Origin of the sequence: Allomesorhizobium camelthorni (assembly GCF_011045125.1) — a bacterium.
Classification (GTDB): Bacteria; Pseudomonadota; Alphaproteobacteria; order Rhizobiales; family Rhizobiaceae; genus Allomesorhizobium; species Allomesorhizobium camelthorni.
Genome location: NZ_JAAKZF010000027.1, coordinates 1 through 56,925, shown reverse-complemented (window position 1 = coordinate 56,925; position 56,925 = coordinate 1). Strand labels below are relative to the sequence as shown.

Here is a 56,925-nt window from a genome sequence, read left to right as displayed (position 1 = left end):
CGACGCCTTCCTCCACCCATGCGTCCAATTCGGCCTTTGTGATGACCAGGGGACTGGGATCGAAGGGGCCAAGGATCTGGAAACGCGCGTGCGGGAACTCCCGCTTAAGGAGGCGAGCGGCGGCGGCGAATTCCGCAATACCCTTCTCCCGAAGCAGCCTTGCTACCAGGAGGAATACCGGCGGCCCCGGCCGCGGTTCGCTTGAGGCGAAGCGCTTGAGATCGACGCCGGAACCCGGGAGCATGATCAGCGGCGTTTGCGGGCTCACCATCGCATGGCGTCGGATCTCGGCGGCGTCCGCGTCGTTGTACGCGAATGCGGCCGCCGTCCCGACCAGAGATGCCCGATAGAGCTTGATGCTGAGCCGACGGATCACCGTCACACGAAAGCCTTGAAGACCTTCACCGAATAGGAAGCCGAAGCCGGTGAACAGGGCGAAACGCTGACGAATGCCCGCCAGGCGAGCCGCCAAGCCACCGTAGATGATTGGCTTCATGGTGTATGCGAGCACGATATCGGGAGCCAAACGCCGCATCCGTCTGTAGAGCGCTACAAAAGTCCGAAGATCGGCCAGCGGATTGGTTCCGGTGCGCGCCATCGGAATCTTCTCGAAGCGGACGCCAATGCGCTCGAGCGTTGCGATCGCACCCCGATCGTCGTCAGGTGCGAGCGCCGTCACCTCATGGCCAGCCAGTACCATTGCTTTCAATAGATCGAGGCGAAAGCATACGAGCGACCATGTCAGGCTGGCGACTATGACGATGCGCTTCTGTCCGGATGCCCGAGCTTCATGCGGCTGGCGTCGACATGCAGGACGTTCCATTGCAGCGATGGTCATGAAGCCATCCGGTTAGGCAAAGGCGAAGGGAGTTGGGCGAGGGCCCTCTCGTAGAGATCGAGGTGCCGCCGCACATATAGCGATAGCGAGAAATTCTCGATGATGCGCTGACGAGCTCGATCGCCCAGCGCACGGCGTTGGTCAGCGTCCATTTCGGCGAGTTTGACCAAGCCTGCGGCCAAAGCTTCGTGGTCGTTGGGTGGAGCGACCACGCCGGTCGAGCCGACCAGCCAAGGCGAATCCCCCACAGCAGTGACGACTGCGGGCACCCCGGCCGCCATTGCTTCTCCCACCGCAAGCGAAAAGGCCTCGCCCCAAGCCGAAGACAGAACGAATACATCAAGGCCTGGAAGGATTTCGGGGAGGTCGCTGCGCACGCCGAGCGTAGTAATTCGGGCATCGATGCCGAACTCGCGTGCGGCGGCCCGCACCGGACCGTCCACATGTCCCTCGCCAATGAACACGCCTTGGATGTCATGACCTTTCGCGATGGCGCGGCTGATGGCGCGAACCAAATTCACCTGGTCCTTCATGGGATGAAAACGCCCGACATGGCCGACAACCAGCCGCGCGGAGGGGAGCCCCAAGAGCTTGCGCAGCTTGACGCCCGCCTCGGCCGACGGCCGGTACTCGCTACAGTCCGTTCCGTTCGGAATGACCACGCGTCGTCCTGGATCAAATCCCAGCTTCTCGTGGTCGTCGGCCGCCACCTGCGAACAATAAGAAATGGCGCTGGTGCGGCTCGATAGCCGCGCCGACAAGTGGATCAGGCGCCTTGACAGGGGGTTTTCGTCCGTCAGCCTGGAGATCGTGTGATGGATGCTCCAAATTACCGGACGAAAACGCGCGCTCAATACGGAGCCGAGCATCGCCGCCACATTGCCGTGATACATCCATCCGTGCAGGAGATCCGGCGTGGCCCGACTAACGGAATGGACCAGCCGGATGAGGTCGAGCGGCTTGGGCCGGTTCGTCATCCCGATCGAGATCACTTTTGAGTTAGACCGCTCGATTCTCGCGCCCAGTGGACCGGGCGGGAGGAGCGAGAGCACTGTCGATGGAAACCTGTCACGGTCGACCTCGCCGATAAAGCGCGCCAGCATCACCTCGGCGCCACCGACATTGAGACCAGTGATCGTATGAAGAACGCTTGCAGGCATGGATGCACTTTCCGCTGCCCTGCGAGGCTCGCGCTGCGCGGGACCGAAGGCCGAATTCAATCAAAGCGGACCATAGGAGCGTTCCTGACCGATTAAACCTGTACGAACGGCGATTGGGCGGCGACGTCAGCCGTAGGCGCCTCGACCGAAAGTGTAACTCTTTCGCATTCGCGAGACGCTTTACCCTTTCCGGCGAGGTTCTCTTCGGCTGGATGTGATGACATTTGCGTGGCCCCTTTCAAGGATTGACATACGAGGCACGTTCGAACGGCGTTCTCGTTGTTTTGCAGTTGTAGCCGCTATTTTGCTTGGCATGGGAGCGCAGTACCCGGCCTGGTGCGCCGCGGCCGGCGATTACAGTCTCTCGATCGGCGACGTCGTATCCTTCGATTTTATCGACGACACGCTGCCGGCCGTGGAACTCGCAATCTCGAACGAGGGCGAACTCAGCGTGCCCTTGATCGGAGGGCTCAAGGTCGCCGGCCTGACGGTGCCGGAAGCACTCCAGGCCATGCGTGCGGAATTTATCGAGCGCAAGATTTTCATTGACCCGCAAGTCTCGCTTTCGGTGGTCAGCTTTCGCCCGATCTTTGTTCTGGGTGACGTGAAGGCGCCTGGATCATTTCCCTATCAGCCCCTTCTCACGGTTGAGCAGGCGGTGGCCCTTGCGGGCGGCCAATCGGCGGGAGGCGCTACCGGTGAGGACCGTGTCATAACTACCGCGCGGCTGCGCGGTAATCTCGACGAAATCGAAGTGGACATCGCAAGGGAAGCTGTCGGAGCGGCCCGCCTTGTGGCCCAGTTGGCAGGCCGCGCCGAGATTTCCCCTGGCGACATGCCTCCGAAAGCGCGCGACCTCACGAGCACACAGTTGATTGAAACCCTTCTGGTGAACGAGCGGCAGATACTCGGCGCGGAGCAGCGCTCCTTTGAAACACGGCGCGACCAACTCACTGACGCGGTTGCCGAGGTAAAGGGGGCGCTCGCCAACCTCGAGCAACTCGCCCAAAAACAAAAGCAGGTGATCGTTTCCGCCCACAGCGAGCGCGAGCGGGCGAAGGAGCTCAACAAGCGCGGCTTTAAGACACTCACCGATCTCTCGAACGTCGAGCGCGACGTCACTGCCCAGGAAGCGCAACTGCTAGGAATATACAACCAGATGTCCACAACCCGCCGCGAACTTGCGGATCTCCAGCGCCAACTGTTGGATCTGACCGACAACCGAACCCGCACGGCGCTTACAGCGCTTCAAGACCACACCGCTGAGATCGAAAGGCTTCTGGTCTCCCGGCGATCCACTGAAGAGCAGATACTGCTGCTCAGCAGCCTTGCCACCGAGGAAGCGCGTAAAACGAACACAGTCCAGTTTGCCTACCAGATCCGCCGGAAGATGGACGGCCGAGTTCAGACGCAATCCGCAACACTGGACGACGCCGTTCTGTCCGGTGACACTGTACTCGTCTATATCGACCAGCCGGGAACCGGCACGGGTGCGTCGCTCTCCAAAGCCGCGCTCCAGCAGGTGCCATAATGCTGCTCGCGAACGGCTCCGAGGCAATTGCTGAAGGTAAAGCGCGGCAGCCGACAGCCTCTGCCATGCTGCGCCGGCTGACTGCGGCGGCGGTTTTGGTGGCCATACTTCCGATCTTGGCGATCACGGCAGTCCTCGTCTGGGCCTGCCTGGGACGTCCTTTGATGTTCCGCCAGACACGCTGCGGACTCGATGCGAAGCCCTTCACGGTTTGCAAGTTCCGCACCATGCATGACAGGCGCGACGCCCAGAATGAATTACTTCCGGATGCAGATCGTCAGACGCCGGTAACGCGTGTCATACGACTCCTGCGTCTCGATGAACTGCCGCAGTTGCTTGCGGTTGCAAAGGGCGACATGGCTTTCGTGGGGCCTCGGCCGCTGCTTCCCGCAACGATCGCGGGGTTTGGCGAACTGGGTCGAATTCGGTGCACGGTTCTCCCAGGCCTGTCCGGATGGGCCCAAGTGAACGGCAATACCTGCCTCACCGACAAGGAGAAACTCGCACTCGACCTTTGGTATATCGGGAACCGCTCCTTTGCGCTGGACTGCCGCATCCTGGCCATGACTGTCCTTGTGATCCTCAAGGGCGAACACACGAACGATGGCAATCTCGCGCGGGCCCGGACCGCTATGCACCACTTCAAGGCGGGCGCTGCCGAGGAACGGCCATGACGACGGGCATGCTTGGCCGCTGGCTGGTGATCGCACCGCATCCCGACGACGAGGTGCTTGGCTGCGGCGGCACTATTGCCCGCGTCGCCGGCGAAGGCGGTGAGGTTCATGTGGCCGTCGTGACGCGCGGGCAACCGCCTGCCTTCGACGAAGAATTGATAGCCAGGGTGCGGAGCGAGGCAAGCGCCGCCCACCGCCATCTGGCGGTGCGGGAAAGTCACTGGCTCGACTTGCCGGCGGCGCAGTTGTTCGAGACGCCTCACTCGAAGCTGAACCACGCGCTCGGCAACCTGGTGCGCGAGCTCCGTCCCGACACTTTGCTCATTCCGTTCGTCGGCGACGTGCACATGGACCATCAACTGATCTTCATGTCCTCGCTGGTGGCCGCGCGTCCGCACCAGTCCACTTATCCTCGAAGAATTCTCGCCTACGAGACCGTTTCCGAGACGAACTGGAACGCTCCTCACGTGACCGCGAGCTTCGTGCCGAACGTTTTCATTGACATCGAGAAAACCCTTCAGCGCAAGCTTGAGGCCGCAGCCATGTTCGGGTCGCAGATGCGCTCGTTTCCCCACGAGCGCTCCCTGGAAACGCTGCGCGCCCTGGCGATCGTGAGAGGGACTGCCGTGCATCGCGCGGCCGCGGAAGCTTTTGTCCTCATTCGGGACGTGATGTGAATTCAACCAGGAGTGTTCTGCCATGAAGCGCTGGCCAATCTACGACGAGGAGCAGATCGACGAAGTAGTCGCAGTGCTACGGTCGAGCCGGGTGAATGCCTGGACAGGCGAACATGTTGGGCGGTTCGAGGAGGCGTACGCCAAATATCTCGGCAGGCGCCACGCGGTGGCGCTGGCTAACGGCACCGTCGCCTTGGACCTTGCCATGCGCGTACTGGGCATCGGCGCCGGCGACGAGGTAATCGTAACGCCCCGAAGCTTCGTCGCTTCGGCTGCCTGCGTGCCATTCGCGGGCGCCACACCTGTTTTCGCCGATGTCGACCCCATCTCCGGCAACCTGTCGGCCGAGACCATCGCGCCCAAGATCACATCGCGGACGAAGGCAGTCATCGTTGTGCATGTGGCAGGCTGGCCATGCGACATGGGGCCGATTATGGAACTCGCGCAGCGCACCGGCATCAAGGTTGTTGAAGACTGCGCGCAGGCCCATGGCGCCGAATATTACGGTCGTCCGGTCGGCTCCTTGGGGGACATCGCGGCGTTCTCATTCTGCCAGGACAAGATCATCACAACAGGCGGCGAGGGTGGCCTGGTCGCCATGGACGATGACGCGATGTGGGCGAAGGCCTGGAGCATAAAGGACCACGGCAAGTGCTATGACACAGTGAAGCGCCCCAACCCGGCGCCGGGTTTCCGCTGGGTGCACGAAAGCGTAGGCACCAACTGGCGGATGATGTCGATTCAGGCGGTGTTGGGCCTCCGACAATTGGAGCGGCTTCACGAGTGGCGCGCCCAGCGCACCCGCAACGCCGAAATCTGGAGGCGCACGCTGGTCGATATTCCCATGTTATTTACGCCCCAACTCGATCCGGCGCATACTCATGGCTGGTATAGGTTCTATACCTACATCCGTCCTGGAACGTTCCCGGTTGGCCTTGGCATGGCCCGCGACGCGCTCATAGCCAAGATCAGCAACGCAGGCGTCCCCTGCTTCTCAGGAAGTTGCTCCGAGATCTATTTGGAACGCGCCTTCACCGATGCCGGTTTCGCGCCGGCAGAGCGCCTGCCGACGGCGCGGCTCCTGGGCGAAACCAGTCTGGCGTTTCTCACTGATCCGTCGTGGAGCGAGGAGGAGACGGCGGACGCTGCGGCCGTAGCACGGGGCATAATTCTGGGTTCCGCGCGGGAGCTTCAAAGACGTCCGTCTTCGCGCGTGCGTATCCGGGCACGACAAATCGCGGGGCGGGAACCGAAGACAGATGCGGCAACGATTATCCTGAATGCAGGGAAGATCGGTCCGCAGCCGCAAGCACGTGGTGCCCCAGCCTCAACATTGGCGCAGGCGAACGGACACCACAGGGGATCGGGAGGGAGATTGTCGCGCGCGGAACCGGCAAAGTAATGCACGATCCGCATAAGCTCTCCATCGCAGGGCCAGGAGCCCGCCCAGGCTTGGTCCCATCGAGGCTGAATCAGGGGGCGGGCGACGGCAGGCGTCCGCCAGGAGAAGGAGGAGATGGACAGGGTAGGTGGCCCGGGCCGCGCTATCGACCATTGAGGTTTTCGCCGTCCAGGCGTGTCAGCGAGCTAAGTTTCGAGCGCTTCCTGCTCTATGCGGCTGTTTTCTTTTCTCCTTTTCTCGATCTGACGGCCGAAGCCGTTTTCTTCACCCTGAGCGATGCGCTTTTTTGCGCGGCCTTGGTCGTTCTGCTGCTGCGGCGACGCTTGCCTTCCGCACCGCTCGGCGTCTTGACGTGGCCTTGGATCGCATCATTCGTCTTGATAGTCGGAGGGCTTCACATAAGCAGCATGGTGGAAGGCGATATGTGGCGCGGCGTGATCCTGCTGTTGCAATATTCCTTCTGCTTCATCGCGCTTCCTTATCTCCTGCTGGGCAGGAAGGAAAAGGAAGCATACAGACTGCTGTTTGTGTTTCTCGCCGGCGTCATCGCACTGGATGTACACGGCATTCTCACCTTCTATCTCGTCGGATATACGCCCGACTCGCCTGTCGTATCGGGAAACGGACGCCTGGAAACGTTGAGCGGAAGCTCGAACGCTGCGGCATGCCTAAACGCCATGATGATCGTCGTCGTGCTTTGGCTGCGGCTGAGCGGTAAACTTTCGTTCAAAATGAGCGCCGTGCTCTTTTCCATTATGCTCACCACAATCGTGCTGACCAGTTCCAATGGCGGGATTATCGCGATGTCGGCCGGCATCCTGGCGTTTCTCGCATGCTCTCTCAGTCTCCGTCAGACGGTGAAGATCGTGCCGATCTTGGCCATTCCGGGCGTGTTTTTGATGGCCGGCGGCTCGGACTACCTTCCATCGGCGTTCCAGGAACGGGTGCTGAATGCCCTCGCGTCCGGCAATGTGTCCGAAGCGGGCACCTTCAAGTCGCGCAGCGCGTTGATGCAGGAAGCCTTGGAAGCGATTAATACCGACCAGATTTCCCTGATCGGTATCGGTGCGGATCAGTTTCGGCTCAGGAGCGTGCAAGAAACGCCCGTCCACAACTCGTTCCTTCTCCTCTGGGTGGAGGGCGGAATGGTGTCGCTGCTGGGTTGGCTGTTGTTTTGCTCTACGGGATTCATTTTGTGGTACGTCGCTCGAGCGCAAGGCGTTATGGTTTATGGCAGAGCGGCGGTCCTGGCCAGCTTCGTCGTGTTCATCGTCGTGGCGAATGTGAGTGCGCACATCTATGCGCGATACTGGTACACGGCGCTGCTGCTGATCATGCAGCCGACAGTGATCGGATTGTCACTGCATTTCCTGAAGAGTGAGCGGTTTGCGCAAAGCTTTCGCCGGCGCCATACGCGTTCGAGCCGGAGGCTGGTTTGGCATTGGTAAGTGCGGCCAACGAAGCAGCCGCATCAATCCTTGAGATGCATCTCCGCGTCCATCAGACGGGCGATATCTGGCACAAACAAAGCGCCCTCGTGGCGGAGGACGACCCCCGTATGCTGAAGGTGACTAAGTTCGCGCGAAACGGCTTCGCGCCGAGTGCCTATGCGGTTGGCCAACTCCTCATGGGTCGGCACGGGAAAGATAACCGCTGATCCGTCGGAATTCGTGCTGTCGCGGCAAAGGCGCGCCAGTTCGTTGTGAATGCGCGCCCTCACGTTGAGGGTCGTGAGTTCCTCGATGTGCTCGATCAAGATGTGCTGGCGTTCGATCATTGTCTTGAGAAGCGCCTGCACAACGTCGGGATCCCGCTGCATAAAATCCTGAAAGGTGCGGACGCCCATACAGGCGAGCGTCGACCGCTTGGTCGCATCGATCGAGTATGGGTGCGGCGTGTCCATCATGAGGGCCGTATAGCCGATTAACGCGCCAGGCAACGCGGCGGGAAGCGACAGGATCTTGCCGAACCGGGTGTACAAGGAATAGCGGAGTTCGCCGTGAAGGAGGAAATAGACCTTTTCAGGAAACTCACCGGCGTCGATCAGCACCGCACCATTTTCGAGATCCAGCCATCGACACCGGCGGTCCATCTCGGCAACCGTCGCGGCGCGTACGTTCCGAAAGAAACTCACATTGGCGAGCGTGCGATTTGCGAAAGATCTATCGGGAGCGGCGCTGATGAGACCTTCGTGTCGCTCCCCCCCACTTTCAATAGGTTCTGTTCTCACGGTTGAACCCCAACAAATCAACCTTTGCTAGCAAGGCAAAAGGAATGCGCCCCTTTTTCTCCTATAGGTTTATTCGACGTCACGTTTTCCCGCGTGTTAGTCGGAGGCGTTTTGCCTCTCCGGCGTCCATAGTAGCTTCATTGGCTCTTGTTGACTATAAGATCCTGCTGCATCTTATTGTTGAAAATAAACGCCAGCTCTGTCCGGTTTTTGGCCTTCAGCTTCTTCATGACGTTCCTTATGTGCACCTTAACCGTGCTCTCGCACATGTTGAGCTCGTACGCGATCATTTTGTTGGCCTTGCCTCGCCGTACTGCCTCGAGCACCGCCATCTGGCGTGAGGTGAAGGCGTCCTCGGCTTGCGGCTGCTGTTTCGGAGCCTGGGACATCTCCTTGATCAGGCGACCGGACCATACAAGAAGACTCGGAGGAATATAAACGCCGCCTGCGGCAACGAGTTGGATGGCCTTGACCGCCACGGCCAAGCGGTCGCTTGTCGGGATATAGCCGCGCATGCCATGCTCGATCGCCTTCAGAACATCATCCAAATCGTCGATGTCCGACACGACGATCACGTCGGCGGAGGGATCGGCAGATTTGAGGCGCGTTATTTGCGACAGCAGAACGTCGGCCCGCGACTTCGACCAAATCATGCACAGCAGAACGACGCGCACGTCCGATTTCTGTTCGGCAGGGGCCGCTTCAAAGGCTTCCACATCTACAAAGTACTTTAAGTTTAGCCTGGGCTCGACCGCGGCCAGGCTCCTGCCGAAGCAGTCACAAAGGAGCGGCCGGTCGTCGATGATTGCAACCTCCAGCGGCTGGTCGTTTGGGGACGGGGACGCCTGCCTGTCCAAAGAGATGCTGGTAGAGACGGGAATCGGCCCATCGGGCAACTCCGTAGCTTCGAGATTCGCAGCGGATACCAGTCGTGGCTGGGCAATTGTCGTCATTGGCGATGAATTCATCTGACACACTCCTTCGCAATCATCGGCGGCGGTGCTGGGGTGAATCCAGGCTAGCCGTAGATGCTCGTCTTCCCAATTTTAGAGCTGATACTTGGTCGGATGTTTGTGGCCTTACGGACGCACCCGTGGCCACCTTCATTCTCCCCCTAATTTGCAATTTTCGATCCCATTATTAGGACTAACTTTAGCTTAACAAGATAAGTTGGATGTGACAAAACGCACATAACATCGCAGATGCGCCTACAGGTGCTTGCGGATTCTTACTTTCAACCCAAAAGCATAAGTCGGAATCGTGCGAAAGTAGTATCCGTTGCGAGGCGATCTTAAACTTAGGAATGAGGTGGCGAGTGGTGGCGACGGGAAGGACGATGGGCGCTCGCCCGAGCAGGTCAAATTGTATGAGCGTCGGGCGACGTTATCATTAAGCGCCTCTGATGGCGTATAATAGCAATGGACCTCGCGAAGAAAGCCCTGGGGCGCATGCGGCCGTCGCCGGCCTGAATGATAGCCGCAATTTCCCGGCCGACGGCTCGATGGCATCAAGATGAGCAAGGTCTTCACTGTCTACTTCGTACAGTTCGCGAATAACCTGCCTTTGCAGCTCGAATTAACAGCCACACCGTTGCCCGGCGATGACCGTAGGATAGGGCACGTCCCACAGTATCGGCGGAACCCAGCCGCACAAGGTCCCGCTTCACGGACCAGAAATGCTTACTTCAGTGTTCCAGACACGAATACTTCTGCCAGGGGCGTGTAGCGCCCTGTGACGCTATCCGGTTCCGGGAGGTGGGTCAAAGTCGATAGCCTTCACCCCTGGGACCTGTCTGCTGGGATTTGGGCGGCGCGCAGCGCCAATGCACTCGGCTGTTGGGGAATGCGGCGCAACTGGACTTGCTGGACGACAGGAGAACAGTGTGAAGGAATACCCATCAATCAACGCGGTCTCAATCGTCATCGAGAACATCGTGAAAATGAGCGATCCAGAGTGGCGGGAGTACCATATGAAGATATTGTACGACGGAAAGCAGGCTCTTTTGGCTGTTTCAGTAAAAACAGGTCATGAGGCGATGGAGCCGGGAATTCCACTGTGCCGGGAGGAACTTGCCCAGGTGGCGCAAGCTCTTGCCACGGTCGCCGGGTCCAAAGCCGGAATACTATGGCAGCAATAGCTCAATACGGCGGGGGTGGCCAAACGCCGCCCAGAGAACAATCCGGGGAGACCATTTTATACCCCCTTTGTACCAGGAAAACAGCCGATCGGTGGATAACAATCGCACCGCTTCAGTGCTTTGATGCTTGGCGCTGTAAAATAGTTCCGAAGGGTTGTTTTCTTCGGAATAGGGCTGGAAATAATGCCGGTCATTCCGTTCAAGGCTTTGCTGTTTTTCGCCGGCGGCTGCACTGCCGCCGCGGCGACAGCCTATGTGTCAGACGTGCTTGGGCCCTATCTCGCGGGTCCTCCGGCGACATTGGCGTCATTGCCGGAGCCTTCTGCACCCAGCGCCGATACGAAGACCATCAGACTGCCGGGGCAGGAAGCCCCTCCCACGACGCACCCCGGAAGCGACCCGGCTGCGGTCCCGGAAATACCGTTGCCGTCGTTCGACCTGATCCGTGTCGAGGGCGACGGTTCGATCATAATCGCCGGCAGGGCCGCGCCGAATGCCAGGGTTGAGGTCGGCACCGGGGCGCACGTCATCGGCAGCACGGTTGCCGGACCCGAGGGAGATTTCGCCATCATTGTCGATCAACCGCTAAAGCCCGGCGGATATCAGCTCAAGCTTCGCTCGACCACGCCTGACAATGTGGTGGCCATCTCACTTGAAACCGCCGTCATTTCCATTCCGGAGAAGCCGGATGGGCAGGTGCTGGCGCTGGTCGAAAAACCGGGCGAGCCGAGCAAATTGATCACTGTACCGGCAGCATTGTCGAGCACGCCGGCGGTAGCGCCCGTCGGGCAGCTCAAAAACGCTGATGCGCCCGCCTCGTCGGAACCGGCGTCCACGGCACCGACCGGCGAACCCAAGGTCGCATTGGACGCGGTGGAGATTGAGGGGCGCAACATCTTTTTGGCAGGCACCGCCGATCCTGGCCGGAAAGTCCGAGCCTACGCCAACGATATCCTGCTCGGCGAAACCGAAGTTTTGCCAGGAGGAAGCTTCCTGATAGAGGCCGAGCGTGATTTGCCGGTGGGCGAATACATGATCCGGGTCGACCTCCTGAATGACCCGGACGGCGCCGAGGTGGTGGCTCGGGCAGTTGTTCCGTTCGCGCGCGAGCCGGGCGAGGCCATTGCTAGCGTTGTCCCGGCCGCCGCGTCCGAAACGCCCGGCGGGAAACTTCAGGATGCCGAGAGCGCCGTCATCATACGGCGTGGAGACACGCTGTGGCGGATTTCCCGCCGCGTTTATGGACATGGCGTGCGCTATTCGACCATCTATCTCGCCAACCAAACGCAGATCAGGGATCCTAACCGCATCTGGCCCGGACAGGTTTTTAGAGTTCCCCAAAGGACGCCTGAGGGCGAGTCTGCCAATATGGAGGCGGTAGCCAAACAGGGGACAGCCACATTGTCCGCGCAATGAGCCTAAATCGGGTCCGCTACCAGCGAGCGAAAGTGCTGGTGAAGTTTCTGATAACGCCAGCCGCCGGCGCACTGAGGAAAGCCACCTTACTTCAGGAAATTATCATCGGTCGGTGCACGCCGGCCACGCAACTGTGGAGCAGACCATGCCTGTCATTTGCTTCGAGAAGCCTGTCTCTATCTTTGTCGGGCTAGGCTTTCCGCGAGAGGTGGAAAGCATCTGGGATGCTTTCGTCGTCCTGAACGAATGGCCAACCCGAGGACCTGCACATGAAGCGGTGCTCAATGCCTGCCGCGCGGGAATGAACGGGAAATTCGACGTGGAAACGATTCGTGACGCTTTCGAGGCTTTCGCCCGAGAGGCAGGCATTCTGATGCCCGACGCCCTGGAGAGGAGTGCGCATATTTCGACCTCCTCGGTATCCAGAGGGCTCGCGGTAGGCCCGCAATGGCGTTGATGGCAGAGCGGAATCGGAAATGGCAATATGCCGGCAGTGCCACGGCGATCTCGGGTCGGCATCAAAGCCAGGCCAATTGTATTGTCTTATAGCCGGCCAGAAGGACGATCAGAATTCCGACGGCTCGGAGCAGAGCACGCTCGTCCAAGCGCTTCACCGTTAGTCCAGCGAGTGGAGCAGCCAGCAGGCCGCCAAATATCAAACCAAAAATCGAGGCCAGACTAGAGACCATGCCCCCGGCGATGTCCCATCGGCCGGTGAGCAAAGCTAGAAAGAAGCTTAGGGACACGGCGAGAGTGATCAGGAACTCGCTAGCATTTACCGTTCCGATCACGTAGCGCGGCGCTCCGCCTGCGCCGAGCAGGCCTGATGTCACAACTGGTCCCCAGCCGCCGCCGCCTGCAGCATCGAGGAAACCGCCGGCCGCGCCGAGAGGCGCAACAAATCGGGTGGGTACCGGTTTCGAAGGGATCCTCTTGAACGACCTGACCACCAGCCACGCGCCGACCAATCCAAGGTATCCGGTGACGAATGGCTTGATCAAATTGCCATCGAACGAAGTCAGCACGTAAGCGCCGAGGCAGCCGCCGACAATGCCACAGGGCGTCAGGCGCCAAAACAGCTTCCAGTCTATATTGCGATGATAGAGATGCGAGGAGCCGGAGGCGGCGGTGGTGAAAAGTTCGGCTGCATGAACTGTCGCTGAAGCATGTGCCGGCGAGACCCCGAAGGCCAGAAGAGTCGTCGTCGAAATCACACCGTAGGCCATGCCGAGTGCGCCGTCGACCACTTGTGCGAGAAAGCCGACGAAGACGAAAAGCAAAAAATCCATCATCAAAGGGTGATCCAGCGAGAACAAGGACCAGTGCAGTTCATCCGCCGGCACTTGGCCGAGCCCGTGGATGGGACACTATCGCAAGATTTTTATGCCGCCAGCTTGACCATCCGAGGTATGTGACCTTGCGGCGACGCGGTAGAGTCCGAGTCAGCCGTTTAGCTCTGCACCAGAAGGCCTTCGCCTCGGCCGGGTCGTTGTTGTGCGGATCAAACCCAGGCGTCGTGCGCCGCCTAATCGAGAATGACCGGCATGCGATTGCGGGACCTGGTTCACCGTCCAGGTCACAAACTAAAGAAGATTCCGGTTTAGTGAAATGGAGAGGCAAGCTCCTTGAGGAGGAGCTTGCCATGAGCCAACGTCGCTACGAGATCACGGATTTCGAGTGGTCGGTGATGGAGCCGCTTTGCCAACAAGCCGCGCGGGCTCGCAGCCGCAGGCGTCGCAGGTCGCTCAGAAGTCGTCGTTGACGATCTTTCCTTCGAACATCTCGCCGAAGCAGTCAGTCGGCCGCTTTGGGCGGAACATCTGTTCAAACGGATCGTAGGCGTCAACTGGCGGTTTGGCAGGCGGCTGCTCGTCGGTCCTGCGTTCGCGGTTGCGCTGCTTCATGGTGTCCTCCTCCCCGCTGTAGGAGGCATGAGCGGTGCGGCCCTGTCCAATCACCTTGGGTGGCTAACTAAAATTTTGCGTGTTGAAAAAGGCCGGCGTCCAAGTTTTGGGGACTCGCGCCGGCCGTATGAGGCGTATGGCAATGGTCAGACTGTACGGCGCCGAGTTGCTGGTTGCAGCTCGGCCAATTTGGTTAGAGCTATCGTCTCTTCGGCCTCCTGACCTCCCGCGCCAAAACGGCGCGATGCTGCTCAAGGAGACGCTTGGCCTTGTCCAGCGAGATGTTGAACTTCCTCGAGAACGCCAGAGCGTCCTCATCCGCGTATGGCGGCTCGTCGCCGCCCTGATTCATCCCCGTCTTTTTCATTTACCATTTTGCACCCTTCACAAAACATGGAAAGGCAAACCGCCAGTCTGCATTTTCGCCTATTTCTTCCCCATATCGGAAGATGTCCGGTGCACAACAACAAATCTAATAGATTTTATTGTAAAGCACAATATGCCGTACATCTTCGGCAGATATTAGCACGTTAACGTGCGTTGTTGTAGGAAATTGGAAATTACTGCTACCAAGTTAATCTTGGATTTTCGGGATGAAGTCCAGGCGATGGGAGCCTGCCTCGTGGCACGCGCCGGGCAGAAGGCAGTCTGAAAAATGGCCGACGCGCCACCTTCTTGGGGAGAGGGATGGTTCGCCGGCCTTGTCCATATGGGGATATGGCAGAGTTCATAGTATATGCGGTGAGAAGCTGACCGCAGCTTAGCCAAACGTATAAGCCTCGCCCTTTGGGTCACGGCGGCGTGATCGCATGATGACGTTCGTCGAGATAACGCTCAAGCCACGTATAGCCAGCATAGGTGCCCGATGGGACGATGTTGTTCCGATCAGCGGCATTGGTCGTGCTGAGACCGTTTGCCTGCTCGAAGCTGTTCGGCATGCCGTCGTTGTCGCTGTCGATCGGCGGTGACGCCCCGGTGATCGTGGGGAAAGAAGCCGATGTCGTATGTTTCGGGTTGGTGGCGGGGGCCGTCGACACGTTATTGACAAAGCCGATCCATTTCGCGTCCAGGCTGTCGCGAGGGAAGGCTCCAACTTGTTGGGTCAGGTGGCTCTTGAGCGTCGCAGTGCTGATTGTCGGAGCGCTCAACGCGCCGATAGGAGCGGCCATACTTGCCTCAGTGCATGGCGTCACCGGGCTTATCCTTGTGATCCTGCACAACGGGATGGCCGGCGAGCCCAAGAGCACGTTGTCGTTGCCGCTACCCGTCCCAACTGGCGCATACCACTTGTTCGTGGCTGCGGTGTCGTTACCCTGGTTGATGAGCGCTATCGGGCCTGTCGATTTCGGCCCGCGCTCCATGATGCTGGCCGCGACATTCACGCAGGTGCCGATATTGCTCGCGTCCGGATGATCGTCGGCGACCATGATGCCAAACTGACCCGGGTTCGAGATCAGGGTGTTGATGACGTCATGCACGCGTTCGTTCTGGGCGCCACATCCCACCGACTTCAAAGCCGGATTGCGCCATAGGTGCGAGCTGATGATGTTGCGCCAAAGAGTAGTCTTGCCGCAGTCTCCCTGGTGCTGATCTGAGCAGAAGATGGGGCCGTAATCGTGATTTGCCGGTGAAAGTGGGTAGGCGAACAGGCTGTATGCGATCGTGATGTTCTTACCGCTCTGAAACGAGTACATCGCCTGGTCGGATCCATATCCGACCGACATATGATCGAGGTAAATATTCTGTGGGTTGGCTGTGCTTGTCTTCTGTATGCCGATGCCGCTTCGACTGCCCCGTGTGCTCTCCCATGCAGCCTCATTGCCCGGGCGCACGCGCAGGTGCCTCAGAAACACGTTGTTGGCCTCGATGCGAATGGGCGTCTTGGCGGCAGTCGCCGCAATGCCAGGCTTCAGGCGGATCTGGATGCCGCCCGGGCTTGTCTGCCCTGCCACCGTCAAGTCACCATTGCTCACGACAATCGGAGTCGCAAGCTGGATTGTTCCGCTCGTCCTGAACACGCAGGTGCGAGCTCCAGTCGCCTGCATGCAGGCCCGGAGGCTGCCCGTGCCGGCGTTTGCGGTATTGGTAACAATGAATACGTCGCCCCCGCGCCCTCCGCTCGTAGCCCTACCGGCCCCCGAAGCGCCCGGAAACGTGTCGAGCGCTTGTGCGGATTGCGCAGTCGCGAAGACAAGCACTATCAACGACGCGCAACCAAATACCCAAATTCGAAAAAAATCTTTTCGCCAACTCATATTCGTGCCCTCACCGTGAGCCGATGATGCGACCGGACAGAAATCCAGGCAAGGCCGTCAGGCCTGAAATTTCGCCGGCATGACTTGGAAGGTTCTCCCTGAGAGTCCGTTGCTCCTCGCCAAACTGGAACCAAACCTTTGCGCGAAAGAGGGACAGACCGGAGCGCGGAAATGATACGTCGGCAGTGCTCTCTCAATGGGCAGTCGGGTCGTCGCGCCGTGTCAGGAAATCATTTGACGCTTGTGAAATCATCATGGAACCGGAGATCTCCGCATTCCATAGCTGGTACTCGGCAGCACGGAACATACCCTCGAACCCAAGCTCGTCCTCAAAAAAGACGCCACCCACACTGACACTGAGTATGCCCTTTGCCCCCGCTGGCGTGAAATAGTTGGCCGCAACGCCGGCTCGAATGCGCTCGCCAACTTCCCGCGCATTCTTCTCGGTCGCTCCGGGTAAGAAAATGCCAAATTCGCTCGCGCCGAGGCGGCCGACAACGTCTTCGGTTCGCACGGAGCTGCGGATGACAGATGCCACAAGCCGTAGCGCCTCTTCTCCCCATCTCAGGCCATAGCGCATGTTGATCGCTCTGAGGTTAGAGGCGTTGATGGCCAGGAACGCGCCCCGCCGTGGCCCTTCCGTTGATTCTGAAACAGCACGTCTGTCCACAACCGACGAAAACACCGTCCATTTGTAAAATGCCGTCGTCGTGTCGTAGGTCGCGGAGCGTGTGAGCTCGCAACGGATGCGCTTGATCTCTTGCTGCCTGAGGGCCAGCAGAAAGGAAAGGGGTGCGCCTATGACAACAGCAACTACGCTGGCGCTTATCACCATCTGGCCGAAGGGTATGAGCGTTTTATCGAAGAAAAGCAGATAGTTGAGGATGAGCGAGGCAATTACGCAGGCAACAGTTCCTAGAACCGTCACCCATGCGAGCTGTATCCGGGCAGGCGTCACGAGGCCAATCTCCTGTTGATCGGCCTTGGTCTAAAATCGCCAGCCTTTCGGTTCGCTTCTGGGAAAAGAAAGCATTTGAACCAATCGGCGATTCTGCAGGCGCAATGATTCTAAATTGGGCCAGGAACCGGTTTAGCGGCCTGCAATTTGAGATTGACGGGCGCGGGCTGCGCACGGCTCACACCCGAATAGAGCTTGTTGCTCTGACGCCGCTCGATGCCGGTGGCGATTGAACCTGATATCACGTCATGCGGGCTCTGCTGACCTACTCAGCCGCCCGTCATTGCCTAGTGGTTCCAAATGTCAGTGAACTGTTGGGTGTCTTTGTGACGGGTCAAATTTGTTCAGCGCCGCCATTATGAGCAAGGCCATCCGTCCGTGTATTTCGTCAAGATTGTCATCGTGGTCTTGGCCGGAGTCATTGTTCTCGCCAACGATTGGGAGAACGACAAATGTGTCGCATTCTGTGGCGACAAGAGGCTCAAAGGTGACCAGAAAGCGCTTGCCTGGAAGCGAAGCTTCAAGATGATGTTTCAGCCTGTTAAGCAGACAGGGATCTTCGTAAACGGGGTCCTTCGGCGTGACGACGAGAAATGCTTCGCTATTGTCCATCGACTAGGGCCCCCCAAGGTCATTGAGGCCGTTTGGTTTTGGAAGGCAACTGGTAATTTGGGTCACATCCCGAAGATCGATAGAAGTCCACAACTATTTTGTCCCCTCTGCACGGCATTTCGGCGGTAGCAGCCGGCTGTTCCATTGGCGCTCGCGCTCGCGGAGATCATTGGGACCGGCATTTCTTGTTCCTGAACAGCAAAATACGTGAGCAAGCTTGCTTCAGGCGGAGCACGCGACTCCTCGTGGGCAGCAGAAAGCGGGCCTGCTGTGCCTCGACGGATGGCCTTCGAGTCTGCCGCGCGGAAAACATCACGCTGGAGCATGCACCATTTTTCAAGCGGACTCATCGCTGCACCCTTCGTACTTGCCACTAAGCGTATCGGCGCTTTGCGACATAATGATGCTCTTATGGTCCTTCGGGCATAAGCTGGACACCGCCATCGACGAGACCGGCGTCGAGTGAGTGCAGCCGGGCTTGGTCGGACGGGTACGGTAAATGAGAGGCGAGGGGGTGCTTCGGCGCGCGACCCTGAAAGATGTAAGGGGGGAGGATTAACCGCCTTCACGAAGCCGGCGAGGGCTTTGGAGGGGGAGAGGCGCGCGCGCTCGCCGGCCAGTTCGGCCACATCGGTATGGCAGGATCAAACTATATGGCAGGGAGGCGCTGAAGGCAGCTTGGCCAATCAAATTAGGGCTAACGCTTCTTCGGCTTCTTGACCTCACGCGCCAGGACGGCGCGATGTAATTCTATCAGCTGCTTCGCCTTGTCGAGAGAGATGTTGAATTTCTCCGCGAAGGCCTGGGCTTCCTCGTCCACCAGCTTGTCGTCACGGTCTGTCCAGCCGTTTTCGTCTGCCATGTGAATTCCCCGCCAAATGTAGACAGGCACCTCCGATGAGTGCCTGTAGCCGCCTCCCAAAATAGAATTGATCGTGCCAACGAGACTTTCTGTGAATTCGTTCAAAACGGTAACATGAGCAATAACGGTGTTCAACCGAATGTCTCTCTCACGAATTTGTGATAGTGGTCGCAATTCTAGATTTGCTGGCGCCTGGCTAATCAATAGAACAGCGCCATTTTTGTTTTATTCCCGGATGCAGTTCTGCCCTTGGGTCTGCATTCTAAGGTGCTTTGTCGCCCGCGATCGAGGCGGAAGCGTGAGACCGGTTCCTCGGCTGCAGACTTTGCCTGGTTTCGCCGGTCACGTCCGGTCTATTCATCATCCAGTCTGGTCGCCTCATCCGCCTCGATAACGGACTCGTACCCGGCATTCCAATCGCTATAAGCGCTGGTTCCCTGCTGATAGGGATTGTCGTCCTTGCTCATGCCGGTTTCCGCCGCGACGACGCCTTGATCGAATGGTGACATGCCGTTCCTCGCATTCCTGCCTGGGATATAGGAATACCCGGCCCGAAAGGCGATACCTTCAGCGATTTCGCACTGCTTCAAACCGAGGCAACATCTCGCGTCAGAAAAGCGAGCCCTGTCCGCCGCTGACCTTCGGCTTATCCACCGGCTTCGGCCGTGGACGCGCGGCGGTATCGGTGCTGGTGGCGATGGCGTTGGTCTTGCCGTCGGCGAACTCGATGCCAAGTGCTGCGCCCGGCGCGATGTCGGCGGCGCGGCGCACTACGGCGCCTGAAACATCCGTCACCAGCGCGAAGCCGCGCGCAAGGATCGCCCTGTGTGACAGCGTCGACAGCAACCGGTCGGCCTGTGTGAGCCGGCCGCGCAGGCGGTCAAGACCGCGCAATGTAGCCTCTTGATGCCGGCGGGTGGTGAGGATCAGCCGGTCGCGCGCGGTTTTGCGGGCGCGCAAAAGCGGTTGGACGGAGATGCGCGGCTGCAGGGCCTGCAGCCGCTTCTTCTTGAGCGTGAGCGCCGCGTCCGCGCATCTCGGCAGTTGCGAAGCCGACCGCAGCAAGCGCGCGCGGCTTTCGCGTGCGATGCCGCGCAGCGCCGCCTGCGATCGCAGCAGGTCGCGGTCGGTCAGCCTGCGCCATTCCTCGATCCGCCGCGACAGGGTGGCGGACGACAGCCGGACGCCGCCAAGCCGCGCCCGTTTGCGCTCGGTGCTGACGATCAGCGCGCGAGAGAGCCGGGTCGTCGCCTCGTCGAAATGCCGCCGCGGCAGCGCCAAAAGCTGGTCGGGCGAGGGGAGCGCGCGCGCCGCCGATCTCATCGCCTGCCGCTTGCGGTCGAAATTGCGCGAGGCGCCGGCCTTCAGCCGGGCGGCGAGGCCTGCCAGATTGGCTTCGAGCTCGGCCTTAACCGGAACGGCGATTTCGGCCGCACCTGTCGGCGTCGGCGCGCGCATGTCGGCGACGAAATCGACCAGCGTCCAGTCGGTTTCGTGGCCGACCGCCGAGATCACCGGGATGCGGGAGGCCGCAACGGCGCGCGCCAGCGCCTCGTCGTTGAAGCCCCAGAGATCCTCTAGGCTGCCGCCGCCGCGCGCAACGATCAGGAGGTCGGGGCGGGGAACCGGCCCGCCGTCGGCCAGCGCGTTGAAGCCGTTGACGGCCGCCGCCACTTCCGCTCCGGAAGTCTCGCCCTGCACGCGCACCGGCCAGACCAGCACATGCAGCGGAAAGCGGTCCTTGATGCGGTGTATGATGTCGCGGATCACTGCCCCGGTCGGCGACGTCACCACGCCGATCACTTTCGGCATGAATGGCAGACGCCGCTTGCGCGACGCCTCGAACAGACCCTCTGCGGCGAGCCGGCGCTTGCGCTCTTCCAGAAGCGCCATAAGCGCGCCGGCGCCCGCAGGCTCCAGATTGTCGATGACGATCTGGTAGTTCGACTTGCCGGGATAGGTGGTCAGCCGGCCGGTGGCGATCACCTCCATGCCTTCCTCGGGGCGAAATTTGAGGCGGGCCATCGCCGTCTTCCACACGACGGCGTCGAGTCTGGCGCGGTCGTCCTTCAGGCAGAAATAGGCGTGTCCCGAGGAATGCGGCCCGCGATACCCGGAGATCTCGCCGCGCACCCGCACATTGCCGAACGCGTCTTCGACGGTGCGCTTCAGCGCGCCGGAGATCTCGCTCACCGTATATTCGGCGACGTTGGATTTCGATTCGGTGAAGAAATCGCTCATGCTTGGATTGGTGCTGCTCCGGCGCTCCGGGTCAAGGGCAATCGGCCCCAATCTATCGCTTGCCTCAATGGTTCGATCAGAAGAATTGGATGGACCGCGGGGCGAGCAGGGGCATAGGCAGGGCCATGACCGCACGAACCGACACCATCGACGCAGCCGCTGCTCGCCCTGCCGCGAGGCCCGCAAGCGCTGATCAGCCGTTCCAGCCGCTCGACTACGGCCTTTACGCGCTGACCGTGATCGCCTGGAGCGCGTCGTGGTTCGCCATCGAACTGCAAGTCGGCAGCGGCGTCTCCAACGAGGTCAATCTGGTCTGGCGCTTCGCCATCGCCACGATGCTGATGTTTGCCTGGGCGGGATTCTCCGGCCGCCGGCTGCGCTTCCCGATCTCGGACCATCTGCGCTTCGCCGCGCTCGGCGTGCTGATCTTCTCGTCCAATTTCCTGTTCTTCTATTACGGCGCCGGTTATCTGGTCAGCGGGCTTTTGTCGGTCGTGTTTTCGCTGGCCTCGGTCATCAACATGCTGCTTGGCGCGCTCGTCATGCGCGAGCGCCCGTCGCCGCGCATTCTCGCTGGCGGCCTGATCGGCTTTGCCGGCATCGCGCTGATGTTCTTTCCTGAGATCGCCGCGCACGGCCTGTCCGGCGGCACCATGACCGGGCTTTTGCTCTGCGTGTGCGGAACGCTGAGCTTCTGCGCCGGCAATCTCGTCTCGGCGTCCAACCAGCGGCGCGCCCTGCCGCTGGTCTCGACCAGCGCCTGGGGCATGCTCTACGGCACGCTTTGGTCGGGCTTTCTCGCCCTCCTGCTCGGCAAACCGTTCATCGTCGATCTGAGCGTGTCCTATCTCGGCTCGCTGATCTTCCTGGCCGTCATCTCGACGGTGATGGCCTTCGCCGCCTATCTCACCCTGCTCGGACGCATCGGCGCGGCGCGCGCCGGCTACGCCACGGTCATCTTCCCGGTCTTCGCGCTGCTCATCTCGACCGCGCTCGAAGGCTATGCCTGGACGGTCTACGCGATCATCGGTCTGGTCTTCGTCGCAGCCGGCAACGTGCTGGTCATCCGCGGCGGGCGGAAGTAGGCCCGACCACTACCACCCCGGCAATATGTGGCTCGGTTTCAGCCGCCGCCCGCGAAGCGCCGCCATGGCTGCGAAGTCGAACGTGCCGGTCTCTTCGGCGGCGGGCACCGAGATATTGTCGAGGCTTTCCGAAATGTGCCGCGCGATTGCTTCGACAATGTCGGCGCGCGCGGTGTGGCCGCGCATGATGCCGATCTTGCATTCGGGCAATGTGCCGAAGCCGTCGGCCTCTCCGAGCACCCGCATGCCCGGCCTAAGCGCGCATTCAGGCAGCACCGAGATCGCCAGCCCCGACAGCACGGCGGCGGTGATGACCGTCGCCGACCAGCTGGTGAACAGGATGCGGTATTCGCGGTTCATTTCGTCGAGCACGTCGCAGGCGGCGCGCCGCCAGATGCAGGTCGGGCGTCCGAACGCCAGCGGCAGGATCTCCTGCTCATGCGTTGCATGGTTGGCCGAACTCACCCAGAGCAGGGGCTCGCGGCGCACCACCTCCGACTGCCCCTTGGCGTCGTCATGGGTAACCAGCGCCAGGTCGAGATGGCCGCGCTTTATATGCTCGACCAGGTTGAAGGTCGGCTCGCAGATGACGGTCAGCTCGACGCGCGGGTTGGAGCGCGAGAACCGCGCCATGATCTCCGGCAGAAAGCGGTCGGCATAGTCGTCCGGCGTGCCGATGCGGATCGTGCCTTCGAGCCGGCGGTCGTCGAAGGCGGCCAGCGTCTCGCGGTTCAGATGGATCATGCGGCGCGCGTAGGAAAGCAGCCGCTCGCCTTCCTCGGTCAGCTTGTTGGTGCGGCCGTCCTTTTCGAACAGCGCGTTGCCGATGCGCTCTTCGAGGCGGCGCATCTGCATCGACACCGCCGACTGGGTGCGATGCACCTCCTCGGCGGCGCGGGTGAAGCTGCCGGTATCGGCGATCATGATGAATGTCTGCAACTGGTCGAGATCGAGCGGCGCTGCCATGGGAACCATCCATCATGCTTGTTGATGCTAAAGATTAAAAACATTCGTTGGATAAATCAATCTTCTGGTGAGATTATCGCAACGTCAACACGAGGCCTGTGATTTGCCCCCGGATCGCCGCGCTCGCGCGCTTCCGATGGCTTTCACGCGCCCGCATTTTGAATGAGGAGACCAGATATGACTGCGCTCGATCACGCGACCCAGACGATGCACGCCGCAACACGTCCGGCGGCAGTGACGCGCATCGTCAACGCGGTCTCGGCCTTTTTCCGAAGCTGGAAAAACCGCCGCGAATTCTACCGCCTCGGCGACATGTCGGATTCGGAACTGGCCGATATCGGCCTGACCCGCGCCGATTTGCATGTCGCCGTCGGCCTGCCTTTCGGCATCGATCCGACGGTGCGCCTCGGCGCGATCGTACGGGCCCGCTCGGAATCCGTGGAAGACATGGCCCGCCGGGTCTGCTGAACCGCGATCAGGAGTTTACGCAGGCTCCCCACTCCCCGTCGGTTTCCCACACCGGCCTGCCTGCACATTGCCCGGCCTGCGAAGGCCGGGCTTTTTTACTACCGGTGTTTGTCCATACCCTTGGTGAACTGCTCAAAGATCGATTCGACGCTCTTCTGGTATTCGTCGCGCTGCTTGGCGCCGGTCTCGAACATGTCGCCGAACAGATCATCGTAAGGATTGCGCGGCCGCCCGCTCGGGTTTTCGTGTGGCCGCGACTTTTGTTGCGGCTGCGGTTCAGGTTCCGGAGCGCGCCGCGCCTGGCCGCCGCCCAGCATCTCCTCGAAAATCTTGCCGAGCGGATTGTCGCCATAGGGATTTTGCGCCTGTTCGGGCCGGCGCTGCGGTTGTTGTTGTGCGCCGCCGCCGAACATGTCCTGCAGCACCTTGCCGAACGGATTGTCGAACGGGTTGGCAGGCTGCGCATCCGGACGTTGCTGCGGGGCCTGCTGCTGCCCGCCGCCGCCCATCATGCCGCCGCCTTGCCGCATCATCTGCTCGATAAGTTCGCCGAGCGGATTGGAGCCGCCCATGCCGCCGGCTTGCATCTGGTTGGTCGATTGCTTGAACAGCCCGCCCATGATCATCGAGGCGATGACCGGAAGCATCTGCTTCAGCACGTCCTGGCCAATGCCGGTCGCCTGCGCCGCCTGCGCCGCGACAGCGCGCGACAGATCCTTCGAGCCGAACAAATGGCCAAGAATTCCGTTGCCCTCGGCCACGCCCTGCGGCGCGAAAGCCTTCTGCGCATCTTCGAAATATTTGGCGTGCTGTCCCGAAGCCATAGCGTTCAGGAAGCCGGCGACGCCGTATGGATCGGAGGCGTTGCGCTTCAGCCCCTGCGAAAACGCCGGCAGCAGCGCTTCGACCGCAAGTTCGGCCTGCTGCTGCGACAGGTTGAACTGCCGCGCCAGCATTTCCATGCCGTGGCCATTCTGTGCATTGGCGAGCATGTCATACAATGGAAGCATGATGTCCTCCTCGGAAATTTCCGCCGAGGAGAGCGTAGTGGGTTTCAAGCGCTGAATGAAGAGGGCATCTGGCTTTCCTCTCGCGAGGAGAGGGTCGTCAGTAAGCATACTCCAAAAACACCGGCTCGATCGAACCACCCCAGCGCGTGTGGTAGGCATTGAGCATTTCCTCGGCGCTGGTGGTGCCGCGCGCCACCACTTCGTCCAGCGTCGACAGGAAGCCCGTCTCGTCGTAGCCGTCGCGGTTCTTGCGGTCGCGGTTCTTCAGCCCCAGCCGCGAGATTTTCAGCGCCTCGCGTGCGATGCTGCGCAAATCGGTGTCGCGGAATTCGGTGGCGATGCCGCCCTTCGGCACCGCGGCGCGCATGTCGCGGACTTCCTCGAAGGTCCAGTCGGCGGTCAGCTGCTCGGCAGCATCCAGCGCCTCCTCGTCGTAGAGCAACCCGACCCAGAAGGCGGGCAGCGCGCAGATGCGCCGCCACGGCCCGCCATCGGCGCCGCGCATTTCAAGAAAACGCTTCAGCCGCACATCGGGAAACAGCGTCGACAGATGGTTGGCCCAGTCGCCGATCGTCGGCACGCCGTCCGGCACCTGGTTGTGCGCCGACCCGCTCATGAACTGGCGGAAGGTCATGTGGGTCATGTCGTGATAGCGGCCGTCGCGAATGACGAAATACATCGGCACGTCGAGCGCCCATTCGACATAGTCGGCAAAACCGAAATCGGGCGAGAAGCAGAAGGGGAGCAGGCCCGAGCGCTGGTTGTCGGTGTCGGTCCAGATTTCGCCGCGCCAGCTCTGCAGGCCGTTGGGGCGACCCTCGGTGAAAGGTGAGTTGGCGAACAGCGCGGTGGCGAGCGGCTGCAGCTTCAGCGACACCTGCATCTTGCGGCGCATGTCGGTCTCGCTCTCGAAATCTAGATTAACCTGGATGGTGCAGGTGCGGTACATCATGTCGAGGCCCTTGGTGCCGACCTTGGGCATGTAGCGCGTCATGATCTCGTAGCGAGATTTCGGCATTTTCGGCGTTTCGGAAAGCCGCCATTTCGGGCTGCCGCCGAGGCCGAGAAAGCGGATGCCGAGCGGTTCGGCGATCTCGCGCAGCTGCGCCAGATGCGCATTGCCCTCGCGACAGGTCTGGTGAATCGTCTCGAGCGGCGCGCCGGAAAGCTCGAACTGGCCGCCGGGCTCCAGCGAGATCGCGCCCTGGCCGGTCGGCTCGACCAGACCGATCACCCGGCCGTCGTCGAGGATGGGGTCCCAGCCCAGCGTCCGCTGCATGCCTTCGAGCACCGCGCGGATGCCGTTGTCGCCGCCATAGGGCACAGGCGCGTTGCCGTCGACATAGAACGGGAATTTCTCGTGCTCGGTGCCGATGCGCCATTTGTCCTTGGGCTTGTTGCCCTCGGCCAGATGCTCGACCAGCTCGTCGATGCTCTCGATCGGCCGGAAATCCGTTGTGTCGCGCGCCATTCAATCTTCCTCTGCACGCTCCTGACAAGCGCCGCGCTTGATGGACGCAATTATACTGGCCGATCAAGCGAAAAATCCTGACAATCCGTCAAGAGGATTTGATCACCAATCGCCGATCGTGGCCTGGATGAGCGCCAGCGCCGCCACCGCAGCCGTATCGGCGCGCAGGATGCGCGGCCCGAGCGGAATGGCGGTGACGAAGGGCAGGGCGCGAAGCTGGTGTCGCTCGGCGTCCGAGAAGCCGCCTTCCGGCCCGACGATCAGCCCGAGCTTGCGTTCGGAAATGCCCTGCAGCGCCGGCAGCGGATTATTAGTCAAGGAATCCTCGTCGCAGAAAATCAGCCGGCGTTCGCTGTCCCAGCCGGCGAGCAGACGATCGAATTTTTGCGCCTCGCGCACTTCCGGTATCGCCAGAATGCCGCACTGCTCGGCCGCCTCCACGGCGTTGGCCCGCAGCCTTTCGATGCTGGGTTTGGCGATCTGCGTATGCTGGGTGATGACCGGCTGCAGCACGCCTGCGCCCATCTCCACCGCCTTCTGCACCAGATAATCGAGCCGGCCCTGCTTCAGCGGCGCGAAGCAATAGACGAGGTCGGGGAGCGGCGGCTGCGGCCGCGTGCGTTCCACCGCCCGCAGCCGGACGGATTTCTTGGCCTTCGCCTCGATGCGCGCCAGCCACTCGCCGTCGCGGCCGTTGAAAAGCAGCAGTTCCGCCCCTTCGGCCAGGCGCAGCACATGGCTGAGATAGTGGCTCTGCTCCGGGCTCGCCTCGACGACGGCGTTTTCGGCCAATTCCTGCGGCACGACCAGCCGCTGCATCTTGTAATTCGCGCGCATCGGCGACTGATGGGACAGGCTGCGCCGCCGGTCAAGCGAGGAGCCACTTCAAGAATGCTTCAGGCCATTCCGGCGGAGGGGATCGACGATTGACGTTTGTGCTGCCCCTCATCGCCCTGCCGGGCACTTCTCCCCGTGAAAACGGGGAGAAGGAGGCTGGCCGCAACGGTGGCGACCCCCTCTCCCCGTTCTTCACGGGGAGAGGGTAAGGGTGAGGGGCAAACTCACCGGCTCGTCGGAAAAACCTAGTCCAGCTTGCATGGCCAACTGGCGGGCGCGGTCAATCCGGCAGGCAGCCTGGTTTCGGCGTCGCCGCAGGCCATGTCGAGCTGGTATTGGGTGAGCCCGGTGGCGGCGCTGAGGTCGAGGCCGCCGAGCCTGGTCAGGTAGAAGAAGGCATTGGCGAAATCGAGCGGCCCTGTGAACTTCGCCATGCTCAGATCGGCCCGCGCCAGATTGGCCAGCGTGAAGCGGCTGCCGGTCAGATCCGCTCCCCCGAAATTGGCGCGGCCGAGTTCCGCCTTCTCGAAGCTCGTGCCGGCCAGATTCGCGCCCGAAAACTCGACCCGCTGCAGCTCCGCATTGATGAACGCCGAACCCTGCGCATCCACCCCGCTGAAGTCGGTGCGATAGCCCTCGACCTTGGCGAAGTTCGCCCCCTTGGCGCTGGAGCCGGCCAGTGAGGAGCGCACCAGCGTCGCGCCTTCCAGATTCGCGCCGTCGAAATTGGAATGCCTGAGGTCGGTCGAGGTGAAGTCGGTTTCGACCAGATTCGCGCCGCTCAGGTCGCTTTCCCGGATGATGAGCGCGCGCTTCGGGCAATCCTGCCAATCGACGCCCGAATGGGCCATGCTGGCGCAATCGGCCGATATTGCGGGGCTGGTGGCCAGAAAAGTAGCGAACCCGACGGCAATCGCGGATGGAAGGCTGTAGCTCAAATTTACCTCCGGCCCCGCCAGTGGGGTTCGAGCAGTACACTACAACCAGCGACGCTCTTCCTGAAAGGCGATTTTTCCTGGACCCGATCCGTGGCGAAAAATCGGCTATCGGCCGGACTTGTTCGCCCATGCCGGCCTGTAGCCGGAACGGAGAATTGCCACCGTGGCCGGCGGCGTGACGAGCAACAGCTTGCGGCGTTCCAACGCCTCGCGGTCGATCGTGGGCCCGTAGCCCGAAAAGCTCCAGGGCAGGGCGGCCGCACCAGCCATCGCGAATGCCTGGCCACCCGATGCGACGACCGTGCCGTCGGGTAGGGCGCGCAGCGCTTTTGCGTCGACCGGGTGCGCATGCCCGCCCGATGCAAGCCGTTCCCCGTGCAGCCTGGCGTCGATCTCGCCGGCTTTCGGCGCGGCTATCCGAAACGCGTCGCCATAATGGCCGGCGAAGGCCTTGGCCCGCTCGCGCCGGCAATAGAAGCAGGGGCGGTGGCCGGCAGCCAGCGCCGTCACCTCGTCGAGAAAGAACAGTTCGGTCCAGCCGGCATTGCCGGAGGGCGCATTGCGGCCCATCACCTCGCGCCTGTGCCCGCGGAACTCGCACACGCAGATGATCCAGGCTTTCGTGCTCCAGCGCCGCTGCAAGAGCGTCCGCGTAGCCGGATCGTGGATGACGCCGCGATTGCCGGTGAACATGCCGCGCGCCGGGACCGCGTGGATTTCGCCGAACGGGTCGACGCGGTTTTGCAGCGGCATGGCCGGCCTCCCTTTCTGGCGTGTGCAAGCCATGATATCGGTCGCAACGCTTTTGTCATTCCCGAAGGATTTCGATGCGCGTTCTCGTCGTCCAGAACTACGACAATACCGGGCTTGGCCAGGTCGGAATGGCGCTCGAGGAAGCCGGCGCGAAGCTGGACATCCGCAACGCCCATCTCGGCGATGCGCTGCCTCCCGATGCGGACGGGCACGACGCGATCGTGGTGCTGGGCGGCGGACAGAACGCGCTCGCCGACGATGAATATCCCTACATCCCGGCGCTGCTTGCCCTGATGCGCGATTTCGAAAGCCGCGACCGGGCGGTGCTCGGCATCTGCCTCGGCAGCCAGTTGCTTGCCCGCGCCTACGGGGCCGAAAATCTGATCGGGGCGGCGCCGGAATTCGGCTGGCATGGCGTCTCGCTGACGGAGGAGGCCGTGGGCGATTCGGTGCTCAGCGCGCCGCCGCGGGAGTTTCCGATTTTCCAGTGGCACGACGACACCTTCACGCTGCCGCCCAATGCCGTTCGCCTCGCCTCCAATGCGGCGGCTGCAAACCAGGCCTTCCGCATCGGCCGCGCGGCCTACGGCTTCCAGTTCCATTTCGAGGCGGACCGGCCGCTGATCCGCCACTGGAACACGGCCTTTGCCGGCTATCTCGCCGACCGCCAGCCCGATTGGCCGGCGCGCTTCGAAGCGGAGGCGGAGCGGCACGGTCCGGAAGCCGACGCCGCCGGCCTCGCGCTCGCCCGCGCCTGGGTAGCGGCGATCTAGGCTCGTCCAGCAATTGCCCCTCATCGTTACCCGGTAGGCAGGTGAAGGGCGGAACTCCGCCATCCCCAGTGGCAAAAATGCACCGCCGCCGAAATCTCGTGTAGATGTCCCTTGGGACGGCTGGCGGGCCGCCCGGCGAACGCCTAGAAGGCGGCCGCTTCCCACGCCATTGCTGACCAATCAGCCCGCGCGGCGGAAACCGAAAAGTAACCCTGGCCGTGCAGACATACCGAAGCCCAACCGAGATGACCCCCGTGAAAGCAGCACTTTTGTCGTTCGCCATGATGTCGGCCATCGTGCTGTGCGGCTTCGGCATCTATACGGCCAGCGCTTCGGCCAAGCATGCCGCCATCGACGGCTACGGCGTCACCGCTTCCCGATACTGATCACGCCCGGACCGAGAGCATCCGCTTCTCGGCGCCGTCCACAACCAGCGCCGTCAGCACGCCGGACCGGTAGGCCAGCGTGTCGACATTGACGCGGTTCGGCAGGATTTCGGGCTCGGCGAACGGCGTGTGGCCGTGCACGATGATCTTCGGGTGCAGGGCGCGATAGTCCAGGAAATCCGCCCGTATCCAGATCAGGTCCTCGGCGGCCTGCTTGTCCAGCGCGACTTCGGGGCGGATGCCTGCGTGGCAGAAGAAGAAGTCTCCCATCGCCACGCTGAACGGCCGCGCCCGCAGGAAAGCGACATGGCTGTCGTCGACCGCGTCCATCAGCGCCGAATGGCTTTCGCGCAGGGCCGCGGGGTGGCCGCAGTCGAGCGTCACGCCGTAGGACCGTGCCGTTTCGGCCCCGCCGAAGCGCGCGAACAGCGTCGCCGGGTCGGGCTTGTCGAGGAATTCGAGAAAGCCGACATCATGATTGCCGGCGAGCGAAATGATCCGCTCATCGCGGCGGTGGGCTGCGACCAGGAAATCCAGCACAGCCTTGGAATCAGTACCCCGGTCGACATAGTCGCCCAGGTGAATGATGCGCCAGTCTGCCGGCCGGTCGCGCGCGATCTCCGCCTCGATCCGTTCGTGCATCAGCTTCAAAAGGTCAGCGCGCCCGTGCACGTCTCCCATCGCGTAGATGCGCATGCCTTCCGGCCCGCGCGCATTGAGAAAATGAACGCCTCCGTCTCGCAACGATCAGCCGCCCACGACGAGGATGTGCAGCGCCCGCGGGCCATGCGCGCCGAGGATGAGCTTCTGCTCGATGTCGCCGGAGCGCGAAGGCCCCGAGACGAGGTTCAGCGTGCGCGGCATCTTTCCCTTTCCGAAAATCTTGCGGACGTTTGCGATCGCCGTTTCGAGGTCGCCGTCGATATCGGCGGCGTCGATGACGACAATGTGATGCTCGGGCAGGAAATTGATCGTCGTCGGATTGCCGGCGCCCGAAAGCATGACCAGCGTGCCGGTCTCGGCGATGCCGCCCGCCGCATGGCTGACGCCGGTCGCGTCGTCGCCGTCCGATGCCCCTTGCTTGACCTCCAGCGCGCGTTGCTTGCGCCACGGCATCGCTGCAAGTCTAGGGTCGCCACCCATGCGGATCGAAGCGGGCAGGTTCTTGCCGCGCAGATATTCGGCCACCGCCGCCGGCACGTCCTCCGGTTTCGGGACGCGCTGGACCGTCGCGAACAGCTTTTCAGCCATGGTGCAGAACAGCTCGACGCGCTCCGCCGGCGCGAGTTGTCCCCGCGCGGGGATGACGCCTTGCGGCGATTTCTTCAGCCTGTCGGCAACCGCCTTCTGCCGCACTGCATCGCTGGCCGGCTGGCCGAGCGATTGGCGTACCTTTTTCAGGATCGCTTCGCGGGAACTCATCGCGCGGCCTCTTTCGCTGCGGTATTGCGGCTGCCCAACTGCTGCATGAAGGTGCGCTTCTCCGGCGCGGGCAGGTCGCGATGCTTGGTCCAGCCGCCTGCGAGCGGGAGATAGCCGAACCTGCCCTTGCCTCGGTCGAGCAGCGACAGCATCGGGATCGCGATCGACGTCGCGAAACGGTAAAGCGAAGGCCGCTTGGCCAGGAACGCCCACAGCTTCAGCCCGGCGCGCTGGGTGGCGGGGTTCAGCCCGCGCTCGAATTCGCGCTCGCGCCAGTGCCGCATCATCTTCGGCAACGGTATCTTCATCGGGCACACGCTTTCGCAGCGCCCGCAGAAGGTCGAGGCGTTGGGCAGGTGCCCCGCCTTGTCGACGCCGATCAGCGAGGGCGTCAGCACCGCGCCCATCGGCCCTGGATAGACCCAGCCATAGGCGTGCCCGCCGACCGCGTGATAGACCGGGCAATGGTTCATGCAGGCGCCGCAGCGTATGCAGCGCAGCATGTCCTGGAACTCGGTTCCGAGCATCGCCGAGCGGCCATTGTCGAGCAGAACGACGTGGTATTCCTCCGGTCCGTCCGGATCGCCGGGCCGGCGCGGCCCGGTCGACATGGTCGTATAGACGCTCATATCCTGCCCGGTCGCCGAGCGCGCCAGCACCCGCAAAATCTGCGCTGCGTCCTCCAGCGTCGGCACGATCTTTTCGAGCGACGCCACCACCACATGCACCTTCGGCAGGATCTGCGTCAGGTCGCCATTGCCCTCATTGGTGACGATGATCGACGTACCGGTCTCCGCCACCAGGAAATTGGCACCGGTAATGCCGACATCGGCCTCGAAATAGGCCGAGCGCAGCACCTTGCGCGCCTCGTTGAGCAGCGTTTCGGGTTCCGACAAGTCGCGGCCGGGCGGCAGATGGTCGTGCACGCGGCGGAAATCCGCCTCGACCTGTTCCTTGTTCAGGTGAACGGCCGGCGCGATGATGTGGCTCGGATGCTCGCCGCGCAACTGGATGATGTATTCGCCGAGATCCGTCTCGACCGGGCGAATGCCATTCTCGGCGAGGAAATCGTTGAGCGCGATCTCCTCGGTGATCATCGACTTGCCCTTGGTCACCGTCCGCGCGCCGGCCGAGCGGCATATATCGAGGATGATGTTCCTCGCATCCTCGGCGGTCTCGGCCCAGTGCACATGGCCGCCGGACGCCTTCACCTTGGCCTCGTAAGCCTCGAGATAGAGGTCGAGATTTTCCAGCGCATGGTCCTTGATGGCGCGAGCGCTGTCGCGGAGCTGATCGAATTCGGGCAGCGCCTCGACGGCCTTGCGGCGCTTGTCGATGAAGCCGGAACGGACATTGCCGAGCGCCTTCTGCAGCTGCACATCGGCCAGCGCGCCCGCCGAGTTCTCCTTGAAGGTGGGGGAGGTTATTTGCATTAGCCGACCTCGGTGAGAAGCTTTTCGACAATCACGGTATCGCGCCAGTGGCCGTCGAGCATGCCGTGCCGCCGATAGACGCCAACCTCGCGGAAGCCGAGACTGCGGCAAAGCGCAAGGCTGACCGTGTTCTCCGGGAAGATTCGCGAGACGAGCTTCCAGCCGCCCTCAGCGCGGACAGCGCCGATCAGGGCCGACAACACGCGTTTGCCATGGCCTTGGCCGCGAAAGTCGCGGCGCACATAGACCGAGAATTCGCGCACGCCGGCATAGCAAGGGCGCGACCGATAGGGGAAGGCGGCGGCGTATGCCGCCAGCGCCCGCTCACTTTCGCTGACCACGACCGGATAGCCGGCATCGAACCACGCCCGGACATCTACCGCCGCACGGTGCTCGGTTTCGAACGTGGCGAGGCGGTCGTCTATGCCCTGATTGTAGATCGCTGCGATCGCCGCCGCATCGGCATGGCTCGCCGGCCGGACGGTGATGTCGGTCCCGATTGCAGCGGCCGGCGACATGACCCGTCTCACCCCCTCCCCCCGATCGGCGGCGTTTGCGTCATCCCGGCCAGTACTTCGGCGACATGCCGGACCTCGACCTTCGAGCCCTCGCGCTTCAGCTTGCCGGCCATGTTCATCAGGCAGCCGAGATCGCCGGCAAGCAGCGTCGAGGCGCCTGAGGCGGCGATGCTTTTGGTCTTCGTCTCCACGATCGAGTTGGAAATGTCGGGATACTTGACGCAGAAGGTGCCGCCGAAACCGCAGCAGACATCGGGATCCTGCATCTCGACCAGCTTTACGCCGGCCACAGAGGCGAGCAGCGCGCGCGGCTGCTGCTTGATGTCGAGTTCGCGCAGGCCCGAGCAGGAATCGTGATAGGTGACCGCGGCGTCGAGGCGGGCATCGACGCCGCGCATGCCGCGCACGTCGACCAGAAAGCTCACCAACTCGTGGACCTTGGCCGAAAATGCCTGCGCCCGCGCTTCCCATGCGGCGTCGCCCTTGAACAGGCCGGGATAATGCTTCTTCAGCATGCCGGCGCACGAGCCCGAGGGCGCGACGACATAGTCGAAGCCCTCGAAGGCTTCGATGGTGTTTTCGGCGATGGCGCGGGTGTCGGCGCGGTCGCCTGAATTGTAGGCCGGCTGGCCGCAGCATGTCTGCGCGCGCGGCACGTCGACCGTGCAGCCAGCCTCCTCGATCAGCTTGATGGCGGCGAAGCCTACCGTCGGCCGGAACAGGTCGACCAGGCAGGTCACAAACAGTCCCACGCTAGGCTTTTTCTCGATTGGCTGGGTCACTGGCTTCCCTGGCTGAATATCGGCTTCATTATCGTGCTTCTGACCGTTGCCGAAGCCGCAACCGGGACACGCGCTGCCAGTCGCCGGTGCGTTCGGCCTCGATCATCGCTTGCTCGACATAGGTGATATGGTCCATCGCCGCCTTGCGTGCGCCGGCCGGGTCGCCGCCTGCCACCGCCGCGTGGATCGCCCGGTGCTGCGCAAGCAGTTGCTCGCGCGCACCGGGAAGGCCAAACACCAGAAGCCGGTTGTGGAACACCCCGTCCGACAGCAGCCGGTAGCACGAGCGCAGCGTGTGCAAAAGAATGATGTTGTGGGCGCATTCGCCGATCGCATTGTGGAACTCGACATCGACCGCCGCTTCCTGCTCGAAGTCGCCGCGCTGATGCGCCGCTTCCATGCGCGCCATGATCTCGCCGAGCAGCGCAAGATCGTCGGCGGTCACACGCCGGGCGGCGTATTCGGCGGCGACGCCCTCGATCTCGCGGCGGTATTCCAGATAGTCGGCCGCGGCCTTGCGATGCGTGGCGATCAGGTCCATCACCGGCGCGGTGAACACTTGGCCGATCACGTCGGCGACATAGGTGCCGCCGCCCGGCCGCGTCACGATCAGCCCGCGCGCCTCCAACGTCTTCAGCGCGTCGCGCAGGATCGGCCGCGATACGTCGAACTGCCGCGCCAGTTCGCGCTCGCCGGGCAACCGGTCGGCCGCGCGCAGCACGCCTTCGAGGATCATGCTCTCGATCTGCTGCACGACCTCGTCGGCGGTGCGCGAATGCTCTATCCGGGAGAAGATTTCACTCAATGCTCGGCATTCCGGGCGGCTCGTTGTCGCCGCTGACAATAGCGGCAACGTCTTCTTCCGGTCAATTTAATTATCCGCCTTCCCAGGATTGAGGTGCAGCGGGTTCCGCCGGCTTTTGATGAACTTGACCGGAATACCAACAGAAACAGCAATTCACGATTTGCAGAGCGTTGGCGCTGCTGGTAAAAGCTTTTTACCAGTTTGTTCCGGAGAGACCGCGATGTCCGGTTTGGCGATGCCGAAACCCGACGAAGCCACGATGCGCCGCCGCGACGATATCGTCGCGGACATGCGCATCATCGTGCCGGGCGAGGGCGTGGTCGACGCCGTCAATGAGATGCGCGCCTTCGAGAGCGACGGGCTGACCGCCTACCGCCAGCTGCCGCTGGTGGTCGTGCTGCCCGAAACGACCGCACAGGTCGCAAGAATCCTGAAATACTGCAACGAGCGAAACATTCGCGTCGTGCCGCGCGGCTCCGGCACCTCGCTTTCCGGCGGCGCGCTGCCGCTGGAAGACGCGGTACTTCTGGTGATGAGCCGCTTCAACCGCATCCTCGAGATCGACTTTCCCAACCGCGCAGTCGTCGCCCAGCCCGGCGTCACCAATCTCGGCATCACCAATGCAGTGGAGGCTGAGGGCTTTTACTACGCCCCTGATCCGTCCTCGCAGATCGCCTGCTCGATCGGCGGCAATGTCGCGGAAAACTCCGGCGGCGTTCACTGCCTGAAATACGGGCTTACCGCCAACAATGTGCTCGGCATAGAGATGGTGCTGATGAACGGCGAGATCGTCCGGCTCGGCGGCAGGCATCTCGATTCGGAAGGCTACGATCTGCTGGGCGTCATGACCGGTTCGGAAGGACTGTTGGGCGTGGTCACCGAGGTCACCGTGCGCATCCTGAAGAAGCCGGAAACCGCGCGCGCCCTGCTGATCGGCTTTCCGACCAGCGAGCAGGCCGGCCAGTGCGTAGCCGACATCATCGGCGCCGGCATCATCCCGGGCGGCATGGAGATGATGGACCGCCCGGCTATTCACGCAGCCGAGGACTTTGTCCGGGCCGGCTATCCGCTGGAATGCGAGGCGCTGCTGATCGTCGAACTCGACGGGCCGGGCGTCGAGGTCGATCATCTTATCGGGCTCGTCGAGAAAATCGCCCTGAAGAATGGTTCGACCACCTGCCGGATTTCCACCTCCGAGGAGGAACGGCTGACCTTCTGGGCCGGGCGCAAGGCTGCCTTCCCGGCCGTCGGCCGCATCTCGCCCGATTATTACTGCATGGACGGCACCATTCCCCGCAAGGAACTGCCGCGCGTGCTCTCCGGCATGCGCGAATTGTCGGAGCGCTACGGCCTGCGCGTCGCCAATGTCTTCCATGCCGGCGACGGCAACCTCCACCCGCTCATCCTTTACGACGCCAACGTTCCGGGCGAACTGGAAAAGGCGGAGGAGTTCGGCGCGGACATTCTGCGACTTTGCGTCAGGGTTGGCGGCGTCCTGACCGGCGAACACGGCGTCGGCGTCGAGAAGCGCGATCTGATGCCGGAAATGTTCAATCAGATCGACCTCGACCAGCAGATGCGGGTGAAATGCGCCTTCGACCCCAACCACCTGCTCAACCCCGGCAAGGTCTTCCCGCAGCTCCGCCGCTGCGCCGAACTCGGCCGCATGCACATCAGCGGTGGGAAAATGCCGTTCCCGGACATTCCGAGGTTTTGATGGCGTCTCAAAAAGGGGGTTCCTCGCCCCCGCAAAGCGGGGGAGAGGTGGCTCGGGCAAAGCCCGAGACGGAGAGGGGGGCTCTGCCGAGCCGGCGCTCGCCTGAGAAAATCGCGCGCGCTCGCGAGCTCCGCCGAGGTGACAACATGGCGGAGGCGGTCCTATGGAACGAACTGAAGGCCAAAAGGCTTGGCGGGCATAAATTCGTTCGCCAGATGCCCTTAGGGCCATATTTCGCGGATTTTGCATGTCGCGGCGCGAAGCTGGTCGTTGAACTGGACGGAAGCCAACATGCGGAAAGCTGCTACGACCAGGTACGCGACGAATTCATGCGTGGCGAAGGTTACTCGGTACTTCGCTTCTGGAATTTCGATGCGCTAAAGCAAACAACGGTTGTCTGTGAGACGATCCTCGCGGCGCTCGACGGACGACTAGCCGAGGATACGGCTTCGGTAGATATGCGGTTCGTAATGGCCAAGCCATCTAGAGGCGAGAGCGGATCGTGAAACTAGCCCCCTCTCCGCCTCGCTTCGCTCGGCACCTCTCCCCCGCTTCGCAGGGGCGAGGAACCCTGAGCCTTCGAGGTTGTAGGCTCCCACGAGGTCGCGACTTCGGCGAGTGCCGGTTCCTCGCCCCCGCAAAGCGGGGGAGAGGTGGCTCGGGCGAAGCCCGAGACGGAGAGGGGGTCTCCCATATCATTGGCGTTGCGGTCGAAAACCCATGACCACTCTTTCCCCCACCACCGCCGCGGAAACGCGCGCCGCCATCCAGTGGGCGCTCGGCGAAGAATCCCAACTCGAAATCGTCGGCCATGGCTCCAAACGCGGCATCGGCCGTCCGCTGCAGACGGAACACACGCTCGACCTGTCGAAGCTCTCCGGCGTGACGCTCTACGAGCCCGCCGAACTCGTTCTGTCGGCTAAGGCCGGCACGTCGCTCGCCGACATCGAAAAGCTGCTTGCCGAAAACGGCCAGCAACTCGCCTTCGAGCCGATGAACTACGGTCCGCTGTTGGGCGGCCAGCCGGGCCGCGGCACGATCGGCGGCGTGCTCGCCGCCAACCTCTCGGGTCCGCGCCGGCTGAAGGCGGGGGCTGCGCGCGACCACATCCTCGGCGTGAATGCGGTCTCCGGCCGCGGCGAGGCGTTCAAATCCGGCGGCCGCGTGGTCAAGAACGTTACCGGCTACGATCTGTCGAAGCTCATGGCGGGCTCCTGGGGCACGCTGGCCGTCGCTACCGACGTCATTTTCAAAGTGCTGCCCGCCGCCGAGACCGAAACGACGCTGGCGATCCGCGGCCTGCTTGACGAGGAGGCCACCGCCGCGATGGCGCTCGCCGTCGGCTCCAGCGCGGAAATCTCCAGCGCCGCGCACCTGCCAGAAGGCATCGCCGACCGTGTTTCAGGCGGCGCGATCGGCGGCGAGGCGGCGACGCTGCTGCGCATCGAAGGTTTTGGCCCGTCCGTTGCCTATCGCGCCGCGGCAGTGAAGGATATCCTGAAGGCCGCCGGTCCGATCGACGAGATTACCGGCGACGCCTCAAAGGCGCTCTGGCGCGATGTCCGCGATTGCATACCCTTCGCCGACGGCACGCAGCGCCCCGTCTGGCGGGTCTCAATGGCGCCTTCGGAGGCCCACAAGATGACGCTTGCGCTGCGCATGGAAACGCCCGCCGAGGCGTTTTACGATTGGCAGGGCAGCCTCGTCTGGCTGCGCATGCAGGCTGATCCGGAAGCCGAACTGTTGCGCGCGCTGGTGAAAAAATTCGGCGGCGGCCATGCTACGCTCGTCCGCGCCAGCCCCTCGCATCGCGCGTCGCTGCCCGTTTTCGAGCCGCAGCCTTCGGCGCTCGCCGCGCTCTCGGCGCGGCTGAAGAGCGAGTTCGATCCAAAGGGCCTGCTCAATCCGGGACGGATGGAAGCCTGACATGCAAACCTCCTTCACTCTCGCCCAGCTTGCCGATCCGCATGTTGCGGAATCGGAAAAGATCCTGCGCAAATGCGTTCATTGCGGCTTCTGCACAGCGACCTGCCCGACCTATGTGACGCTCGGCAACGAACTGGATTCGCCACGCGGGCGAATTTATCTCATCAAGGACATGCTGGAAAACGGCCGGCCGGCGGACGAGCAGATCGTCACCCATATCGACCGCTGCCTGTCCTGCCTCGCCTGCATGACGACCTGCCCCTCGGGTGTCAATTACATGCATCTGGTCGACCACGCCCGCGCCCACATCGAGAACACCTACAAACGCCCGCTGCCAGACCGGATGATCCGTGCGTTGCTTGCCGCCGTGCTGCCCTATCCCGGGCGCTTCCGCGTCGCGCTCAAGCTGGCGAAGCTCGGCAGGCCGTTTGCAAGACTGTTCGAGGCGGTTGGCCCGCTGCGCCCGCTTGCGGCGATGCTGAGGCTGGCCCCAACGTCCATCCCGCAAACTTTCGCGACGGCATCACCGGCAGTTTATCCGGCTGCCGCAGGAGCCCGTCGCGGCCGCGTCGCCATCCTCACCGGCTGCGCCCAGCCGGTGCTTGATCCGGGCATCAACGAGGCAGCGATCTCGCTTCTCACCCGTCTCGGCGTCGAGGTCGTGGTGCCTGAAGGCGAGGGCTGCTGCGGCGCGCTGGTTCATCATATGGGGCGCAAGGAGCAGGCGCTTGCCTCGGCGCGCCAGAACGTCGACGCCTGGACGCGCGAGATCGAAAACGGCGGCCTCGACGCTATCATCATCACCGCCTCGGGCTGCGGCACGACGATCAAGGATTACGGCTTCATGCTCCGCCTCGACCCGGCCTACGCCCAGAAGGCCGCGCGGGTCTCGGCGCTGGCCAAGGACATCACCGAATATCTCGCAACGCTCGACCTGCCGGAACCGGCCCAAAAGCCCGGCCTCACCGTCGCCTACCACTCGGCCTGTTCCATGCAGCATGGCCAGAAGATCACGCGCCAGCCTAAGGAGCTTCTCGCCCGCGCCGGCTTCGTCGTGAAGGAGCCGCGCGAGGGGCATTTGTGCTGCGGCTCGGCCGGCACCTACAACATCATGCAGCCGGAGATTTCGGCGCGGCTGCGCGACCGCAAGGTGAAGAACATCGAGGCGACCGGCGCGGATCTGATCGCCACCGGCAATATCGGCTGCATCACCCAGATCGCCTCGGCGGCGAAACTGCCGATCGTTCACACGGTCGAACTGCTCGACTGGGCCTATGGCGGGCCGAAGCCGGCGGGCGTGCCGGAGGGCAGGGTGCTGGAACCGGCGGAGTAAGCGAAGGATGCCGCCGCTACTCCGCCGCGAACTGGCGCTCGCTTGTCCCGTATGTCTCCCGGTACAGCGCCCTCTGCCGGTTCAACGCCACCATCGTGTTCCTGAGCAAAATCGCCACCGTCACCGGCCCGACGCCGCCCGGCACCGGCGTGATCCACGACGCCACCTCCTTGACGCTGTCGGTGTCGACATCGCCGACGATGCGGGTGGAGCCGTCGGCAAGCGTCTCGGCGTTGATGCCGATGTCGATGACGGCCGCGCCCGGCTTCACCATGTCGGCCTTGATCAGCCGCGGCTTGCCCACCGCCACGAACAGCGCATCGGCCCGCCTGGCGTGCGCGGCCACCGAGCGCGTCATGTGGTGGCACACCGTCACCGTCGCGCCCTCGCTCATCAAGAGGAAGGCTATCGGCTTGCCGACGATCTCGGAATGCCCGACCATCACCACTTCCAGCCCCTTCAGGTCGAGCCCGGTCGCCTTCAGCAGCTCCACCGAAGCGGCCGCCGTGCAGGGCGCGAGGTCGAGTTCATTGTAGACGATGTTGCCGATCGAGGCCGGGTGCATGCCTTCGACATCCTTCAGCGGATGGATGGCCGCCTGGATCGCCTTGATCGGAATGTGCGGCGGCACCGGCCGCTGGATGATGATGCCGGTGACGCGCGGATCGGCGTTCATGCCGTGGATCGCCGCTTCCAGTTCGCCCGCCGTCAGCTCGGCCGGAAAGCGCCGTTCCTCGAAGTCGATGCCGCCCAGTTCCGCCTTGGCGCGCTGGTTGCGGACATAGACGTCGACCGCTGCGACGTCGCCGACGGTGATCGACACCAGCTTCGGCCGGAAACCCTCGGCAGTCGCGCTGTCGGCCGCGGCGCGGACTTCGGCGATGATGCGGGCGGCGACCGGCCCGCCCTTCAGATAGCGCGTGTCGTCAAGCGGCATCGAATATCCTTCTGCAGGCAAAACTCGGCTACGGGATAGCAGTCAGGAACGCGAAAGGGCAGCGCGGATACGAACCGTGCTGCCCTTCCCGCGACGTTGCGCGCGACCTTTAAACGAAAAAGCGGCCGCGGCATTTGCGCCGCGCCGCTTCCGGACCTGCCGCCCCTACGGCATCGGCCCGTCCCCCGTTCGAAATTTACATGACCACGACCTTCGTCCCGACATCGACCCGCTCATACAGCTCGATGACATCCTCATTGCGCATGCGGATGCAACCTGAAGACACTGCCCCGCCGATCGTCCAGGGCTGGTTGGTGCCGTGGATGCGGTAGAGCGTCGAGCCGAGATAAAGCGCCCGCGCGCCGAGCGGGTTTTCCGGCCCGCCGGCCATGTGAACCGGCAGATGCCGGCCCTTGGCGCGCTCGCGCGCGATCATTTCCGCGGGCGGCCGCCAGTCCGGCCATTCGCGCTTCTGGGTTATCTTGTGTGTGCCGGCCCATTCGAAGCCGGGTTTGCCGGTGCCGACGCCGTAGCGCCGCGCCTCGCCGCCCTCCAGCACCAGGAACAGAAAATTCTCGCGCGTGTCGATGATTATGGTGCCGGGCGCATGCGGGCCGTCATAGGCAACCGTCTGCGGCAGGTAGATCGGGTTCATCTCGCGGCTGGGCTGGATCTTGGGCTTTGCGGGCGCCCGCACCGCCGCTGTGCGAATGCGGTCCGGCCCGATCTCGCGGTAGCGCGGCGCAGGCTGCACCTCTACGCCGAACGAATTCTGCCGCCGCAGCTGCCGCCGCACGACCTTGCCCGGCTTGCGGCCGAGCTGCATCACCCAGGGGGCTGAAAGATCGGGGCTGACCACAACCGGCGGCCGCTCGATATAGCGGTCATTGGCGGCGGCGGGCGTCGCGGCAAGCGCGGCGACAGACACAAGGAATAAAAGACTCTTCATGAACATGCACTCTCGATCGGGGTCGTCATGGGGCGCGGGAAAACTCCCCCGCTTCAACGCGATCGTTGACCGGATCGGGCAAGGAATAAGTGAATCGGAATGCGTAAAAGACCGTTTTGTCAGTAAACTTTTTGGTGTGGTTACCGCCCGGTTCAGGAATCTGGTAAAGGCCGGGTAAAGCAGGCGGATTGCGCCGTTAAGGATTGGGTTTGACGTCATGGATGAGGTGAAGACTGGACTGCTCGAAGGCGCGGACGGGGTCACCCGCTGCTTCTGGCCCGGCGCGCTGCCGGACTATCTCCACTATCACGACCACGAATGGGGCCGCCCGGTCGCCGACGACAAGCGGCTGTTCGAAAAGATCTGCCTCGAAGGTTTCCAGTCCGGCCTGTCCTGGCTGACGATCCTGCGCAAGCGCGAGAGTTTTCGCGAGGCTTTTGCAGGCTTCGACTATGAGCGCGTCGCCGAGTTCGGCGAGGCCGACATCGAGCGGCTGCTTGGCAATGCCGGCATTGTGCGCCACCGCGGCAAGATCGTCTCCACCATCAACAACGCCAAGCGCGCCCGCGAATTGGCGGAAGAGGCGGGCTCGCTCGCGGCCTGGTTCTGGCGCCACGAGCCCGGCCCCGACGAGCGGCCGGCGGTCGTCGATTACAGGGCGCTGACCGCCAACCCCACGACGCCGGCCTCGGTCCGCATCTCGAAGGAGCTGAAGAAGCGCGGCTGGAGCTTTGTCGGCCCCACGACCGTCTACGCCTTCATGCAGGCCATGGGCCTGGTCAACGACCATATCGAGGGCTGCGCCTGCCGGGCCGAGGTGGAAAAGCAGCGGGCGGCGTTCGTAAGGCCGGGGTGAGGAGAGCGGAATCGCTCGTCCTCCCCAGCGAAGCGGGACGGTGGAGAGCTGATCCTCCCCCGTTTACGGGGGAGGGGGACCGCCGAAGGCGGTGGAGGGGGCACTGCGAGCCCTCAAACGTGGATAGAATCCACCTCCATTTCGACTCGTTCACAAAAAGAACTGTTGCGGATCAATGGCATAAAAGCCGGCGCGAAGAATCTTCGACCCGCTTTTGTTCACACATACTGCCCCTCGCGCATAATCGCAGCGTCCTTCCTGCCGGGAACGCTCCGGAGTCGTTCGACAGCGGGGAAGGATCGGCGCTTCCGTTCCATGGCCGACGAAGCCATGGAGCCGGAGAGGCTCCGCCAAAGGGTTCCCCTCGGGACACTACGGTCCCGGCGTGCTGGAGGAGCACACAGGCGGGACCGATGAAGGCGATGGTGAAGAGCCATCGCCGCGATGGCGCCAAGCCCGCAAGGGCTGAAGCGTCGTCAAAGCCGGCCCCGCGCAGCGGAACGGGCGGGGACAGAAATCGCCGGCGGGGCGCAAAAGTCGCGCCACGTATTTAGTTTCGGAAGGCTCGGCCAAGCGCCCCGCTTCCCGACTTCTTTCAAAGCGCCAGGGCGGAAACGCAGCGTGGCAAAGGAGAGGCGTATGCAGGGACAGTTTACTTTCTTTCCGCAGAAAAGGCGGCGGCAGTCGAGGTGCTCGCGCGGGCGGAAAAAAGTAAACTGTCCCCTGCGGCAAACCAGGGATGGCGATGATGAGGCACATCAACCCTTGCAAGGGGGACATGGGGCGGCGCGTCGCGCCCAAACCCTTGCCGCACCTGGTCGCATCGTCTAGGACACGCGCACTCTGAAATCAGTCAATGCCGACATAGCAAGAAGACCGACCATGGCCGACACATCATCCCGAACGAAGGCGCGGCAGCCGCGCGGCTTTGTCGACCGCTCGCCGGAAGACATCCGCGCCACCGAGAAGATGACGGCTGCGATCCGCGAGGTTTTCGAGCTCTATGGCTTCGAGCCGGCCGACCAGCCGCTGATCGAATACACCGACGCGCTGGGAAAGTTCCTGCCCGATCAGGACAGGCCCAACGAAGGCGTGTTCTCGTTCCAGGACGATGACGAGCAGTGGCTGTCTCTACGCTACGATCTGACCGCGCCGCTCGCCCGCTATGTCGCCGAGAATTTCGAGCGCCTGCCGAAGCCCTACCGCAGCTATCGCGCCGGCTGGGTTTTCCGCAACGAGAAGCCGGGGCCGGGCCGCTTCCGCCAGTTCATGCAGTTCGACGCCGACACGGTCGGCACGCCCGGCGTCGCCGCCGACGCCGAAATGGCGATGATGATGGCCGACGTCATGGAAGCGCTGGGCATCAAGCGCGGCGACTACGTCATCCGGGTCAACAACCGCAAGGTGCTGGACGGCGTGCTCGAGGCGATCGGCCTCGGTGGCGACGAGAACGCCGGCCGCCGACTGACCGTGCTTCGCGCCATCGACAAGCTGGACAAGTTCGGGCCGGAAGGCGTGCGCCTGCTGCTTGGGCCGGGCCGCTGGGACGGCGGCAAGATAGGCGAGGGGGATTTTACCAAGGGTGCGGGACTGGATGAGGAGAGTATTTCTAAGCTGATGATCATCTATGGCGGAAGCGCCATTGAGGAAGCGTTGTTCGGGATTGTAGATGGCAAGGTCACGATCGTCTCCGATATTCCAGATGATCGCCGCAACGGCTGGCAGAGCGTGTTGGAAGCTTGGAACGCAGCGGGTTTGCTTTTTCAGTTTCAAGGGCCGCCTAGCGCAAATCCGAGTCTTCAAAATCTGATGTTCCTCGTGGACGTCTGCGCGAATACTGAGGTCGGAAGAAACGGAATTGGCGAACTTCTCAGCATTCTGAGCTTAGTCAGAGCGGCTGGTTATAACGAAGATAGAATCCAAATATCTCACTCCGTCGTGCGCGGCCTCGAATACTACACCGGCCCGGTCTACGAAGCCGAACTGCTCGCGGAAATCCCCAACGAAGAGGGAATAATCGTGCGCTTCGGCTCGGTCGGCGGCGGCGGGCGTTATGACGGGCTGGTGTCGCGCTTCCGCGGCGAGCCGGTGCTGGCGACGGGCTTTTCCATCGGCGTCTCGCGCCTGATGACCGCGCTGAAGAACCTCGGCAAGCTCGACATTTCGGACGTGATCGCGCCGGTCGTGGTGCTGGTCATGGACAAGGACACCGAAAGCCTCGGCCGCTACCAGAAGATGGTAGCAAAACTTCGCCAGGCCGGCATCCGCGCCGAAATGTATCTCGGCGGCGCCGGCATGAAGGCGCAGCTCAAATATGCCGACCGTCGCGGCTCGCCTTGCGCCGTCATCCAGGGCGGCGACGAGCGGGCGAAGGGCGAGGTGCAGATCAAGGATCTGATCGAGGGAAAACGCCTGTCGGAGGAAATCACCGACAATGTCGCCTGGCGCGAAGGCCGCCCGGCGCAGGTCACGGTGGCCGAGGGAGAACTGGTCGAGGCGGTGCGCAGGATTCTGGACGCGCAGGCGAGGGATCGCAGCCTTGCAAAGTGATCGCCTGCCCGTCATCTCCCTGTTGGGACGACCTCTCTGCAAGGAGGGGAACAAGAGTGCTGGCCGCAACGCTGACGGTTTCCTTTCAACGACCCCCCTCTGGCCTGCCGGCCATCTCCCCCTCAAGGGGGGAGATCAGCAGCTTCGTCGACGCCACGTGTCCTGGAGCGCTGGAGATGTGGCGCCTGCGGCGACGAGAGTAATCTCCCCCCTTGAGGGGGAGATGGCCGGCAGGCCAGAGGGGGGTCGTTGAAGGTGATACGCCGCCCATGACCCGCTACCCCGCCATCGCCCCAAAAATCCTTGCCCTCTTCGCCGAGCGCGGCGCGGACCCCGTCGAAGTGGCGGTGCTGCAGCCGGCCGACCCGTTCCTCGACATGGCCGGCGAGGATCTGCGCCGCCGCATTTTCCTCACCGAAAGCGAGACCGGGCAGACACTGTGCCTGCGCCCCGAATTCACCATCCCAGTCTGCCTCGACCACATCGCTTCGCAGGCCGGCACGCCGCGCCGCTATGCCTATCTCGGCGAGGTTTTTCGCCAGCGCCGCGAGGGCGAAGCCGAATTCTTCCAGGCCGGCATCGAAGACCTCGGCGAGAAGAATACGGCCGAAGCCGACGCGCGCTCGGTGGCCGACGCGCATGCTCTGCTCAAGCTCGCGCTGCCCGGCCGCGAACTGAAAATCACGCTCGGCGACCAGACTATCTTCGAGGCGGTGCTGGCCGCGCTCGGCCTGCCGCGGGGCTGGCGCATGCGGCTCGCCCGCGCCTTCGGCTTGGCCGATATGCTGGCTGCGGCCCTTGCCGATCTCGCCACTCCGCCCCGCAATACGTCGCTTGCGGAGCCCGTGGCCTCGCTCGTCGCCGACGGCGATGCCGGTCGGCTGGCCGCCCATATCACGGCCGGCATGGAGGAGGCCGGCTTGTCGCCATCCGCCGGGCGCACTCCGGACGAAATCGCCCGCCGTCTGATCGAGCGGGCGGAACTCAGGAGCGTGCGCCTGTCGGCCGAAGCCTTCGACGCGCTGAAGACGTTTCTGGCGATCCATGTGCCGCTCGCCGATGCGGCAAGCGCGCTCGAAAAATTCGCCGCCGGCTCCGGCCTGTCGCTGGGCGCGGCGCTCAACAATTTCGCTGCCCGCGCCGCGGCGATCGCCCGTCACGGCCTGCCGGTCGGCGCGATCCATTACGACGCCGCCTTCGGCCGCCCGCTCGATTACTATACGGGCCTGGTTTTCGAGATTGCCGTGCCGGACTCCGACCGGCCTCTGGTTGGCGGCGGCCGCTACGACCGGCTGCTGACGCTGCTTGGCGCACGGGACAAAATCCCCGGCGTCGGATTCTCGGTCTGGCTCGACCGCATCGAAAGCCTGGCGGAGGGCGGCAAGTGACCATCACGCTCGCCATACCCTCGAAAGGCCGGCTCAGGGAACAGGCGCTGGAGGTGCTGGCCAAGGCCGGCCTCGCCGTCACCTTGCCCGGCGACGAGCGCAAATACCGCGCCCGCATCGAGGGCCGGAGCGATGTCGAGGTGGCGTTTCTGTCGGCGTCGGAAATCGCCGGCGAGATCGGGCAAGGGACTATCGATCTCGGCATCACCGGCGAGGATCTGTTGCGCGAGACGCTGGCTGACTGGGAATCGCGTGCGGAAATCGTGGCCCGCCTCGGCTTCGGCCATGCCGATGTCGTGGTCGCGGTGCCGGAAATCTGGCTCGACGTCGACACCATGGCCGACCTCGACGATGTCGCCGCCGATTTCCGCCAGCGCCACGGCCGCCGCCTGCGCATCGCCACAAAATACTGGCGGCTGACGCAGCAGTTCTTTTCGGGCAAGCACGGCATCCAGGTCTACCGTATCGTCGAAAGCCTCGGCGCGACCGAGGGGGCGCCGGCGGCCGGCTCGGCGGATGTTGTTGTCGACATAACCACCACCGGCTCGACGCTGCGCGCCAACCATCTGAAAGTGCTGCAGGACGGCATAATCCTGCGCTCGCAGGCCTGCCTGGCTTCCTCGCGAAAGGAACGCAGCGCTGCCGACGAAAAGGCCGTCCGCTCGATTTCGGCTGCACTTTCACATTTGTCGTGAAATTCACGCCGCCTGGGGCAAAAGCGCGCCGCGCAGGCCGCGCATTATGCCGGCGAGCTCGACGCATTCGTCATGCCTGCGGCTGTTGCGCCGCCAGGCCAGGCAGACGGTCCGCGACGGCATCGGCTCCATGAATGGCAGGATCTTCAAATCGCGCATATCGCTCGCCGGCCCTATCGCCATTTCGGGAATGAGCGTGACGCCGAGCCCGTGCGCGACCATCTGAAGCAGCGTCGTCAGGCTGGTCGCGCCGTAGCTCGCCATCGCTACCGGCTTGACGCTGCCGCACACCGACAGCGCCTGCTCGCGCAGGCAATGGCCTTCCTCGAGCAGCATCAGCCGCTCCAGCGCCGGGCTTTCCGGCGGCACCGGCGGCGAAGCGAATTCGGGATCGTTCGCCGGCACCGCCAGGAAAAAGCGGTCCTCGAACAGCGCCTCCGTGACCAGTCCCGGAAAATCGAGCGGCATGGCGGCGATGAACCCGTCGAGCCGGCCGGCCGCGGTCTCCTCGGCAAGCGACCCCGTCACCGCCTCGCGCAGTTCCAGGACGAGCGTGGGAAAGCGCGACTTCAGGTCGGGCAGCACATGCGGCAGCAGGTAGGGCGCGATGGTCGGGATGATGCCCAGCCGGAATCGCCCTTCCATCGCGGAGCGGCCGCGCCGCGCAATGCTCTCGACACCGCGTATGTCGGCCAGGATCGTCTCGATGCGCGGCAGCAGAGCCTGCGCTTCAATTGTCATGGCCACCGACTTTCCGCCCCGCTCGAACAGCCGGCCGCCGAGCCGCGCCTCCATCTCGGAAATCTGCGCCGAGAGTGCCGGCTGGGTCACGCCGGCAAGTTCCGCGGCCCGCCCGAAATGCAGGGTCTGGGCCAGCGCCTCGAAATATTCCATCTGGCGGATGGTAAGCTTTATCATAAGGGAAAGTTATCGACAGAAATAGAAAAGGCAATTTGTTTTTATGGTCTGACCGCTCTAGGCTGGAACCATTCCAGATTGGCCGGCCCGGTTCCGGACCATCGGACAAGCAATCACAGAACACGATCGGAGAAGAAGAATGGACGCAAAGACTGACGAGAGCGCCGGCAAATGCCCGTTCACAGGCGGTACCCGCGGACGCTCCAACCGCGACTGGTGGCCGGAGCATCTGGACCTCCAGATGCTCCATCGGAACTCCACCTTGTCCGATCCGATGGGCGAGGATTTCGACTATGTCGAGGAGTTCAAGAGCCTCGACCTCGATGCCGTGATCAAGGACCTGCAGGCGCTGATGACCGACTCGCAGGATTGGTGGCCGGCCGACTTCGGTCACTATGGCGGCCTGATGATCCGCATGGCATGGCACAGCGCCGGCACCTACCGCATCACCGACGGCCGCGGCGGCGCGGGGGCCGGCCAGCAGCGTTTTGCGCCGCTCAACTCCTGGCCGGACAACGCGAACCTCGACAAGGCGCGCCGGCTGCTGTGGCCGATCAAGCAGAAATACGGCCGCAAAATCTCGTGGGCCGACCTGATGATCCTCGCCGGCAACGTCGCCCTCGAATCGATGGGCTTCAAGACGTTCGGGTTTGCCGGCGGCCGCGCTGATGTCTGGGAGCCCGAAGAGCTCTACTGGGGTCCCGAGGGAACGTGGCTGGGCGACGAACGCTACAGCGGCGAACGCCAGTTGTCGGAGCCGCTCGGCGCAGTGCAGATGGGCCTCATCTACGTCAACCCGGAAGGGCCGAACGGCAATCCGGACCCGATCGCGGCAGCCAGGGACATCCGCGAAACGTTCTTCCGCATGGCGATGAACGACGAAGAAACCGTCGCGCTGATCGCCGGCGGCCACAGCTTCGGCAAGACACACGGCGCTGGCGATCCGTCGCTGGTCGGACCGGAGCCGGAAAGCGGCGCGCTGGAGGATCAGGGCCTCGGCTGGAAGAGCAAGCACGGTACGGGCGTCGGCCCCGACGCCATCACCGGCGGCCCGGAAGTTACCTGGGTGCAGACGCCGACGCAGTGGAGCAACCTCTTCTTCAAGAACCTGTTCGAAAACGAATGGGAGCTGACGACGAGCCCGGCCGGGGCGAAGCAGTGGAAGGCGAAGAGCGGCGAGCAGAGCATTCCGGACGCCTTCGATCCGTCGAAGAAGCATATTCCGACGATGCTGACCACGGACCTTTCGCTGAGGTTCGACCCGGCCTACGAAAAAATCTCGCGGCGCTTCTACGAGAACCCGGCTGAGTTCGCGGATGCCTTCGCCCGCGCCTGGTTCAAGCTGACCCATCGCGACATGGGTCCGAAGGTGCGCTACCTCGGCCCGCTCGTTCCGAAGGAGACGCTGATCTGGCAGGACCCGATCCCGGCCGTGGATCACCCGTTGATCGACGAGCAGGACATCGCCGCGCTGAAGGCGAAGCTCCTCGCCTCCGGTCTGTCGGTGTCGCAGCTGGTCTCGACCGCCTGGGCGTCGGCCTCGACCTTCCGCCGCTCCGACAAACGCGGCGGAGCGAACGGCGCGCGCATCCGCCTGGCGCCGCAGAAGGACTGGGGCGTCAACCAGCCGGCCCAGCTTGCGGCGGTGCTGCAGAAGCTCGAAGCAATCCAGCAGGAGTTCAACGCTTCGCAGTCCGGCGGCAAGAAGGTTTCGCTTGCCGACCTCATCGTTCTTGCCGGCTCGGCAGCGGTCGAGAAGGCCGCGAAGGACGCCGGCATTGACGTGTCGGTTCCCTTCACGCCGGGACGCATGGACGCGTCCCAGGAGCAGACCGACGTTGCCTCCTTCGCTCCGCTGGAGCCGCGGGCTGACGGTTTTCGCAACTATCTCAGCGGCAGGCAGTTCATGAAGCCCGAGGAAGCCCTTGTGGATCGGGCGCAATTGCTGACGCTGACCGGACCCGAGATGACGGTTCTCCTTGGTGGTCTGCGTGTCCTCGGCGCCAATGCCGGCGACTCCAGGCACGGCGTCTTCACCAACAAGCCTGGCGCTTTGACGAACGACTTCTTCGTCAATCTGCTTGACATGGGCACGCAGTGGCAGCCGCTGGCCGGCTCCGACGGCGTTTATGAGGGACGCGACCGCAAGACGAACGAGTTCAAGTGGACCGGCACCCGCGTCGACCTGATTTTCGGTTCGCACTCGCAGCTGCGCGCCTACGCCGAAGTCTATGCCACCGCGGACTCCAGGGAGAAGTTCGTGAAGGACTTCGTGGCGGCGTGGAACAAGGTGATGAACGCCGACCGCTTCGACCTCGACGAGGGCCGGGCTGCCTCGGTGACGCCCCTGCGGGAAGCGGCGGAGTAGTCCTCCGCTTCAAGAAGCTGACAGGAACGGCAGGCGCGGAGCGATCCGCGCCTGTTTTGTCTTCGGGAGCAGGCATCCGGAATTTGCGTGGTGGGCTATGCGGCGGCTTGTGCGGCTCGCATCCGGCAGGTAGGCAGGCATTCTCGGGTTCACCGAAATAGGGAATACCAAAATGCGACTTGGCGGAAGGCTGGCGGCAGCCATTGAAGTGCTCGAGGACATCGAGAAGAGGCGCCGGCCGGCAGCCGATGCGCTGAAGGACTGGGGTCTTTCACACCGCTTCGCCGGGGCGGGCGACAGGGCGGCGATCGGCAATATCGTCTACGACGCGCTGCGCCGCAAGCGTTCAGCCGGCTGGATGCTGGGCGACGACACGCCGCGCGCCATCGGCTTCGGCGCGCTGCTTCTGGAATGGCGTGAAACCGCGCAATCGCTGAACCAGGCGCTCGAGGGCGACCGCTTCGCCCCGCCGCCGTTGAGCTCCGAGGAACTGAACGCGATTGCCTCGCGCTCCCTCGATGACGCGCCCGAGGCTGTGCGAGCGGACTGCCCCGATTGGTGCGCGCCGATTCTGGAGCAGGCGTTCGGCGCGGATTGGGTTGAAGAGGGCAGGGCGCTGGCGGCGCGGCCGCCGCTCGATCTCAGGGTCAACACCATCAACGCCAATCGCGACCGCATTCTCGGCGAACTGTCGGGCATGGGCGCAGCTGCGACCAGCCTTGCCTCGCAGGGTATCCGCATTCCTCCGATCGACGGCAGCGGCCGTCACCCTAACGTGCAGGCTGAACCGGCCTTCCAGAAGGGCTGGTTCGAGGTGCAGGACGAGGGCTCGCAGATCGCCGCCGAGCTCGCCGGCGCCAAGCCCGGAATGCAGGTGCTGGATTTCTGCGCCGGCGCCGGGGGCAAGACGCTTGCATTGTCCGCCATCATGGAAAATCACGGCCAGATTTTTGCCCACGACGCCGAAAAGGTCCGGCTTGCGCCGATCTTCGACCGCATCAGGCGTTCGGACAACCGCAACATCCAGATCGTCACGAAGCCGGCCGAGCTTGTCGCCTTGCAAGGCCACATGGATATCGTGCTGATCGACGCGCCGTGCACTGGCAGCGGCACCTGGCGACGTCGGCCCGACGCCAAATGGCGGCTGACCCAGAGGCAGCTTGACGTACGCAAGGGGGAGCAGGCGGCGATCCTCGAAGCCGCCAAGGTTCACGTGAAGCCCGGCGGGCTGCTGGTCTACATCACCTGTTCGGTGTTCGACGAGGAAAACCGCGACCAGATCGGCCGCTTCGCTTCGGATAACCCAGATTTTTCTCCCGTCGATCACCAGGCGCTGTGGGAAAGTCATTTCCCGGGCCGCGCGGCCTCTGCCCGCATCGCGCCCGACGGCGGTATCGTGCTGACGCCGGCGCGGAGCGGCACGGACGGTTTCTATTTCGCCGCGCTGCGCCGCGCCGACTAAGCGATTGTTGCATTGCAACATGCTCCCACCTTTGCGATAAAGTCGGGGCTGAGCAACAAGGGCATGGCAATGGCTGCGACGATTGTGTCGGCTCCCGACTATGAGGAGCGCGTAAGGAAGTCCTTCTCGCGCCAGAGCGTCATGACGACGATCGGCGCCGAGCTGACGCTGGTGACGCCCGGCACCGTCGAGATCGAGATGGCCTATTCCGGCGCGCTGACGCAGCAGCACGGTTTTCTCCACGCCGGCATCATCTCGACCGCTCTCGATTCGGCCTGCGGCTATGCGGCATTCTCGATGATGCCCGAAAACGCCGCCGTTCTGACCATCGAATTCAAGGTCAACCTGCTCGCGCCGGGCAAGGGCGAGCGCTTCCTGTTTCGCGGTTCGGTCACCAAGCCCGGCCGCACCATCGTCGTCGCCGACGGCCAGGCATACGCCTTCGCGGCGGATGGCGAAGCCAAGCTGATCGCCACCATGACGGGAACGATGATGACCGTTGTCGGCCGCGACGGCATAGAAGGCTGAGCCGGTGGCCGAGAGCGTTGCCGGCAGATCCGTCCTGTTCGTCATGGCTGTCGACGCCGAATACGGCCCGCATCTGCAGCGTCTGATCTCGCCCTTCATGACCGGCGTCGGCCCCGTCGAATCCGGCGTTGCCATGGGGGTGGAACTGGACCGCCTGCAAGCCCGGAACGCTCTTCCCGATCTCGTCGTCTCGCTCGGCTCCGCCGGCAGCCGCACGCTCGAGCAGACCGAAATCTACCAGGCGGTCTCGGTGTCCTACCGCGACATGGACGCTTCCGCGCTCGGCTTCGAGAAGGGTGCGACGCCTTTTCTCGACTTGCCTGTCACCGTGCCTTTGCCGCTGCGTATTCCCGGCATCCGGGAAGCGTCTCTCTCGACGGGTGCGGCGATTGTTTCCGGCGCTGCCTATGACGCCATCGCCGAGGACATGGTCGACATGGAAACCTTCGCGGTGCTGCGCGCCTGCCAGCGTTTCGGCGTCGAGTTGATCGGCCTGCGCGGCATTTCCGACGGCGCGGCCGAATTGAAGCACGTCTCCGACTGGACCGAATATCTGCACGTCATCGACGAGAAGCTGGCCGCGGCAGTCGGCATGCTGGAGGCCGCGATCGAGAACGGTTCGCTGGGGATCGAAGGCAAAACAACGCGTTAGCGCCACGCTTCGACTCAACGGATGGAACGGCTGGCGTTCGGTTCATTTGCCGGATGAAGTATTTGAATCGATCCGCGAGCGCCGTGAATCGGATTGTCCGCGCCTGTCGGCAACCCATTGCGTCGACTCACTCTTTTCTTTAAATGCCCGCCATGAAAACCACCAATCATCCCGACACCGTCCTTATCATCGACTTCGGCAGCCAGGTGACGCAGCTGATTGCGCGCCGCGTGCGGGAGGCCGGGGTCTTCTCCGAGATCGTTCCCTTCCAGTCGGCAGGGGAAGCGTTTCGGCGTATCCAGCCGAAGGCGGTTATCCTCTCTGGCAGCCCGCACTCGACGGTCGATATCGGCAGCCCTCGCGCTCCCGACGCGGTCTTCCAGGCTGGCATTCCCGTGCTCGGCATCTGCTATGGCGAACAGACCATGTGCGCCCAACTCGGCGGCATGGTCGAGGCCGGCCATCACCGTGAGTTCGGCCGCGCCTTTCTTGATATACATGAGGACAGTGCGCTGTTCGAAGGTGTCTGGGCCAAGGGCACGCGCCATCAGGTCTGGATGAGCCATGGCGACCGCGTCACTGCGCTTCCCGAAGGCTTCCGCATCATCGGCACATCGACCGGCGCGCCCTTCGCGGCAATCGCCGACGAGGCGCGGCGGTTCTACGCTGTGCAGTTCCACCCCGAGGTGGTGCACACGCCCGACGGCGCCAAGCTCCTGCAGAACTTCGTGCACAAGATCGCCGGCATTAAGGGCGACTGGTCGATGGCCGCCTACAAGGAGAAGGCGATAGAGGCGATCCGCAAGCAGGTCGGCGACGGCAAGGTGATCTGCGCGCTTTCGGGCGGCGTCGATTCTTCGGTCGCGGCGCTGCTGATCCACGAAGCGGTGGGCGACCAGCTGACCTGTATCCTTGTCGACCACGGCCTGATGCGCAAGGGCGAGGCGGCCGACGTGGTCACCATGTTCCGTGAGCACTACAATTTGCCGCTGATCCTGGTCGATGCAGTGGACCGCTTCGTCGATGCGCTGGAAGGCGAGGCGGACCCGGAAAGAAAACGCAAGACGATCGGGCGGCTGTTCATCGAGGTGTTCGAGGAAGAGGCCAAGAAGCTCGGCGGCGCGGAGTTCCTGGCGCAGGGCACGCTCTATCCCGACGTTATCGAAAGCGTGTCGTTCACCGGCGGCCCGTCGGTGACGATCAAGTCGCACCACAATGTCGGCGGCCTTCCCGAGCGCATGAACATGAAGCTGGTCGAGCCGCTGCGCGAATTGTTCAAGGACGAGGTGAGGGTGCTCGGCAAGGAACTCGGCCTGCCGGATCATTTCATCGGCCGCCATCCTTTCCCCGGTCCAGGCCTTGCCATACGCTGCCCCGGCGGCATCACCCGCGAGAAGCTCGAAATCCTGCGCGAGGCCGACGCCATCTATCTCGACGAAATCCGCAAGGCCGGTCTCTACGATGCGATCTGGCAGGCCTTCGCGGTGCTGCTGCCGGTGCAGACGGTCGGCGTCATGGGCGACGGGCGCACCTACGAGTTCGTCTGCGCGCTGCGGGCGGTGACCTCGGTCGACGGCATGACCGCCGATTTCTATCACTACGACATGAGCTTCCTGGGCGCCGCCGCCACCCGCATCATCAACGAGGTGCGCGGCATCAACCGCGTCGTCTACGACGTGACGAGCAAGCCTCCGGGAACGATTGAGTGGGAGTGATTCAGGCGTCGCCGGGAATATCCAGCGGCACTCCAGAATACGACGTAACACACTGATATCAAAAATTTCCGTCGAGAGCCCGCTCCGTCATCGCGGACCTTTTCGACATCGTGCGCCCTCACGTCGAGGTTTGGGGCGCCACTTCCACATAAACTACGAACGCCAGAAACCGCCGTTTCTGCGTTCGCAGCCGAGGCAAGCGTCCGCAGCAGCTCGGTTTTCGTGCCCAGGATGCGATCTCGCTGGGCCTCACCGCTTCCTTGGGCGCCCGGTGGCCAGACCGGGCGGCGTCTCGTCCTCAGAAAGGCTTTTCGGCCTTGTCGGTGCGATAGAGGCTTACGGCGACCTCTCGAGGTTTCCCGCGCGGTCCCTTCGCGACCTTGCGTCAGGCGTCCAGCGTGGTCTGGTCGCGCCAGCATTCGAAGAGATTGACGCGCTCCGGATCGACCGCGTCCGCGCTTATGGAGAAGTCGAGACAGCCGTCGTACGCCCTCGCGCGTTCGACCATGCCCCTGAAGGCTTCCACGGCGCCGTCCCGCTTCTCAGCGTCGGTGCGGGTGTAGCCGGCTATGATGATCATGGGTCTGCTCCTTCGGGCTGGTGCCCTATTCCGGCGACATGCCGCCGTGCATGGTCTGGGATAGCGACCCGCGAGGATCGCCGGTTCGCGATCGGAACGTCAGCCTCCCTTCACGTAGCCCAGACCCTCGACGATCTTTCCGTCCCGGACACGCATGATGTTGACGCCTCGAACCCGATCCGCCTCACGCTCGCTCCAGCGAAGCTGCCAGCGGATAATCCCGCTAGAGCGTTTCATGGTTTGACGGAAGCGTAGCCGGCATTTGCGAAATAGTTGTCGCATTCGTCGGGTTGGATGGTTGCGACGAGGGCGCCGATGTGACGCCAGGTATCCTCGACGGTGCGCTTCTGGGCATGTCGCATCCAGTGCTTGATCTTGGCGAAGGTCTGTTCGATCGGGTTGAGGTCTGGAGAATAGGGCGGCAGGAACCAGAGCCGGGCGCCCGCGGCCTTGATGATCTTACGGACGGCCGCGGATTTGTGGCTGCCGAGATTGTCCATGATCACGATGTCGCCGGGCTTGAGGAGCGGCGCCAACGCATGGCGCGGTGAGTTGGTCGCAGCGCAGTGCGCCGAGAAAGGTCAGGGTGCGCCAGTGGCCATGCGGAGAAAAGCCGCGCAGATGCTTGCCCCTCGGCCCCCAGCCGCGCAGCGGGGCCATGTTGGTCTTGATCCAGGTCTCGTCGATGAAGACGAGCCGTCTGGGATCAAGGCCGCCCTGCCACGACCGCCAGCGCTGGCGCCTGCGGGCGATGTCGGCTCGCGCGCCTGCTCAAGGGCGAACAGCGTTTTTTTTGAAGCGCAGCCCCTCGCGTCTCAGGAACTGCCAGACCGCATTGTGGGAGACCGTGACCCCTCGCGCGGCCAGTTCGTCCTTCAGCCCGTGCAGCGTCAGGTGCGGGTTTTGGTTGATCCGCTCCGCCACGAACGTCCGATGCGGCTCCAGAATGCGTTTGCGATGGCCGCCCATCTTGCCCGGCGCCACCGAGCCGGTCGCACGATAGCGTTGGGACCACTTCACAACCGACGAAACCGCTACGCCGAACCGGGACGCCACGGCACGGCTGCTCTCACCCGCAACAACCGCCGCAACAACACGCTCACGAAGATCATTCGAAAGGGCTCGTGTCATCAGATGCTGGCCTCCATCCAGCCAGCATCTTGAATCACAAACCAAAGCCCAAGGGAATCCCGCCCGATTCAATCAAGCAATGAACCGCTCTAGCGGCGCCATCGCCATCATGCTCAGGAGTCTGAAGATGCACGGCATGGCGCGAGCCGTCGCCGAACTGACCGGGCAGGCCTCTCCCGCCTTCGAGGCCGTCATCCCGATCCTGTCGCAGCTCCTGAAGGCCGAGATGGCAGAGCGGGAGGTCAGGTCCGTGGCGTATCAGCTCAAGGCAGCTCGCTTCCCCGTCTATCGTGATCTGGCCGGCTTTGACTTTGCCAGCAGCGAGATCAACGAGGCCCTCGTGCGCCAGCTCCATCGATGCGAGTTCATGGACGATGCCAACAACGTCGTGCTTGTCGGCGGTCCGGGAACTGGCAAGACCCACCTCGCCACCACCCTCGGCGTGTAGGCGATCGAGCATCATCGCAAGCGCGTGCGCTTCTTCTCCACCGTCGAACTCGTCAACGCCCTCGAGCAGGAGAAGGCACAGGGCAAGGCAGGCCAGATCGCCGACCGGCTCGCCCATTCCGACCTCGTCATCCTCGATGAACTCGGATACCTGCCGTTTAGCGCATCAGCGCGCTGCTGTTCCATCTGCTTAGCACGCTCTACGAGCGCACCAGCGTCGTCATCACCA

Annotated in this window: 52 protein-coding genes and 4 pseudogenes (1 of these 56 only partly in view); 26 read left to right on the top strand and 30 right to left on the bottom strand. The window is 63.0% G+C overall.

What is annotated here, in order from left to right:
* A protein-coding gene (locus tag G6N73_RS18670; protein ID WP_246252220.1) for a glycosyltransferase family 4 protein crosses the window boundary here: on the bottom strand, positions 1-838 show its 5' portion. It extends 368 nt beyond the left edge of the window; only the first 838 of its 1,206 coding nucleotides appear in the window; the start codon lies at positions 836-838; the stop codon falls past the left edge of the window.
* The gene (locus G6N73_RS18665) at positions 835-1,998 is read right to left on the bottom strand and encodes a glycosyltransferase (protein WP_281352902.1); all 1,164 of its coding nucleotides are present in this window, start codon (positions 1,996-1,998) and stop codon (positions 835-837) included. The genes G6N73_RS18670 and G6N73_RS18665 overlap by 4 nt, the downstream gene beginning before the upstream one ends.
* A 313-nt stretch (positions 1,999-2,311) precedes the next feature.
* Here G6N73_RS18665 and G6N73_RS18660 point away from each other — a divergent pair, with 313 nt between their 5' ends.
* The 5 genes and pseudogenes from G6N73_RS18660 to G6N73_RS18640 all read left to right on the top strand — a co-directional run bounded on the left by G6N73_RS18660 (position 2,312) and on the right by G6N73_RS18640 (position 7,730).
* Complete coding sequence (locus tag G6N73_RS18660) at positions 2,312-3,529, top strand: polysaccharide biosynthesis/export family protein (RefSeq protein ID WP_165030251.1); 1,218 nt, start codon at positions 2,312-2,314, stop codon at positions 3,527-3,529.
* The gene (locus G6N73_RS18655; protein ID WP_165030249.1) at positions 3,529-4,203 is read left to right on the top strand and encodes a sugar transferase; all 675 of its coding nucleotides are present in this window, start codon (positions 3,529-3,531) and stop codon (positions 4,201-4,203) included. The genes G6N73_RS18660 and G6N73_RS18655 overlap by 1 nt, the downstream gene beginning before the upstream one ends.
* Positions 4,200-4,880: a PIG-L deacetylase family protein gene (locus G6N73_RS18650; protein ID WP_206078940.1), complete on the top strand. Its 681-nt coding sequence runs from the start codon at positions 4,200-4,202 to the stop codon at positions 4,878-4,880. Before G6N73_RS18655 ends, G6N73_RS18650 begins: the two co-directional genes overlap by 4 nt.
* 22 nt (positions 4,881-4,902) lie before the next feature.
* Positions 4,903-6,048 (top strand): annotated as a pseudogene (locus tag G6N73_RS18645) (DegT/DnrJ/EryC1/StrS family aminotransferase); the annotation flags it as partial.
* Positions 6,049-6,434: 386 nt separating this feature from the next.
* Positions 6,435-7,730 (top strand): O-antigen ligase family protein, encoded by a 1,296-nt coding sequence (locus G6N73_RS18640; RefSeq protein ID WP_165030245.1) that lies wholly within the window; start codon positions 6,435-6,437, stop codon positions 7,728-7,730.
* A gap of 23 nt (positions 7,731-7,753) precedes the next feature.
* Here G6N73_RS18640 and G6N73_RS18635 read toward each other — a convergent pair whose 3' ends face one another.
* Together G6N73_RS18635 and G6N73_RS18630 are read right to left on the bottom strand one after the other, a co-directional pair.
* Positions 7,754-8,374: a Crp/Fnr family transcriptional regulator gene (locus G6N73_RS18635; RefSeq protein ID WP_281352901.1), complete on the bottom strand. Its 621-nt coding sequence runs from the start codon at positions 8,372-8,374 to the stop codon at positions 7,754-7,756.
* 275 nt (positions 8,375-8,649) lie between these two features.
* Complete coding sequence (locus G6N73_RS18630) at positions 8,650-9,480, bottom strand: LuxR C-terminal-related transcriptional regulator (protein ID WP_246252218.1); 831 nt, start codon at positions 9,478-9,480, stop codon at positions 8,650-8,652.
* Positions 9,481-10,394: 914 nt separating this feature from the next.
* On the opposite strand from G6N73_RS18630, the gene G6N73_RS18625 reads away from it, so the two are divergent.
* From G6N73_RS18625 to G6N73_RS18615, 3 genes are all read left to right on the top strand, one after another.
* Positions 10,395-10,649 (top strand): hypothetical protein, encoded by a 255-nt coding sequence (locus tag G6N73_RS18625; protein WP_165030241.1) that lies wholly within the window; start codon positions 10,395-10,397, stop codon positions 10,647-10,649.
* A 183-nt stretch (positions 10,650-10,832) separates the two neighbouring features.
* Positions 10,833-12,065: a LysM peptidoglycan-binding domain-containing protein gene (locus G6N73_RS18620; protein ID WP_165030239.1), complete on the top strand. Its 1,233-nt coding sequence runs from the start codon at positions 10,833-10,835 to the stop codon at positions 12,063-12,065.
* A gap of 133 nt (positions 12,066-12,198) precedes the next feature.
* On the top strand, positions 12,199-12,522 hold the full coding sequence (locus tag G6N73_RS18615) for a DUF982 domain-containing protein (protein WP_343044666.1): 324 nt from the start codon (positions 12,199-12,201) through the stop codon (positions 12,520-12,522).
* Positions 12,523-12,583: 61 nt separating this feature from the next.
* On the opposite strand, the gene G6N73_RS18610 is transcribed toward G6N73_RS18615, so the two are convergent.
* From G6N73_RS18610 to xseA, 8 genes are all read right to left on the bottom strand, one after another.
* A complete protein-coding gene (locus tag G6N73_RS18610; protein ID WP_165030282.1) occupies positions 12,584-13,357 on the bottom strand; it encodes a sulfite exporter TauE/SafE family protein in 774 nt (257 codons plus the stop codon).
* 453 nt (positions 13,358-13,810) lie between these two features.
* Positions 13,811-13,969, bottom strand: coding sequence for a hypothetical protein (locus tag G6N73_RS18605; protein ID WP_165030237.1), 159 nt, complete (start codon positions 13,967-13,969; stop codon positions 13,811-13,813).
* Between the two features lie 791 nt (positions 13,970-14,760).
* Positions 14,761-15,987: a hypothetical protein gene (locus G6N73_RS18600; protein WP_165030235.1), complete on the bottom strand. Its 1,227-nt coding sequence runs from the start codon at positions 15,985-15,987 to the stop codon at positions 14,761-14,763.
* A 430-nt stretch (positions 15,988-16,417) separates the two neighbouring features.
* Positions 16,418-17,182, bottom strand: a complete 765-nt coding sequence (locus G6N73_RS18595) for a GGDEF domain-containing protein (RefSeq protein WP_343044665.1) — start codon at positions 17,180-17,182, stop codon at positions 16,418-16,420.
* Between the two features lie 303 nt (positions 17,183-17,485).
* Positions 17,486-17,794 (bottom strand): hypothetical protein, encoded by a 309-nt coding sequence (locus G6N73_RS18590; protein WP_165030233.1) that lies wholly within the window; start codon positions 17,792-17,794, stop codon positions 17,486-17,488.
* A 697-nt stretch (positions 17,795-18,491) separates the two neighbouring features.
* Positions 18,492-18,656, bottom strand: a complete 165-nt coding sequence (locus G6N73_RS18585) for a hypothetical protein (RefSeq protein ID WP_165030231.1) — start codon at positions 18,654-18,656, stop codon at positions 18,492-18,494.
* A gap of 353 nt (positions 18,657-19,009) precedes the next feature.
* A complete protein-coding gene (locus G6N73_RS18580) occupies positions 19,010-19,165 on the bottom strand; it encodes a hypothetical protein (protein ID WP_165030229.1) in 156 nt (51 codons plus the stop codon).
* A gap of 100 nt (positions 19,166-19,265) precedes the next feature.
* On the bottom strand, positions 19,266-20,897 hold the full coding sequence (gene xseA, locus G6N73_RS18575) for an exodeoxyribonuclease VII large subunit (protein ID WP_165030227.1): 1,632 nt from the start codon (positions 20,895-20,897) through the stop codon (positions 19,266-19,268).
* 125 nt (positions 20,898-21,022) lie between these two features.
* Between xseA and G6N73_RS18570 the strand changes: the two genes are divergently transcribed.
* Entirely contained in the window at positions 21,023-21,982 is a 960-nt protein-coding gene (locus tag G6N73_RS18570; RefSeq protein WP_246252216.1) for a DMT family transporter, read from the top strand.
* Positions 21,983-21,991: 9 nt separating this feature from the next.
* Here the strand turns inward: G6N73_RS18570 and G6N73_RS18565 are convergent, their stop codons facing one another.
* Positions 21,992-22,948 (bottom strand): LysR substrate-binding domain-containing protein, encoded by a 957-nt coding sequence (locus G6N73_RS18565; protein ID WP_165030223.1) that lies wholly within the window; start codon positions 22,946-22,948, stop codon positions 21,992-21,994.
* 177 nt (positions 22,949-23,125) lie between these two features.
* Between G6N73_RS18565 and G6N73_RS18560 the strand changes: the two genes are divergently transcribed.
* On the top strand, positions 23,126-23,416 hold the full coding sequence (locus G6N73_RS18560; RefSeq protein ID WP_165030221.1) for a DUF1127 domain-containing protein: 291 nt from the start codon (positions 23,126-23,128) through the stop codon (positions 23,414-23,416).
* A gap of 98 nt (positions 23,417-23,514) precedes the next feature.
* Here G6N73_RS18560 and G6N73_RS18555 read toward each other — a convergent pair whose 3' ends face one another.
* The 5 genes from G6N73_RS18555 to G6N73_RS18535 form a co-directional block, all read right to left on the bottom strand.
* The gene (locus G6N73_RS18555; RefSeq protein WP_165030219.1) at positions 23,515-24,426 is read right to left on the bottom strand and encodes a DUF937 domain-containing protein; all 912 of its coding nucleotides are present in this window, start codon (positions 24,424-24,426) and stop codon (positions 23,515-23,517) included.
* 97 nt (positions 24,427-24,523) lie between these two features.
* Positions 24,524-25,897, bottom strand: coding sequence for a glutamate--cysteine ligase (locus tag G6N73_RS18550; RefSeq protein WP_165030217.1), 1,374 nt, complete (start codon positions 25,895-25,897; stop codon positions 24,524-24,526).
* Positions 25,898-25,999: 102 nt separating this feature from the next.
* Positions 26,000-26,734 carry a 16S rRNA (uracil(1498)-N(3))-methyltransferase gene (locus G6N73_RS18545; RefSeq protein WP_165030215.1) on the bottom strand — a complete coding sequence of 245 codons (735 nt, stop codon included), beginning with the start codon at positions 26,732-26,734 and terminating at the stop codon, positions 26,000-26,002.
* 245 nt (positions 26,735-26,979) lie between these two features.
* Positions 26,980-27,672: a pentapeptide repeat-containing protein gene (locus G6N73_RS18540; protein ID WP_206078939.1), complete on the bottom strand. Its 693-nt coding sequence runs from the start codon at positions 27,670-27,672 to the stop codon at positions 26,980-26,982.
* Between the two features lie 105 nt (positions 27,673-27,777).
* On the bottom strand, positions 27,778-28,425 hold the full coding sequence (locus G6N73_RS18535) for a hypothetical protein (protein WP_165030213.1): 648 nt from the start codon (positions 28,423-28,425) through the stop codon (positions 27,778-27,780).
* A gap of 74 nt (positions 28,426-28,499) precedes the next feature.
* Between G6N73_RS18535 and G6N73_RS18530 the strand changes: the two genes are divergently transcribed.
* Together G6N73_RS18530 and G6N73_RS37980 are read left to right on the top strand one after the other, a co-directional pair.
* Positions 28,500-29,198 (top strand): type 1 glutamine amidotransferase, encoded by a 699-nt coding sequence (locus G6N73_RS18530; protein ID WP_165030211.1) that lies wholly within the window; start codon positions 28,500-28,502, stop codon positions 29,196-29,198.
* Positions 29,199-29,452: 254 nt separating this feature from the next.
* A complete protein-coding gene (locus G6N73_RS37980) occupies positions 29,453-29,584 on the top strand; it encodes a hypothetical protein (RefSeq protein WP_281352905.1) in 132 nt (43 codons plus the stop codon).
* Here the strand turns inward: G6N73_RS37980 and G6N73_RS18525 are convergent, their stop codons facing one another.
* The 6 genes from G6N73_RS18525 to G6N73_RS18500 are packed head-to-tail and all read right to left on the bottom strand — an operon-like array spanning position 29,585 to position 34,544.
* The gene (locus G6N73_RS18525) at positions 29,585-30,328 is read right to left on the bottom strand and encodes a metallophosphoesterase (RefSeq protein WP_246252214.1); all 744 of its coding nucleotides are present in this window, start codon (positions 30,326-30,328) and stop codon (positions 29,585-29,587) included.
* 3 nt (positions 30,329-30,331) lie between these two features.
* Complete coding sequence (locus G6N73_RS18520) at positions 30,332-31,006, bottom strand: LutC/YkgG family protein (RefSeq protein ID WP_165030209.1); 675 nt, start codon at positions 31,004-31,006, stop codon at positions 30,332-30,334.
* Entirely contained in the window at positions 31,003-32,439 is a 1,437-nt protein-coding gene (locus G6N73_RS18515; protein WP_165030207.1) for a LutB/LldF family L-lactate oxidation iron-sulfur protein, read from the bottom strand. Before G6N73_RS18515 ends, G6N73_RS18520 begins: the two co-directional genes overlap by 4 nt.
* A complete protein-coding gene (locus tag G6N73_RS18510) occupies positions 32,439-32,957 on the bottom strand; it encodes an arsinothricin resistance N-acetyltransferase ArsN1 family A (RefSeq protein ID WP_165030204.1) in 519 nt (172 codons plus the stop codon). Before G6N73_RS18510 ends, G6N73_RS18515 begins: the two co-directional genes overlap by 1 nt.
* A gap of 8 nt (positions 32,958-32,965) precedes the next feature.
* On the bottom strand, positions 32,966-33,739 hold the full coding sequence (locus tag G6N73_RS18505; RefSeq protein ID WP_165030201.1) for a heterodisulfide reductase-related iron-sulfur binding cluster: 774 nt from the start codon (positions 33,737-33,739) through the stop codon (positions 32,966-32,968).
* Between the two features lie 28 nt (positions 33,740-33,767).
* A complete protein-coding gene (locus tag G6N73_RS18500; RefSeq protein ID WP_165030199.1) occupies positions 33,768-34,544 on the bottom strand; it encodes an FCD domain-containing protein in 777 nt (258 codons plus the stop codon).
* A 220-nt stretch (positions 34,545-34,764) separates the two neighbouring features.
* On the opposite strand from G6N73_RS18500, the gene G6N73_RS18495 reads away from it, so the two are divergent.
* The 4 genes from G6N73_RS18495 to glcF all read left to right on the top strand — a co-directional run bounded on the left by G6N73_RS18495 (position 34,765) and on the right by glcF (position 39,520).
* Entirely contained in the window at positions 34,765-36,261 is a 1,497-nt protein-coding gene (locus G6N73_RS18495) for an FAD-linked oxidase C-terminal domain-containing protein (RefSeq protein ID WP_165030197.1), read from the top strand.
* Between the two features lie 146 nt (positions 36,262-36,407).
* Positions 36,408-36,767 (top strand): endonuclease domain-containing protein, encoded by a 360-nt coding sequence (locus G6N73_RS18490; RefSeq protein WP_246252212.1) that lies wholly within the window; start codon positions 36,408-36,410, stop codon positions 36,765-36,767.
* Positions 36,768-36,981: 214 nt separating this feature from the next.
* On the top strand, positions 36,982-38,187 hold the full coding sequence (locus G6N73_RS18485) for an FAD-binding protein (protein ID WP_165030195.1): 1,206 nt from the start codon (positions 36,982-36,984) through the stop codon (positions 38,185-38,187).
* A gap of 1 nt (position 38,188) precedes the next feature.
* A complete protein-coding gene (glcF, locus tag G6N73_RS18480) occupies positions 38,189-39,520 on the top strand; it encodes a glycolate oxidase subunit GlcF (RefSeq protein WP_165030193.1) in 1,332 nt (443 codons plus the stop codon).
* 16 nt (positions 39,521-39,536) lie between these two features.
* Here the strand turns inward: glcF and G6N73_RS18475 are convergent, their stop codons facing one another.
* Both G6N73_RS18475 and G6N73_RS18470 read right to left on the bottom strand, forming a co-directional pair.
* Positions 39,537-40,457 carry a bifunctional 5,10-methylenetetrahydrofolate dehydrogenase/5,10-methenyltetrahydrofolate cyclohydrolase gene (locus G6N73_RS18475; RefSeq protein WP_165030191.1) on the bottom strand — a complete coding sequence of 307 codons (921 nt, stop codon included), beginning with the start codon at positions 40,455-40,457 and terminating at the stop codon, positions 39,537-39,539.
* A gap of 196 nt (positions 40,458-40,653) precedes the next feature.
* Entirely contained in the window at positions 40,654-41,406 is a 753-nt protein-coding gene (locus G6N73_RS18470) for a L,D-transpeptidase (protein WP_165030189.1), read from the bottom strand.
* Between the two features lie 217 nt (positions 41,407-41,623).
* Between G6N73_RS18470 and G6N73_RS18465 the strand changes: the two genes are divergently transcribed.
* The 4 genes from G6N73_RS18465 (at position 41,624) to hisG (ending at position 46,895) form a co-directional block, all read left to right on the top strand.
* Positions 41,624-42,262, top strand: a complete 639-nt coding sequence (locus G6N73_RS18465; RefSeq protein ID WP_165030187.1) for a DNA-3-methyladenine glycosylase I — start codon at positions 41,624-41,626, stop codon at positions 42,260-42,262.
* An 882-nt stretch (positions 42,263-43,144) separates the two neighbouring features.
* Positions 43,145-44,812 (top strand): histidine--tRNA ligase, encoded by a 1,668-nt coding sequence (locus G6N73_RS18460; RefSeq protein WP_165030186.1) that lies wholly within the window; start codon positions 43,145-43,147, stop codon positions 44,810-44,812.
* Between the two features lie 269 nt (positions 44,813-45,081).
* Positions 45,082-46,200, top strand: coding sequence for an ATP phosphoribosyltransferase regulatory subunit (locus G6N73_RS18455; RefSeq protein WP_165030184.1), 1,119 nt, complete (start codon positions 45,082-45,084; stop codon positions 46,198-46,200).
* Entirely contained in the window at positions 46,197-46,895 is a 699-nt protein-coding gene (hisG, locus tag G6N73_RS18450) for an ATP phosphoribosyltransferase (protein ID WP_165030182.1), read from the top strand. Before G6N73_RS18455 ends, hisG begins: the two co-directional genes overlap by 4 nt.
* A gap of 3 nt (positions 46,896-46,898) precedes the next feature.
* Here the strand turns inward: hisG and G6N73_RS18445 are convergent, their stop codons facing one another.
* Complete coding sequence (locus tag G6N73_RS18445) at positions 46,899-47,813, bottom strand: hydrogen peroxide-inducible genes activator (protein WP_165030180.1); 915 nt, start codon at positions 47,811-47,813, stop codon at positions 46,899-46,901.
* Between the two features lie 139 nt (positions 47,814-47,952).
* Between G6N73_RS18445 and katG the strand changes: the two genes are divergently transcribed.
* The 5 genes from katG (at position 47,953) to guaA (ending at position 54,538) form a co-directional block, all read left to right on the top strand.
* A complete protein-coding gene (gene katG / locus G6N73_RS18440; RefSeq protein ID WP_165030178.1) occupies positions 47,953-50,181 on the top strand; it encodes a catalase/peroxidase HPI in 2,229 nt (742 codons plus the stop codon).
* Between the two features lie 172 nt (positions 50,182-50,353).
* Positions 50,354-51,643, top strand: coding sequence for an RsmB/NOP family class I SAM-dependent RNA methyltransferase (locus G6N73_RS18435; protein WP_165030176.1), 1,290 nt, complete (start codon positions 50,354-50,356; stop codon positions 51,641-51,643).
* Between the two features lie 69 nt (positions 51,644-51,712).
* Positions 51,713-52,171, top strand: a complete 459-nt coding sequence (locus G6N73_RS18430; protein WP_165030173.1) for a PaaI family thioesterase — start codon at positions 51,713-51,715, stop codon at positions 52,169-52,171.
* 4 nt (positions 52,172-52,175) lie between these two features.
* Positions 52,176-52,823 carry a 5'-methylthioadenosine/S-adenosylhomocysteine nucleosidase gene (locus tag G6N73_RS18425; RefSeq protein ID WP_165030171.1) on the top strand — a complete coding sequence of 216 codons (648 nt, stop codon included), beginning with the start codon at positions 52,176-52,178 and terminating at the stop codon, positions 52,821-52,823.
* A 152-nt stretch (positions 52,824-52,975) separates the two neighbouring features.
* Complete coding sequence (gene guaA, locus G6N73_RS18420; protein ID WP_165030168.1) at positions 52,976-54,538, top strand: glutamine-hydrolyzing GMP synthase; 1,563 nt, start codon at positions 52,976-52,978, stop codon at positions 54,536-54,538.
* Positions 54,539-54,923: 385 nt separating this feature from the next.
* Here guaA and G6N73_RS18415 read toward each other — a convergent pair whose 3' ends face one another.
* The 3 genes and pseudogenes from G6N73_RS18415 to G6N73_RS18405 all read right to left on the bottom strand — a co-directional run bounded on the left by G6N73_RS18415 (position 54,924) and on the right by G6N73_RS18405 (position 56,249).
* Positions 54,924-55,118 (bottom strand): putative quinol monooxygenase, encoded by a 195-nt coding sequence (locus G6N73_RS18415; RefSeq protein ID WP_246252209.1) that lies wholly within the window; start codon positions 55,116-55,118, stop codon positions 54,924-54,926.
* A 99-nt stretch (positions 55,119-55,217) separates the two neighbouring features.
* Positions 55,218-55,340 (bottom strand): annotated as a pseudogene (locus G6N73_RS18410) (nuclear transport factor 2 family protein); the annotation flags it as partial.
* Between the two features lie 11 nt (positions 55,341-55,351).
* Positions 55,352-56,249: pseudogene (locus G6N73_RS18405) on the bottom strand (IS630 family transposase).
* Between the two features lie 79 nt (positions 56,250-56,328).
* Here G6N73_RS18405 and G6N73_RS18400 point away from each other — a divergent pair.
* Positions 56,329-56,925, top strand: a pseudogene (locus tag G6N73_RS18400) (ATP-binding protein); the annotation flags it as partial.

Bases quoted from the DNA above. Each gene is read 5' to 3' on its own strand.
- G6N73_RS18665 (WP_281352902.1), bottom strand. From the start codon at position 1,998: ATGCCTGCAAGCGTTCTTCATACGATCACTGGTCTCAATGTCGGTGGC.
- G6N73_RS18660 (WP_165030251.1), top strand. From the start codon at position 2,312: ATGGGAGCGCAGTACCCGGCCTGGTGCGCCGCGGCCGGCGATTACAGT.
- G6N73_RS18655 (WP_165030249.1), top strand. From the start codon at position 3,529: ATGCTGCTCGCGAACGGCTCCGAGGCAATTGCTGAAGGTAAAGCGCGG.
- G6N73_RS18650 (WP_206078940.1), top strand. From the start codon at position 4,200: ATGACGACGGGCATGCTTGGCCGCTGGCTGGTGATCGCACCGCATCCC.
- G6N73_RS18635 (WP_281352901.1), bottom strand. From the start codon at position 8,374: ATGGACCGCCGGTGTCGATGGCTGGATCTCGAAAATGGTGCGGTGCTG.
- G6N73_RS18630 (WP_246252218.1), bottom strand. From the start codon at position 9,480: ATGAATTCATCGCCAATGACGACAATTGCCCAGCCACGACTGGTATCC.
- G6N73_RS18620 (WP_165030239.1), top strand. From the start codon at position 10,833: ATGCCGGTCATTCCGTTCAAGGCTTTGCTGTTTTTCGCCGGCGGCTGC.
- G6N73_RS18610 (WP_165030282.1), bottom strand. From the start codon at position 13,357: ATGATGGATTTTTTGCTTTTCGTCTTCGTCGGCTTTCTCGCACAAGTG.
- G6N73_RS18605 (WP_165030237.1), bottom strand. From the start codon at position 13,969: ATGAAGCAGCGCAACCGCGAACGCAGGACCGACGAGCAGCCGCCTGCC.
- G6N73_RS18590 (WP_165030233.1), bottom strand. From the start codon at position 17,794: ATGGACAATAGCGAAGCATTTCTCGTCGTCACGCCGAAGGACCCCGTT.
- G6N73_RS18585 (WP_165030231.1), bottom strand. From the start codon at position 18,656: ATGGCAGACGAAAACGGCTGGACAGACCGTGACGACAAGCTGGTGGAC.
- G6N73_RS18580 (WP_165030229.1), bottom strand. From the start codon at position 19,165: ATGTCACCATTCGATCAAGGCGTCGTCGCGGCGGAAACCGGCATGAGC.
- xseA (WP_165030227.1), bottom strand. From the start codon at position 20,897: ATGAGCGATTTCTTCACCGAATCGAAATCCAACGTCGCCGAATATACG.
- G6N73_RS18570 (WP_246252216.1), top strand. From the start codon at position 21,023: ATGACCGCACGAACCGACACCATCGACGCAGCCGCTGCTCGCCCTGCC.
- G6N73_RS18565 (WP_165030223.1), bottom strand. From the start codon at position 22,948: ATGGCAGCGCCGCTCGATCTCGACCAGTTGCAGACATTCATCATGATC.
- G6N73_RS18560 (WP_165030221.1), top strand. From the start codon at position 23,126: ATGACTGCGCTCGATCACGCGACCCAGACGATGCACGCCGCAACACGT.
- G6N73_RS18555 (WP_165030219.1), bottom strand. From the start codon at position 24,426: ATGCTTCCATTGTATGACATGCTCGCCAATGCACAGAATGGCCACGGC.
- G6N73_RS18550 (WP_165030217.1), bottom strand. From the start codon at position 25,897: ATGGCGCGCGACACAACGGATTTCCGGCCGATCGAGAGCATCGACGAG.
- G6N73_RS18545 (WP_165030215.1), bottom strand. From the start codon at position 26,734: ATGCGCGCGAATTACAAGATGCAGCGGCTGGTCGTGCCGCAGGAATTG.
- G6N73_RS18535 (WP_165030213.1), bottom strand. From the start codon at position 28,425: ATGCCGCTGCAAAACCGCGTCGACCCGTTCGGCGAAATCCACGCGGTC.
- G6N73_RS18530 (WP_165030211.1), top strand. From the start codon at position 28,500: ATGCGCGTTCTCGTCGTCCAGAACTACGACAATACCGGGCTTGGCCAG.
- G6N73_RS18520 (WP_165030209.1), bottom strand. From the start codon at position 31,006: ATGAGTTCCCGCGAAGCGATCCTGAAAAAGGTACGCCAATCGCTCGGC.
- G6N73_RS18515 (WP_165030207.1), bottom strand. From the start codon at position 32,439: ATGCAAATAACCTCCCCCACCTTCAAGGAGAACTCGGCGGGCGCGCTG.
- G6N73_RS18510 (WP_165030204.1), bottom strand. From the start codon at position 32,957: ATGTCGCCGGCCGCTGCAATCGGGACCGACATCACCGTCCGGCCGGCG.
- G6N73_RS18495 (WP_165030197.1), top strand. From the start codon at position 34,765: ATGTCCGGTTTGGCGATGCCGAAACCCGACGAAGCCACGATGCGCCGC.
- G6N73_RS18490 (WP_246252212.1), top strand. From the start codon at position 36,408: ATGGCGGAGGCGGTCCTATGGAACGAACTGAAGGCCAAAAGGCTTGGC.
- G6N73_RS18485 (WP_165030195.1), top strand. From the start codon at position 36,982: ATGACCACTCTTTCCCCCACCACCGCCGCGGAAACGCGCGCCGCCATC.
- glcF (WP_165030193.1), top strand. From the start codon at position 38,189: ATGCAAACCTCCTTCACTCTCGCCCAGCTTGCCGATCCGCATGTTGCG.
- G6N73_RS18475 (WP_165030191.1), bottom strand. From the start codon at position 40,457: ATGCCGCTTGACGACACGCGCTATCTGAAGGGCGGGCCGGTCGCCGCC.
- G6N73_RS18470 (WP_165030189.1), bottom strand. From the start codon at position 41,406: ATGAAGAGTCTTTTATTCCTTGTGTCTGTCGCCGCGCTTGCCGCGACG.
- G6N73_RS18465 (WP_165030187.1), top strand. From the start codon at position 41,624: ATGGATGAGGTGAAGACTGGACTGCTCGAAGGCGCGGACGGGGTCACC.
- G6N73_RS18460 (WP_165030186.1), top strand. From the start codon at position 43,145: ATGGCCGACACATCATCCCGAACGAAGGCGCGGCAGCCGCGCGGCTTT.
- G6N73_RS18455 (WP_165030184.1), top strand. From the start codon at position 45,082: ATGACCCGCTACCCCGCCATCGCCCCAAAAATCCTTGCCCTCTTCGCC.
- G6N73_RS18445 (WP_165030180.1), bottom strand. From the start codon at position 47,813: ATGATAAAGCTTACCATCCGCCAGATGGAATATTTCGAGGCGCTGGCC.
- katG (WP_165030178.1), top strand. From the start codon at position 47,953: ATGGACGCAAAGACTGACGAGAGCGCCGGCAAATGCCCGTTCACAGGC.
- G6N73_RS18435 (WP_165030176.1), top strand. From the start codon at position 50,354: ATGCGACTTGGCGGAAGGCTGGCGGCAGCCATTGAAGTGCTCGAGGAC.
- G6N73_RS18430 (WP_165030173.1), top strand. From the start codon at position 51,713: ATGGCTGCGACGATTGTGTCGGCTCCCGACTATGAGGAGCGCGTAAGG.
- guaA (WP_165030168.1), top strand. From the start codon at position 52,976: ATGAAAACCACCAATCATCCCGACACCGTCCTTATCATCGACTTCGGC.
- G6N73_RS18415 (WP_246252209.1), bottom strand. From the start codon at position 55,118: ATGATCATCATAGCCGGCTACACCCGCACCGACGCTGAGAAGCGGGAC.